Origin of the sequence: Microvirga rosea, from assembly GCF_020595095.1 — a bacterium.
Classification (GTDB): domain Bacteria; phylum Pseudomonadota; class Alphaproteobacteria; order Rhizobiales; family Beijerinckiaceae; genus Microvirga; species Microvirga rosea.
On record NZ_JAJDOP010000021.1, the window covers coordinates 1 to 42,718 of the forward strand.

Consider the following 42,718-nt stretch of genomic DNA (forward strand, 5'->3'; position numbering starts at 1 on the left):
TGGGGACAACATTGCGATGGAAGTGACGCTGATTGCTCCGATCGCCATGGAAGAAAAGCTGCGCTTTGCCATCCGCGAAGGCGGCCGCACCGTCGGTGCCGGCGTCGTCGCTCAGGTCATGGATTAATTCGAAGAGGATCAAAGGAGTGGGCCGGTTTCGGCCGGTCTTCTCCCTTGTTGAGGTCAACCCATGAACGGTCAGAATATTCGCATTCGCCTTAAGGCGTTCGACCATCGGATCCTCGACGCTTCGACACGGGAAATCGTGTCGACCGCGAAGCGGACCGGCGCTCAGGTGCGCGGGCCTATCCCGCTGCCGACGCGCATTGAGCGCTTTACGGTGCTTCGCTCGCCGCACATCGACAAGAAGTCGCGCGAGCAATTCGAGATGCGCACTCACAAGCGTGTTCTCGATATCGTGGACCCCACTCCCCAGACGGTGGACGCGCTGATGAAGCTCGACCTCGCCGCGGGCGTGGACGTGGAGATCAAGCTCTAAGCCTTTTGGCTTGGAGCTTTCGGTAGGACACGCCGAGAGGATACGCACATGCGCTCAGGCGTCATTGCACAAAAGGTCGGGATGACACGCGTCTTCACGGATGCGGGTGAGCATGTCCCGGTGACGGTTTTGAAGGTCGATCAGTGCCAAGTGGTCGCCCATCGGACCAAGGATAAGAACGGCTATGTTGCGCTGCAGGTCGGCGTCGGCAAGGCCAAGGTGAAGAACGTTTCGAAGGCCGAGCGCGGACGTTTCTCCGTCGCAAAGGTCGAGCCGAAGCGCAAGCTTGCGGAGTTCCGCGTTTCCGAGGATGCGATCATCCCCGTGGGCGCCGAGATCACCGCGGACCACTTCGTCGCCGGTCAGTTCGTGGATGTCACGGGCACGACGACGGGTAAGGGCTTCGCCGGCGGTATGAAGCGCTGGAACTTCGGCGGTCTGCGCGCCACTCACGGCGTGTCGATCTCCCACCGCTCCATTGGCTCAACCGGTGGGCGCCAGGATCCAGGCCGGACGTTCAAGAACAAGAAGATGCCGGGTCACCTCGGTGTCGAGCGCGTGACCACGCAGAACCTGCGTGTCGTGTCGACCGACCCTGAGCGCGGTCTGATCCTTGTCGAAGGCGCCGTTCCCGGCGTCGCCGGCGGCTGGATCTTCGTCCGCGACGCGGTGAAGCGCAAGCTGCCGAACGATGTGCCGATGCCCGGCAAGTTCCGTGCAGCCAACGACGCTGCGCCGGCCGCTCAGGCTGACCAGGCCCAAGAGGAGAATGCGTGATGAAACTCGACGTCACCACGCTTGATGGCAACAAGGCCGGCTCGGTCGATCTGGACGAGGCCATTTTCGGTCTTGATCCGCGTGCCGATCTTCTCGCCCGTTGCGTCCGTTGGCAGCTTGCGAAGCGCCAGGCCGGCACGCACGCCGTGAAGAATCGCTCGGCCATCGACCGGACGACCAAGAAGGTCTACAAGCAGAAGGGCACCGGTAACGCCCGCCACGGCGCCGCGAGCGCTCCCCAGTTCCGGGGCGGCGGTCGCGCCTTCGGCCCGCAGGTTCGCAGCCATGCCCATGACCTTCCCAAGAAGGTCCGTGCTCTGGCTCTGAAGCATGCGCTCTCGTCCAAGGCCAAGGACGCTTCGCTCATCGTCGTCGACGAGGTGCAGCTGTCCGAGCCCAAGACGAAGGCTCTTGTGGAGCGGTTCGGCAAGCTCGGGCTCGCGAATGCCCTGATCATTGGCGGTGCCGAGATCGAGGGGAACTTCCAGCGGGCTGCGCGCAACATCCCGAACATCGACGTCCTGCCGGTGCAGGGCATCAACGTCTATGACATTCTCCGTCGCGAGAAGCTCGTTCTCACGAAGGCGGCTGTCGATGCGCTGGAGGCGCGCTTCAAATGAGCCTGGACCCGCGCCATTACGATGTGATCGTAAGCCCGGTCATTACCGAGAAGGCTACGACCCTGTCCGATCAGAACAAGGTCGTCTTCAAGGTGAAGCCGGATGCGACGAAGCCGCAGATCAAGGAAGCGGTTGAGAAGCTGTTCGATGTCAAGGTGAAGAGCGTCAACACGCTCGTCACCAAGGGCAAGGTAAAGATGTTCCGCGGCACCCGCGGCCAGCGGTCGGACGTGAAGAAGGCGGTTGTAACCCTCGAAGAGGGCCAGACCATCGACGTCACGACGGGCCTCTGATCGGTTGAGAGAGTGATCCGATGGCTTTGAAGACTTTCAAACCAATCACCCCCGGGCTGCGCCAGCTGGTGATCGTGGACCGCAGCGAGCTCTACAAGGGCAAGCCGGTCAAGACGCTGACGGAGGGCAAGTCGTCCTCCGGCGGCCGCAACAATCTGGGTCGCGTGACCGTCCGCTTCCGTGGCGGTGGTCACAAGCGCACCCTGCGCAATATCGACTTCAAGCGCCGCGGGCGTATGGGTGATGTCGCGACCGTGGAGCGGATCGAGTACGATCCGAACCGCAGCGCCTTCATCGCTCTGATCCGCTACGCTGACGGCGAGCTGTCCTACATCCTGGCCCCGCAGCGCCTTGCTGCCGGCGATCAGGTGTCGGCGGGCGAGCAGGTCGACATTAAGCCGGGCAATGCGATGCCGATCGGCAACATGCCGGTGGGAACGATCATCCACAATGTCGAGCTGAAGATCGGCCGCGGCGGCGCTATCGCCCGCTCCGCCGGAACTTATGCTCAGATCGTGGGTCGCGATCAGGGCTATGTCACGGTCCGCCTGAACTCGGGCGAGCAGCGCATGGTCCATGGCCAATGCTTCGCAAGCGTCGGCGCCGTATCCAACCCCGACCACATGAATACGTCGGTCGGTAAGGCCGGTCGTAACCGCTGGCTCGGCAAGCGTCCGCACAACCGCGGCGTTGCGATGAACCCCATCGACCACCCGCACGGTGGTGGTGAGGGCCGTACCTCGGGCGGTCGCCATCCGGTGACCCCGTGGGGTATTCCGACCAAGGGCAAGAAAACCCGTTCGAACAAGCGGACCGACAAGTTCATTGTGTCGAGCCGCCACGCACGGAAGAAGTAAGGACAGAGGCACGTCATGGCACGTTCGCTTTGGAAGGGCCCGTTTGTTGACGGCTACCTCCTCAAGAAGGCCGAGGCTGCCCGTGGTGCGGGCCGCAACGAGGTCATCAAGATCTGGAGCCGCCGCTCCACGATCCTCCCGCAGTTCGTGGGCCTCACGTTCGGGGTCTACAACGGTCAGAAGCACATTCCCGTCTACGTGAGCGAGGAAATGGTGGGTCATAAGTTCGGTGAGTTCTCGCCGACCCGCACCTTCCACGGCCACGCGGCGGACAAGAAGGCGAAGAGGAAGTAAGATGGGTAAGGCCGCGACATCCCGCGCGCTGAGCGACAACGAGGCGCAAGCCGTTGCCCGCATGCTGCGCGTCAGCCCCCAGAAGCTCAATCTTGTTGCGGGCCTTATCCGTGGCAAGAAGGTTTCGACCGCTCTCGCCGATCTCGAGTTTTCGCGCAAGCGGATTGCTCGTGATGTGAAGAAGTGCCTTGAAAGCGCCATCGCCAACGCTGAGAACAACCACAACCTCGATGTGGACGATCTCGTCGTCAGCCAGGCATTCGTAGGCAAGGCGCTCGTCATGAAGCGCTTCCATGCCCGGGCTCGTGGCCGGGGCGCCCGTATCATGAAGCCGTTCTCGAACCTCACGATCGTGGTTCGGGAAGTCGCCGAACAGGCGTAAAGGAGAACCAGATGGGTCAGAAAGTTAACCCGATCGGTCTTCGGCTCGGCATCAACCGGACCTGGGACTCGCGCTGGTTCGCCGGCAAGGGCGAGTACGCGAAGCTGATGCATGAGGACATCGCCATCCGCGATGCGCTCATGAAGCAGCTCAAGCAGGCCGCCGTTTCGAAGATCGTGATCGAGCGCCCGCACAAGAAGTGCCGCGTTACCATTCACTCGGGTCGTCCGGGTGTGGTGATCGGCAAGAAGGGCGCCGATATCGAAAAGCTGCGCAAGCTCGTGTCCAAGATGACGGACGCGGACGTCGCGATCAACATCGTCGAAGTCCGTAAGCCCGAAGTCGACGCGACCCTGGTGGCCGACTCGATCGCTCAGCAGCTCGAGCGTCGTGTTGCGTTCCGCCGCGCCATGAAGCGCGCCGTTCAGTCGGCGATGCGTCTGGGCGCCGAGGGCATCCGCATCAACTGCTCGGGTCGCCTCGGCGGCGCCGAAATCGCCCGTCTCGAATGGTACCGCGAAGGCCGCGTTCCGCTCCACACCCTGCGTGCGGATGTCGATTACGGAACGTCGACCGCCTTCACGACCTATGGCACGTGCGGCATCAAGGTCTGGATCTTCAAGGGTGAAATCCTTGAGCACGACCCGATGGCGCAGGACAAGCGCATGAACGACGAAGGGGGCCGCTCGGGTGGCCGCCGCGAGCAAGCGGCGTAACCGAGAGGTCAGGAGAGGTTTGCCATGTTGCAACCGAAGAAGACAAAATTCCGGAAGCAGTTCAAGGGCCGTATCTCCGGCACTGCGAAGGGCGGAACGGATCTTAATTTCGGCCAGTTCGGCCTGAAGGCGATGGAACCCGAGCGTGTCAACGCCCGGCAGATCGAGGCGGCACGCCGCGCGATCACCCGCGCCATGAAGCGCGTGGGTCGGGTTTGGATCCGCGTGTTCCCGGACGTGCCGGTGTCGACCAAGCCGACCGAAGTGCGTATGGGTAAGGGCAAGGGCGCTCCCGAATATTGGGCGGCCCGCGTGAAGCCTGGCCGTATCATGTTCGAGATCGATGGCGTGAACGAGGAGACCGCCCGCGAGGCGCTCCGCCTCGGCGCTGCCAAGCTCCCGATCAAGACGCGCTTCATCCAGCGCATCGCTGAGTAAGGAGGAGATCATGAAGTCGAAGCAGAGAACCTCTGATCTCAAGGCCATGTCGGCGGACCAGCTGTCGGACGAGCTCCTGAATCTGAAGAAGGAGCAGTTCAACCTGCGCTTCCAGCGCGCAACTGGACAGCTCGAAAACACCGGACGCGTCCGTGAGGTCCGCAAGGACATCGCCCGCGTCAAGACGCTGCAGCGCCAGAAGCCGGCGCCGGCGAAGGCTTAAGGGGAATCAGGATGCCGAAGCGCGTTTTGCAGGGCGTCGTTGTCAGCGATAAGCAGGACAAGACGGTCGTCGTGAAGGTGGAGCGCCGTTTTACGCACCCGGTCATGAAGAAGACCGTGCGTAAGACGAAGAACTACCACGCTCATGACGAGAATAATCAAGCCAAGGTTGGCGACACGGTCTTCATCGAGGAGTCCAAGCCGCTTTCCAAACTCAAGACCTGGGTGCTCGTGGACCAGCCGAAGGCCTAAGGCCGTTCGATTGGGACTTGTCTAACGAGGGCGGCTCGTGTATACGGCCGCCTTTCTCGACATGAAGGGCAGGGGACGTCAGATCCCCATCAGGCGTAGTCCGGGAAGGCAATCGTGCCTTGGCCCGGAAACCTGTCTGAAACAAAGGAAAGGATCAAAGCCATGATCCAGATGCAGACGAATCTAGACGTCGCCGATAACTCCGGCGCCCGTCGCGTGATGTGCATCAAGGTTCTCGGTGGTTCGAAGCGTAAGTACGCTTCCGTCGGCGATATTATCGTCGTCTCCGTCAAAGAAGCTATTCCGCGCGGCCGCGTGAAGAAGGGCGACGTCATGAAGGCGGTCGTCGTTCGTACGGCCAAGGACATCCGTCGCGCCGACGGGTCCGTGATCCGGTTCGACCGGAACGCCGCGGTTCTGATCAACAATCAGAAAGAGCCTGTGGGCACTCGTATCTTTGGCCCGGTTCCCCGTGAACTGCGTGCCAAGAACCACATGAAGATCATCTCATTGGCACCGGAGGTGCTCTAATGGCCGCGAAGATCAAGAAGGGCGATAAGGTCGTCGTCCTGACCGGTCGCGACAAGGGCAAGACCGGTGAAGTCGTTCAGGTCATGCCGAAGGAGGAGCGCGTGCTCGTCCGTGGCGTGAACGTCGTAAAGCGTCACCAGCGCCAGACGGCATCTCAAGAGGGCGGTATCGTCTCGAAAGAGGCACCGATCCATTTGTCGAACCTGGCCTATGCAGACCCGAAGGACGGCAAGCCGACCCGGGTCGGTTTCAAAGTTCTCGAAGACGGCCGCAAGGTTCGTTTCGCTAAGCGTTCGGGAGACCTGATCGATGGCTAAGGTTCAGGTGGACGGCTATACGCCGCGTCTGCGGAAGCACTACGAAGAAGTCGTGCGTCCGAAGCTCATTGAAGAATTCGGCTACAAGAACCCCATGGAAGTTCCGAAGATCGACAAGATCGTTCTGAACATGGGTGTTGGCGAGTCGACCGCCGATTCGAAGAAGGCCTCCGTGGCGGCCGGAGATCTGGCGCTCATCGCCGGTCAGAAGCCGGTGATCACGAAGGCCCGCAAGGCGATCTCGCAGTTCAAGGTCCGCGAGGGTATGCCGATCGGCGCGAAGGTCACGCTCCGCAAGGCGCGTATGTACGAGTTCATCGATCGTCTCGTGACCGTGGCTCTTCCCCGCGTTCGCGACTTCCGGGGTCTCAACCCGCGGTCGTTCGACGGCCGCGGCAACTACGCCCTCGGGATCAAGGAGCACCTCGTGTTCCCTGAGATCAACTACGACAAGGTCGAGCAGGTTTGGGGTATGGACATCATCATCGCCACGACGGCGAAGACTGACGATGAAGCCCGCGCCCTCCTGCGTCACTTCAACTTCCCGTTCCGGCAGTGAGGACAGCAGTCCTCAAACGCGGACACTGGAGAAAAATGTATGGCTAAGAAAAGCGCTATTGAGAAGAACAAGCTCCGTCGCAAGCTGGTGAAGAAGTTCGCCGGCAGGCGTGAACGCCTTCTGGCGGTCGCCAACGACGAGTCCAAGTCCATGGAGGAGCGCTTCGAGGCGCGCCTCAAGCTGGCTGAGCTCCCCCGCAACGCGAACCCGACCCGCATCCGCAACCGGTGCGAAGTCACGGGCCGCCCGCGGGCCTATTACCGCAAGCTCGGCATGTCGCGTGTCGCATTGCGTGAGCTCGGTTCGAACGGCCTGATTCCAGGTCTCGTGAAGTCCAGCTGGTAAGGGAGGGCATCATATGATCAACGATCCGTTGGGCGATATGCTCACCCGTATCCGCAACGCGCAGATGCGTCGTCGCGGAAACGTCTCCACACCTGGCTCGAAGCTGCGTGCCCGCGTTCTCGACGTGCTCAAGAGCGAAGGCTACATCCGCGATTATTCGCAGACGGAGTTCGGCAACGGCCGTACCGAGTTTTCGATCGAGCTGAAGTACTACGATGGCCAGCCGGTGATTCGCTCGATCGAGCGCGTCTCCAAGCCGGGCCGCCGCGTGTATGCTTCCGTCGACACCATGCCCCGCGTGGCCGACGGACTTGGCATCACCATTCTCTCGACGCCGCAGGGCGTGATGGCCGATCATGAGGCCCGCGAGAAGAACGTGGGCGGCGAAGTGCTCTGCAAGGTCTTCTAAGATCGAGCGGACGCACAGAACCACGGAGATTACGAATATGTCTCGAGTAGGCAAAAAGCCCGTTTCGGTTCCGTCAGGTGTGACGGCGACCGTCGACGGTCAGATGGTAAAGGTCAAGGGTTCCAAGGGCGAGCTGTCGTTCCTGGTTCCTGAGGAAGTGTCGGTTGTTCTTGAGAACGGCGCCGTTGCGGTGAACCCGCGCGACGAGTCCAAGACCGCCCGTGCGAAGTGGGGCATGTCCCGCGCTCAGGTGGCGAACCTGGTCGAGGGCGTCTCGAAGGGCTTCGAGAAGCGTCTTGAAATCAACGGCGTCGGTTATCGCGCCGCCGTTGCCGGCAAGGTGTTGAAGCTGTCGCTCGGCTATAGCCACGACATCGACTACGAAATCCCGGCAGGCGTCACGATCACGACGCCGAAGCCGACCGAGGTCGTCGTCGCCGGCATCGACAAGCAGAAGGTCGGACAGACCGCCGCCGAGATCCGCGAGTATCGCGGTCCGGAGCCCTATAAGGGCAAGGGCGTCAAGTATTCCGACGAATTCATCTTCCGCAAGGAAGGCAAGAAGAAGTAAGGACGACGTATCATGGCTGAGAAGAAAGGCGCCGAAGATCGCCGCAAGGCTCGGGTACGCCGTGCGATCCGTAAGGCAGCGAATGGGCGTCCGCGTTTGTCGGTCTTCCGTTCGTCGAAGCAGATCTATGCCCAGGTTATCGATGACGAGCGCGGCGTGACCATCGCGTCCGCCTCGACCCTCGAGAAGGACCTGCGGGCGAAGCTGAAGACCGGTGCTACCGTCGAGGCAGCGCAGGAGATCGGCAAGCTCGTGGCTGAGCGCGCGGCCAAGGCCGGCGTGACGGGCGTCGTTTTCGATCGTGGTGGCTACCTTTATCACGGTCGCGTCAAGGCTCTGGCCGACGCTGCCCGCGAAGGTGGTCTCGAGTTCTAAACGGCGGGTAAAGTACAAACACCCTTAGCGAGCGGGCCCGCCGCCCGCGCAAGTGAGAGGTCTCATGGCAAGAGAACCAAGAGAACGTGCTGATCGCGAAGAGCGCGACAGCGAATTCGTCGACCGGCTGGTACATATCAACCGCGTCGCCAAAGTCGTGAAGGGCGGCCGTCGCTTCGGCTTCGCCGCTCTCGTGGTGGTCGGCGACCAGAAGGGTCGCGTCGGCTTCGGTCACGGCAAGGCGCGCGAAGTGCCGGAAGCCATCCGTAAGGCGACGGACGCGGCCAAGCGTTCGATGATCCGCGTTGCGCTACGCGAGGGCCGCACGCTTCATCACGACGTGAAGGGCCGTCACGGCGCCGGCAAGGTCGTGCTTCGCGCCGCTCCCCAGGGTACCGGCATCATCGCCGGCGGTCCGATGCGCGCCGTCTTCGAGACGGTCGGCATGCAGGACGTGGTGGCGAAGTCGCTCGGCTCGTCGAACCCCTACAACCTCGTTCGCGCGACCTTCGATGCGCTCAAGAACGAGGATAGCCCGCGTTCGGTCGCCGCTCGCCGTGGCCTGAAGGTCTCGACGCTGCAGGCTCGCCGCCGCGACACGTCCGACGCCGACGTCGGCGCCGAAGCGTAAGGGAGGCTGATCCATGGCGAAGAAGCCTTCCGCCGAAACGGCGAAAACCATCACCGTTGAGCAGATCGGATCCCCGATCCGTCGCGAGGCCAAGCAGCGCCAGACGCTGGTCGGCCTGAAGCTCAACAAGCTTAATCGGACCTCGACGCTTGTCGACACCCCGGCGGTGCGCGGCATGATCGAGAAGGTCAAGCACCTCGTGCGCGTTGTCGACGGGCAGTGAGGAGAGCGTCATGAAACTCAACGAAATTCGTGACAACGAAGGCGCCACCAAGAACCGCATGCGGGTCGGCCGTGGTATCGGTTCCGGCAAGGGCAAGACCGGCGGACGTGGCGTAAAGGGACAGACGTCCCGTACCGGCGTCGCCATCAAGGGCTTCGAAGGCGGTCAGATGCCGCTTTATCGTCGCCTGCCCAAGCGCGGCTTCAACAACCCGAGCGCCCGTGACCTCAACGAGGTCAATCTCGGCCGCATTCAGCAGGCTGTGGAAGCCGGCAAGCTCGATCAGAACGCGCCGATCACGATCGACGCCCTGATCGCCGCCGGTGTGGTCTCCAAGCCGCGCGACGGCGTGAAGATCCTCGGTGTCGGCGAGCTCAAGGCCAAGCTGTCGTTTCAAGTCAACGGCGCTTCCAAGTCGGCCGTCGAGGCGATCGAGAAGGCCGGCGGTTCGGTGACCCTCGTGGGTGCCGTTGCGCAGGCGTAAGCCAAGGCTTACATCGACAAAGATCCAAGCGGCGGCCCGCGTCTGATCGTGAGGCCGCCGTTTGCGTGATGACGATCACGTATCCAGTTAGTCAAGGACGAGACCCATGGCTTCAGCAGCCGAGCAACTTGCCGCCAACATCAATTTCGGTGCGATCGCCAAAGCCGAGGAATTGAAGAAGCGCATTTGGTTCACTCTTGGTGCGCTGCTGATCTATCGCCTCGGTACGTATATTCCGCTTCCAGGCATCAATCCGGAAGCCCTGCGGCAGAGCTTCCAGAGCGCCAGCGGGGGCGTGCTCGGGCTCTTCAACATGTTCTCGGGCGGCGCCGTCGAGCGCATGGCGATCTTCGCCCTGAACATCATGCCGTACATTTCGGCCTCGATCATTGTTCAGCTTCTCACGTCCGTTCTTCCTTCTCTCGAATCCTTGAAGAAGGAAGGCGAGGCGGGCCGCAAGATCCTCAATCAATATACCCGCTACCTGACCGTGATCCTGGCCCTGTTCCAGTCCTGGGGCATCGCGGTCGGGCTGCAAAGCTCGGGCAGCATCGTGAGTGCGCCGGGTCCGTTCTTCCTCATCTCCACGGTGATCACGCTGACCGGCGGGACCATGTTCCTGATGTGGCTCGGCGAACAGATCACGTCGCGGGGCATCGGTAACGGCACCTCGTTGATCATCTTCGCCGGAATCGTGGCCAACCTCCCGCGTGCCATCGCCGGGACCCTCGAACTGGGTCGCCAGGGCGCGATCTCGACACCCATCATCCTGGGCGTCATCGTGATGGCGGTCCTGATCATCTACTTCGTGGTGTTCATGGAGCGCGCGCAGCGTCGGCTGCTGATCAACTATCCGAAGCGCCAGGTCGGTAACCGGATGTACGAGGGGCAGACCTCGTTCCTGCCGCTCAAGCTCAACACCTCGGGCGTGATCCCGCCGATCTTCGCTTCGTCCCTGCTGCTTCTTCCCGCGACCATCGCGAGCTTCCAGAGCACCACCGACGGCACCGGCTTCATAGCCATGCTGACCGCTTATCTCGGGCATGGCCGGCCAGCCTATATGTTCATGTACGCCGCCCTGATCGTGTTCTTCGCGTTCTTCTATACGGCCATCGTGTTCAATCCACAGGAGACCGCCGACAATCTGAAGAAGCACGGCGGCTTCATTCCGGGCATTCGGCCGGGCGAGCGCACCGCCGAATTCATCGATCAGGTGTTGACACGCATCACCGTTCTCGGTGCAGCTTATCTGGTCATCATCTGTCTGATTCCTGAGCTTCTGGTGTCCTATGCGGCATTGCCGTTCTATTTCGGCGGTACCTCGCTCCTGATCGTGGTTTCAGTCACGATGGACACGGTGGCGCAGGTGCACGGTCATCTTCTCGCCCACCAGTACGAGGGCCTTGTCAAGAAGGCCAAGCTGAAGGGTGCCAGACGGCGCTAAGGTACCGTCCCATCGCGTGATGGGATTGTCGACGAAGTCAGGGGGACGTCGATGAGAATCATTCTGCTGGGGCCGCCGGGAGCCGGGAAGGGCACCCAGGCCGTGCGTATGGTCGAGCGCCTGGGCATCCCCCAGCTTTCGACGGGGGACATGCTCCGAGCGGCGGTGGCTGCCGGAACCCCGATCGGGCTCAAGGCCAAGGAGATCATGGACCGGGGCGATCTGGTGTCCGACGACGTGGTCGTCGGCATCATCGCCGACCGGATCGAGGAGCCGGACGCCAGGAACGGTTTCATTCTCGACGGTTTCCCGCGCACGGTCGCGCAGGCTGAAGCCTTCGATGCGATGCTGCAGAAGAAGGGCCTCAAGCTCGACGCCGTCATCGAATTCAAGGTCAACGAGGCCGAGCTCGTCGAGCGGATCGTCAAGCGCGCGAAGGAAACGGAAGCGCGAGGCGAGCCGGTCCGCAAGGACGATAATCCGGACGTGTTCAAGACCCGCCTGGACGCCTATCGCAATCAGACCGCCCCGCTTTCCGCCTATTATGCCCAGAAGGGGCAACTGAAGGCGGTCGACGGCATGCGGCCGATCGATGAGGTCACCGGAGCCATCAAGACGATCCTCGGACGGTGAGGGCAGGGGCGCATCGGCTCCCGATGCGGCGATCGATTGGGCTTCCTCCCCGAGCGGAGGGGCTTGACGCGCCGTCCCCAATGCGCTAGGCAACCGGTTCTCGCAAAAGAAGACGCGATCTGGAGGGCTTCGTATGGGGCCGCTCCGTATTGTCGTGTTCTTTCAAACCCGCGCATGGGCCGGCCTCCACCGGACGCGCGATAACACCACCGAAGCTCATGCTTCGCCACATGGAGATGGACGATGGCCCGTATTGCAGGCGTCAACATTCCGACCAACAAGCGCGTTGTGATCGCGCTTCAGTATATCCACGGCATTGGGCCCAAGAAGGCTCACGAGATCGTCGAGAAGGTCAACATCCCGGCCGAGCGCCGCGTGAACCAGCTCACGGACGCCGAAGTGCTGCAGATCCGCGAGACCATCGACCGCGACTACATCGTGGAAGGCGACCTGCGCCGCGAAGTGTCCATGAACATCAAGCGCTTGATGGATCTGGGTGCTTACCGTGGCCTGCGTCACCGTCGCTCGCTCCCTGTCCGCGGTCAGCGCACGCACACCAATGCGCGCACCCGCAAGGGCAAGTCGAAGCCGATCGCCGGCAAGAAGAAGTAATTCTCCTAACTGCCGCTTCCTTTGCGGGAAGCGGCGCATATCCCGAGCGCCTGGCATGACGGGCGCGTTTGAAGGAAAGCAGTATGGCTAAAGAAGCTACCCGCGTCCGCCGCCGCGAACGCAAGAACATCGTGTCGGGCGTCGCTCACGTGAACGCATCGTTCAACAACACGATGATCACCATCACGGATGCCCAGGGCAACACGATTTCCTGGTCTTCCGCCGGCGCCATGGGCTTCAAGGGTTCGCGGAAGTCGACCCCTTACGCTGCTCAGGTTGCTGCTGAAGATGCGGCCCGCAAGGCCTCCGAGCACGGCATGCGTACCCTTGAGGTCGAGGTTTCCGGTCCTGGTTCCGGCCGCGAATCGGCCCTCCGCGCGCTCCAGTCGGCAGGGTTCACCGTCACCTCGATCCGTGACGTAACTCCGATTCCGCACAACGGCTGCCGTCCGCGCAAGCGTCGTCGCGTCTAAGATCATCCGGCGCGCGGGTTGTCCCGCGCGCGTTTCGGTTTCAAGGGTGGGCCCGTCCCGCCCTTCAAGCCGTACCTTGAAGAGGTGTGGTTGTGATCCAAAAGAACTGGCAAGAGCTGATTAAGCCGAACAAGCTCGAGGTTGCTCCGGGCGATGATCCGAAGCGTATTGCGACGGTCGTGGCCGAGCCTCTTGAGCGCGGCTTCGGAACGACGCTCGGAAATTCGCTGCGCCGCGTGCTGCTGTCGTCCCTCCAGGGTGCAGCGGTAACGTCGATTCACATCGATGGCGTGCTGCACGAGTTCTCGTCCATTCCGGGCGTCCGCGAGGATGTGACGGATATCGTCCTGAACGTGAAAACCATCGCCATCAAGATGCAGGGTGAAGGTCCGAAGCGCATGACGCTTCGCAAGACTGGCCCGGGCCTCGTCACGGCGGGCGACATCAACACGGTCGGCGACGTGCAGATCCTGAACCCCGAGCTGGTGCTCTGCACCCTCGACGAGGGCGCGGAAATCCGCATGGAGTTCACCGTCGACACCGGCAAGGGCTACGTCCCGGCAGAGCGCAACCGCGCCGAGGACGCCCCGATCGGCCTCATTCCGGTCGACTCGCTCTACAGCCCGGTGAAGAAGGTCTCCTATCGTATCGAGAACACCCGTGAGGGCCAGATCCTAGATTACGATAAGCTGATCATGACCGTGGAGACCAACGGCGCCGTGTCGCCTGAGGATGCCGTGGCCTATGCGGCTCGCATCCTTCAGGACCAGCTCCAGGTCTTCGTGAACTTCGAAGAGCCCCGCAAGGAGGAGGCTGCCGCCGCCGCGCCGCAGCTGCCGTTCAACCCTGCGCTGCTCAAGAAGGTCGACGAGCTCGAGCTCTCGGTTCGCTCCGCGAACTGCCTGAAGAACGACAACATCGTTTATATCGGCGACCTGATCCAGAAGTCCGAGGCGGAAATGCTCCGCACCCCGAACTTCGGCCGCAAGTCGCTCAACGAGATCAAGGAAGTTCTCGCCAGCATGGGCCTTCACCTCGGCATGGACGTGCCGGGCTGGCCGCCGGAGAACATCGAAGATCTCGCGAAGCGCTTCGAAGAGCACTACTAAGCCTTTGAGGGTTGCCGCTTGCGCGGCGGCCCTTTTCTGCCCCGCCGCCACGGCGGATTGAAGAAGAGAGACGGTCGACCCTTGGCACGGCGGCCGGAAGATCAAGGAGAAAGCCATGCGTCACGGATTCCGCGGCCGTCGGTTCAACCGCACGTCCGAACATCGTAAAGCCATGTTCGCCAATATGGCGGCTGCGCTGATCAAGCACGAGCAGATCGTCACGACCCTTCCGAAGGCGAAGGATCTGCGTCCCGTCGTCGAGAAGCTCATCACCCTCGGCAAGCGCGGTGACCTGCATGCTCGCCGTCAGGCGATGTCGCAGCTGCGCGACGAGGACATGGTGAAGAAGCTCTTCGCCGTTCTCGGCCAGCGCTACCAGGATCGCCAGGGCGGCTACACCCGCGTTCTGAAGGCCGGCTTCCGCTTCGGCGACAATGCCCCGATGGCGGTGATCGAGTTCGTTGACCGCGACGTCGACGCGCGCGGTCAGGATTCGGGCCCGACCCAGAAGGAAGAGATTGTCGAGGCCGCCGAGTAAGCGCTTCGCAACCAAATTATCGAAGGGCGGTCGTTAGGCCGCCCTTTTTTGTGTCTAGAGGCTGCCCCGACCGTCGGCCTTCAGCTGAACGATCGTGTTCGGAAGCACGGCCGGGGCCTGATCGGCTGCATTCCTTCCCTCGAAATGAGCCGTCAGGACGATATGGGTGGCAACGTCGGAAACCCCTGGCGTTTCCCGGATGCGGGACCGTACCCTGTCGAGGTCTGCAATGCTTCCAGCCGTGACCTCCACGAGAAGATCGATATCGCCGGCGATGGAGAATGCCGAGCGGACCTCGGGGATCCTCTGGAGGATCGGCACGGTTTTCGCACAACTTCCGTACTTCGTGTGGCTGACGAGAAGCCAGGCACGGATGCGCTGCGCGCCGGTACGCTGCCCAAGGCGCACCGTGTAGCCCTGAATGACCCCCTCCCGCTCCAGACGGAACAGACGCTCCTGGGTCGCGCTTCGTGAGAGGCCGATCTTCCTTGCAAGGGTGACAACGCTCGCGCGGGCGTTGCGCTCCAGCGCCAGCAGCAGCAGTTCGTCCTTCTCGTCGAGATCCATGGGGCCTCCGGCAGATTAACGGTGCGCACGACATAATGGCGGGCGAGGACCGGCGCTCTCAGTCCTTATGGTGCGGCTCCATCCTCAGTCGAGAGCAGCCATATGTACACTCTTTACTACTCGCCCGGTGCCTGTTCCATGGCTCCTCACATTGTCCTCGAGGAGATCGGGAAACCCTTCCACGCAGAGCATACGTCGGCATTCGGTGGAAAAGTCACGAACACCGACGCCTTCGCCCGGATCAATCCCAAGCGACGGGTACCGGTTCTGCACCCTGTCGAGGGCCGCATGGGCGGGGCGCCCGACGCGCTCACCGAGGCCAACGCGATCCTCCTTTATCTGGCTCGCACAAACCCTGAGCTGAACATGCTGCCGCAGGACCCGGCCAGGGAGGCCCGATGCATCGAGTGGCTGAACTGGCTGTCCAGCGCGGTACATGCCATCTCCTATGGCCAATTGTGGCGCCCGCAACGCTATGTCGGCGATGAAAGGGACTTTCCCGCAGTCGTTGCCAAAGGTCACATCAACGTCCGGGAGCAGTACGCCTATATCGAGGATCTGCTGGCGGACGGGAGAAGGTGGGCAGAGCCTGGCGGCTACAGCATCGTGGATCCCTTTCTCCTGGTCCTCTACCACTGGGGCGAACGCATCGAGCTGGCCATGACACGGGATTACCCGGCGTGGACCGACCTCAGCCGACGTCTCCTTGATCGTCCGGCGGTGCAAAGAGTCCTCGCCCGTGAGGGAATTTCAATTCTCGCTTCCAACGCCTGACATCTTGTCGGTCCACCAGACGCGATCCGCTGGAATTTGGCTTTTGCCACACCACGTCTTATCCACGGTCATCTCGATCCAACGGATTCGCCCCATGCGCATTGCTTCCTACTGTTTATCCGCTCTGGCTGCCGTTTTCGCTTTCGCTCTCACCGGGGCCGAGGCACAGCAGAGCAGGGCTGTTCCGGCGAGCAAGGCGCAGATCCAGCTCTCCTTCGCACCCATCGTTCATGACACGACCGGTGCAGTGGTGAACGTCTACGCGACCCGGTCCGAACGCCGGCAGAACGCCGCCATGGAAGAGTTCTTCCGGCGCTTTTTCGGCGAGAATACGCCGGGAATGCCTCCGGGGCGGTCCCAAAGCTCCCTGGGATCGGGGGTCATCGTCGATCGGGCGGGGCTGGTGATCACCAATAATCACGTCATCGAGAACATGAATGAGGTGAAGGTGGCCCTGGCCGACCGGCGGGAATTCGAGGCGGACATCGTCCTGCGCGATCCGCGGATCGACTTGGCCGTTCTGAAGCTCAAGGGCGCTTCCAATCTTCAGGCCATCGACCTCGGCGACTCGGAGGCTCTTCAGGTCGGCGATATCGTCCTGGCGATCGGCAATCCGTTCGGGGTCGGCCAAACCGTCACTCAGGGCATCGTCTCGGCCCTTGCCCGGACGCAAGTTGGAATATCCGACTACCAGTTTTTCATTCAGACCGATGCCGCGATCAATCCCGGCAACTCCGGCGGCGCGCTGATCGACATGAACGGGCGCTTGGTCGGCATCAACACGGCCATCTATTCGCGATCGGGCGGAAGCATCGGGATCGGCTTCGCGATTCCGGCGAGCATGGTGAAAGTCGTTCTCAATTCCGCCAAGAGCGGAGCCCGCACCGTGGTGCGCCCGTGGTTGGGCGCACGCCTTCAGGCCGTTGATGGCGAGATCGCCACCAGCCTGGGGCTGGATCACCCGACCGGCGTCCTGATCACGTCGATCTACGACAAGAGCCCAGCGGCCGACGCTGGTCTGAAGCGGGGCGATGCCATTCTTTCCGTCGACAGCCAGACGGTCGATAATCCGGATGCCTTTGGCTATCGCTTCACTCTTAAGGGGACCCAGGGACAGGCGCCTCTCACGATCCTCCGGGGAGGAAAGCAGATGACCCTCGACGTGAAGCTGACGCCTCCGCCGGAAATTCCGCCCCGGGACCCGGTGCGGATCCGGTCCCGGTCGCCGCTCGCAGGGGCGACGCTCGTGAACATCTCCCCCGCCGTTGCCGAGGAGCTGCAGATCGATCTTTCGGACGATGGCGTGGCCGTCGCAGAGCTTGACGAGCAGGGCGTCGCGGCGAGCGTCGGCTTCAAGAAAGGCGACCAGATCGTTGCGATCAATGGCGAGCGCTTGGCCTCGACCAAGGAGGCCGAGCGGGCTCTCAACCGGAGCGGCGGTTACTGGGAGGTCACCATCAGCAGGGGCGGGCGGGTCTTCACAACCGTTCTTGGCCGATGAGCCGCTGGTCGATTTCGAACGATCTTTCGCCAGACGAGACCGACAGGGTCTTTGAGTGGCTCAGCACGGATAGTTACTGGGCCAAGGATCTTCCGCGTCCGATTTTCGATCGCTCCCTGGCCCATTCGTTGTGCTTCGCGCTCCGGGACGAGAAAGCGGAGCTGCGGGGCTTTGCGCGGGTCGTCACGGACCGGGCCACCTTCGCCTATCTGAGCGATGTCTTCGTAGATCCATCGATCCGCGGGCAAGGGGGCGGAAAGGCCATGATTCAAGCTGTCATGGACCATGCCGAACTGCAGCAGCTTCGCCGCTGGATGCTCATGACTCGCGATGCCCATGGGCTTTATGCTGCCTTCGGGTTCGAGCCGCCGGCCAATCCGGAACGGATGATGGTGCGCGTCGATCCTGATCTCTACGCGCGCCTTGCCCGAAACCCCGTTTCATAGCCGACCATGAGCGATCTCTTTTCCAACGCCGGCCTCGACCAAGCAGCCCCCAGGCCCCTGGCGGACCGGATGCGTCCGCAGACCCTGTCGGAGGTCGTCGGCCAGGATCATCTTGTCGGGCCGGATGGAATCTTGACCCGGCTCATTGCCTCCAAGTCCTTGGGGTCCCTCATTTTCTGGGGGCCTCCCGGCACGGGCAAGACCACGGTCGCCAGGCTCCTCGCCCACCAAACCGAACTTCATTTCGAGCAGATCTCCGCCATCTTCTCCGGCGTCGCCGACCTCAAGAAAGTCTTTGAGGCCGCCCGGGGCCGCCGCTCCATGGGGCAGGGGACGCTTCTCTTCGTGGACGAGATCCATCGTTTCAACCGGGCCCAGCTCGATGCCTTTCTTCCCGTGATGGAGGACGGCACGATCACCCTGGTCGGCGCGACCACGGAAAATCCCTCCTTTGAGCTGAATGCCGCTCTCCTGTCCCGGGCGCGCGTCCTGGTGTTCAGGACGCTCGACGAAGACGCGATCGGGAAAATCCTGGTCCGCGCCGAGGAGATTTCGGAAAAGCCGCTGCCTCTCGATGAAGAGGCGAGGGCTTCCCTGGTGCGCATGGCGGATGGGGATGGCCGCGCGGCTCTCACCTTGGCGGAAGAGGTCTGGCGCTCGGCAAAGCCCGGAGAGGTTTTCGACGCGGAGCAGTTGCAGGAGATCATCCAGCGCCGTGCCCCCATCTACGACAAGGGCCAGGAGGGGCACTACAACCTGATTTCAGCTCTTCATAAGACCATCCGGGGGTCCGATCCCGACGCGGCGCTCTATTATCTCGCCCGGATGCTCGATGCCGGCGAGGACAGGCTGTTCATCGCCCGGCGTTTGGTCAGAGCTGCGGTCGAGGATATCGGCATGGCGGATCCGCAGGCCCTCGTGATCGCCAATGCCGCCAAGGATGCCTTCGATTTCCTGGGCACGCCCGAGGGCGAGCTGGCCCTGGCTCAGGCCGCGGTCTACCTCGCCACGGCACCGAAATCGAACGCCCTCTATACGGCCTACAAGGCAGCCACCCGGACCGCGAAAGAGCACGGTTCGCTGATGCCTCCCAAGACCATTCTGAATGCGCCCACCAAGCTGATGAAGAACATCGGTTACGGCGAAAACTACCGCTACGACCACGATGAGCCGGATGCCTTTTCCGGGCAGGATTATTGGCCGGAGAAGCTGGGTGAGCAGACGTTCTACGAGCCGGTCGATCGCGGCTTCGAGCGCGAGATTCGCAAGCGCCTGGACTGGTGGTCTCGGTTGAGAGCCGAGCGCCGTCAGAAGTAACACCAGTTGCATCACCCCGCGGAAAGTTGAGCCGATGGTCCCCTTCCTCCTCGTTTTCATTGGCGCCGGGATCGGAGGTTCGCTCCGGCACGGGGTCAACCTGGGCTGCGCCCGCTATTGCGGCTTGTCATTCCCCTGGGGAACGATGACGGTGAACGTCGTCGGATCTTTCGTCATGGGGGCTCTGGCCGGATGGCTGGCCTTCCGGGCGGGAGAAGGCTGGAACCAGAACGTGCGTCTGTTCCTCACGACCGGTGTCCTCGGCGGCTTCACGACCTTTTCGTCCTTTTCCCTCGACGCGGTGTTACTGTGGGAAAAAGGGGAGAACAGCCTTGCGCTTCTCTATGTCGCGGCGTCGGTGGCTCTGTCCTTGCTCGGCCTTGTCGCAGGTCTCGCTCTGGTCCGGACCTTGAGCGCCTGAAGATGGTTCACCGAGCTGGTCCGGCGTCCGGTGCGGCTTTGTGCGTCAGCCCGTCCCAACCCGCCATGGCAGAGCGGGCGATGAGACGCAAATCCTCCGCTGTGGCGCCATCCCGTGCCTGGATGGACATTCCCTGCTGAACACTGAGATAGAAGCGCGCTATGGCGGTTTTCTCGATCTCCGGAGGGAGCTCACCTTCTGCGACAGCACGGTCGAGGCGCGCCTCAAGAGCCGAAAGTCCCAGCGCACGTGCTTGGCAAACCATTTCGCCCAGCCTCGCCGAGCCTTCGCCTGCAACGGCCGAAAGGGTGATCATGCATCCGCCTGGTGTGCCTTGGGCCGGCAGCGCATCCGCCGATGCGAGCAGAAATCCTTCAAAGGCTTCGCGGGCCGTCGGCTTTTCCTCAACACAGTCCCAGATCCGGGAGCGGGTGGCCGTCTGGAAGTGCCCGAGGGCCTCCGCATAGAGGTCTTCCTTGCTTCCGAAGGCGGCATAAAGGCTCGGCGCAGTAATTCCGATAGCCTCGCACAGGTCCGATATCGAGGTCGCCGTGAAGCCTTTCCGCCAAAAGAGCCGCATCGCCTTGTCCAAGGCGACGTCCCGTTCGAAGCGTCGCGGTCGTCCTCTTTCCGTCATCGGTTCACTTTCTGTATCGATCACTAAATAAAGAGGTTGACTCATTGGTGCAAGTGCCCGACCAATTGTGTATCGATCATTAAATAAAAGGTTTCGCCATGACGAGTCTTTCGGGCAAGCGCGCTCTCGTGACGGGCGCGAGCAGGGGCATCGGGGCGGCCATCGCCCAGGCCCTTGCAGCAGAAGGCGCCGACGTTGCAATCACCTATGAGCGCTCCGCCGAGCGCGCGGCCGAGGTGGTTCGGGACATAGAAGCCTTGGGCCGACGCGGCCTCGCCATCGCTGCCGATAGTGCCGATCCCGACGCGGTCCGGCGCTCTGTCCGGGCGGCTGTCGATACGCTCGGGGGCCTCGACATCCTGGTCAACAATGCCGGCATTGCGCGTGGCGGCCCCTTTGAGACCATGAGCATCGAGGATATCGATGCGATCCTTGCGGTAAATATCCGATCGGTCATCGTCGCATCCCAGGCGGCGCTAGCCCATCTGGGACCCGGCGGTCGCATCATCAACATCGGCAGTTGCCTCGCGGAGCGCGTGACGAAGCCCGGCGTCACCGTCTATTCCATGAGCAAGTCCGCATTGATTTCCTTCACCAAGGGGCTGTCCCGCGAGGTTGGACCACGCGGAATTACCGTCAACATCGTTCATCCCGGTCCCACAGACACGGATATGAACCCGGCGGACGGACCGCAGGCGGAAAGCCAGCGAGGGCTCATGTCGGTCGGTCATTACGGCAGTGCCGACGATATCGCCGCGATGGTGACGTTCCTGGCCGGGCCGAAAAGCGGGCAGATCAATGGTGCCGGCTTTACGGTTGACGGTGGTCTGAACGCCTGACGGGCTTCACCCGCCTTCACGCCTCGATTGCCGCCCGGCGCGCGCTCTGTTACCCACTCTTTCATGAGACAGAATGGTTCAGGCCGAAATGGCGGTCGCGGCGGGCGCGCCGGAATGCGGGAAGGCGCCCGCCCCCGTAAGGACAAGAACTCTCGCCCCAGCGAGAGTCCGAGATCACGTGCGTCAAAGCCGAGCGGGGTGGGGAAGGCTCAGTCGCCTGCCGCGCCGCGCAACAAGCCATCCGAGGCGCCTCGTACTCCGACGCGGGCCCAGGCAAAGGCCGCAGCGCAGGAGACCTTGGCGACAGGGGTTCAGACCCTGGTGGTCGAGCCCGACGAGGCCGACATGCGGATCGACCGGTTCCTGGTGGCGCGGTTTCCGCAGCTGGCGTTCACGCATATCCAGCGCATCGTCCGCAAGGGCGAGCTGCGCGTCGATGGCAAGCGTGCCCAGCCGAGCGACCGCCTGCAGGCGGGGCAGAAGGTGAGGGTGCCGCCCCTCAAGCTCGATCAGCCCAAGCTCGTGGCGCGGAGCGCCGCGAAGGATCAGAGCGATCGGGAATTCCTGAAGTCCATTACCCTTTACGAGGACAAGGACGTTCTCATCATCAACAAGCCCATGGGGCTGGCCGTCCAGGGTGGCTCTGGCACGACCCGACATGTGGACCAGCTCCTCGAGTCGATGCGGGACGACGAAGGGCAGCGGCCGCGTCTCGTGCACCGTCTCGACAAGGACACCGCCGGGTGTCTGGTGATCGCCAAGACCAGGTTCGCCGCCTCAACGATGGCGAAGTCCTTCCGGTCGCGGACCACCCGCAAGATCTACTGGGCCCTGGTTGCAGGCGTGCCGCGGGTCCGGCAGGGCCGCATTTCGACCTACCTCGCGAAGGAGGGGGATGAGGGCGACTCCCGGATGCGGGTGGCAAAGCACGGGGATGAAGGGGCGAGCCACGCGCTCACCTACTACGCCATCGTCGATACGGCAGCCCAGAAGCTTGCGTGGCTTTCGCTCAAGCCCGTCACGGGGCGCACCCATCAGCTGCGCGCTCATGCGGCCCATATCGGCCATCCGATCGTTGGGGATCCGAAGTACTTCGATATCGAGAACTGGGAACTCCCAGGGGGGATTCAGAACAAGCTGCACCTCCTCGCACGGCGTATCGTCATCGCTCACCCCAGAACAGGTAAGCCGATCGACGTCACGGCACCGTTGCCGCCGCACATGCAGCAAAGCTTCAACCTGCTCGGATTCGACGCTGGCCGATATGATCCGATCGTTGACGCGCCTGAAGAATAGGCGCGTCACATTTCCTGAAAATCTTTCTTCTCGTAGTCGCACTTTTGCCGCGCCCTGAGCGCAGCATCAGGGTTCTCGGCAAGTCTTTTGTGGCAGGCCGGGCCATTGCAAGGAGAAAGATCAATGGAACATAAGCATCTTGATCAGCTCCGTAGCGTAGCCGATGTTCAGCCGAGGTCGATGACTCGGCAGGAGCGCCTTCAGCGGTGGGTCGAGCTTCTTGAGCGCAACCCCACGCGACGCCTGAATTCCCTTGGTGAAATCGAGTACAAACCGCCGGCAGAACGGGCCTTGATCCGAGTCGAGGATTCCCCGCTCTCCGTTGCATACGAGGATCCAGTCCTTCGGGCCGAAGGCCTTGCCAGCGACAGGCTCGGCGATGCCATGAACTTCTTCGAGCTATCCGATGGCCAAGCGCACTATGCTCTGTGTTCTTGCCTCAGCGGGCGCACGATGGAAGCCGCCTCATTCGCCCAGCGCCTTCGCAACACCACGGACGGAACTGGCTGGCGGCCGGTCGCCGGCGCGTGGGCTTTGGCAGGTCTCGCCATGACCTTGCCCGGATTCGTCTACCTGTTCACTTGAAGCAGAAGACGAGCCGACCGACGACAATTCATGATCAGGAGACCTTTGGGTCTCCTGATCGGTGCCTTTGGCTGTTGCTTCGTGGCCGCTGATCGGTAACAAGGCAACGGACCATAAAGGCAGCAATATCATGCTTCATATCGAGCCGGTCACTCTGGAGACCGACCATCTGATCCTGCGGCCCATGAGCCTCGACGACGTGCCCGGCTTTGCGCAAGCCGCGAAAGACGGCGCGTTGTGGGAAAAGAAAACGACTACCGTTCCGCAACCCGACGCCTTTGGGCCCTACGTGCAAAAGGCCCTGGAACTTCAGTCGGTGGGCCTTGCGCTGCCTTTCACGACCGTTGTTCGCGAAGGGCAGCAGATCGTCGGGTCAACCCGCTACATGAACATCGATGCCGCCAACCATCGGGTCGAGATCGGAACGACGTGGATCGCACGCTCCTGGCAGCGTTCTTTCGTGAACACCCATGCGAAGTACCTGATGCTGCGGCACGCTTTCGAAGTTCTGGGATGCAATGCGGTCGAGCTTCGGACGCATACCAAGAACGACCAATCTCGCGCCGCCATCGAACGCCTTGGCGCCAAGCTCGACGGGATCCTGCGCCGGCACATGATCATGCCGGACGGCCACATCCGCGATACCGTCGTCTACAGTATCGTCAGCGATGAATGGCCGGCCGTGAAGGCTCGCCTCGAAGAGCGCATGGCAAGGGACGCCGCGCGCTCCGCCTGATGGCGAAAAGCCAGGTCATGCCGCCCGAGCGGTCTCCAGGAAACGATCGATATCGTCGCGCAGGCGGGTCAATTGCTGGTCCAAGGTCTCCTTGGCCCGCGACACATGGTGCGCGGCCGAGGCCGCGGACGCGGTAGACCCGTTCAGCGTCTCGATGCTGCGCACCATGGCTTGCGTGTGACCGCTCGTCTGCTGCACATTGCTGGCGATGTCGGACGTCACGCTGGCCTGTTCCTCGACGGCGGCCGCGATTGCGGTTGCGATCCCGCTCACTTCTTCTACGACACGGGCGATGTCTTCGATCTCGCCGGCGCTCTTGTCGGTGGCGGTCTGGATGGCGGCGATACGGGAGCCGATCTCCGTCGTGGCTTTGGCCGTTTGGGTGGCGAGGGCTTTGACCTCCTGGGCGACGACCGCGAAGCCCTTGCCGGCTTCGCCCGCATGAGCCGCCTCGATCGTCGCGTTCAGGGCCAGCAGGTTCGTCTGGGCTGCGATCTGATCGATCAGGTCGACCACGTCTCCGATCTCTCGTGCCTGAGCGGAAAGACCGGTCATCGATTCCTTCGTGCGCTGCGCGCTTTCGAGGGCTTGGCGCGCGACATCCGCCGACCGGATGGCCTGCGCGCCGATTTCCTGCACGGATGCGGCGAGCTGCTCCGTTGCTTCGGCTCCCGATTGCATGTTCTGCGCCGTCTGCTCGGCGGAGCTCGTCACTTCGCTGGCGAGGGAGCTTGCGACATCCGCGGCACTGTCGAGTGTCGCGGCGCTCACGGAGAGCGCCTCGCTTGCTTCTCCTGAAATGCGCAAACTCGCCTGAACGGCGCCGGAGAAGGACGCAATAGCTTCGGCCAACTGCGCGCCTCTGCGCTGACGTTCCTGAACCAGCGCTTCCTGATAGACGGATATCGCATAATCCATGTCGAGCATGACGGCCTTGTTGATCGCGGCCATCTTGCGCGCGAGAGCCGCGCCGCTGAAGCGGTGTTTCGCGGCCAGGACCTGAAGCAGTTCGTTCAGAATGAAGGAATAGCCGCCGATGTACCATTGCGGTTCGAGGCCGATCCGGCTGTGAACGAGCCCGATGCGCCGGATGCTCTCTACATACTCCTTGTCGAAGCGCCCGCTGAAAAGCCGTTTCCAGTGTTGTGACTGGGCGCCGATCAAACGCTGCTGCTGAGATCCGACCAGCTCCGCCAGATAGGGGACCGTTCCGACATGGGCATAGAACCGGGCGAGGACTTGGGGAAGAACAGGTGCGACGGTGTCCCAAAGGGATCTAAGATCCTGGCAGATTTCTTCGGTAATGCCGAGAAAGCGAAGTCTGTCGGAAAGTATCTTATCGTCCTGTATCATAGCGCCCCATGCCCTGATTTTTTTCGATAACTAGGGCCATGAAGTTAACTCTGCCTTACGAGCAACTTCATCTTGTCGAGATATCAGGAAATTTTTCTTCCTCTACGGAAGCTGCCGATCATGGCATCGTCGGCATCCCGGTTTCCCCTGGTTCCCAGGTCCGTTAAGGTCGATGCGACGAGGGGCCTTCTTCGGCCTAAGCAGGAGCGATCATGACGACGGGTCGGGCGGCGCGGACAAACGAGGGCTCTCATGGGCTGATCGGGCCAAGGACCGAGAAGATCGTCTCGCTCGCGTTGCAGGGCGGCGGGGCGCACGGGGCATTCACCTGGGGCGTGCTCGATTATATTCTGGAAGACGGACGCCTTGGGATCGAAGCGATTACCGGCGCAAGCGCCGGTGCGATGAACGCCGTGGTGCTGTTCGAAGGCTGGCTCGAGAACGGAGCCGACGGGGCCCGCGCGCAATTGCGGAGCTTCTGGAAGCGCGTCAGTTTGGACGGCGTGTTGTCGCCGCTGCAGCGGTCCGTGTTCGACCGTTTCCTGACATTCTGGAGTTCGGACAGCCTGCCGACGCAATCCCTGGTCAACGCGTGGGCCCGTATGGCCAGCCCGTACGATCTCAATCCGCTCGATATCAATCCGTTGAGGGACGCGTTGAGCGGGTTGATCAATTTCGAGCGTGTAAGGGCCTGCGCCGACGGGAAACTCTTCATCACCGCGACGAACGTCTGGACCGGCAAGATCCGGATCTTCAAGCGCGACGAACTCACGGTCGATCATGTTCTGGCCTCTGCTTGCCTGCCGATGGTCTTCAAGGCCGTCGAGATCGATGGCGAGCCGTATTGGGATGGCGGCTATACAGGAAATCCGGCGCTCTTTCCGCTTTTCTACGAAACCCGAACGGACGATGTCCTGCTGGTCCAGATCAATCCGATCGAACGCCGCTCAACGCCGCGGACGGCCCAGGAAATCCAGAACCGCCTGACGGAGATCACATTCAATGCCAATCTCCTTCATGAACTGCGGATCGTGGAATTCGTGATGCGGCTGATCGATGAAGGAAAACTCTCGACCAGCAACTACAAGCGGGTTCTGATGCACCGGATCGACGGCAATCATAAGCTGGACGATTTCGCGGCCTCGTCGCGCCTGAATGCCCGCTGGAGTTTTTTCAAGGAACTCAAGGATCTCGGCCGCGCCGCGGCGCGCGAGTGGCTGGACGCGAATTACGACGCCATCGGGCAAAGAAGTTCGCTCGATCTGAAAGCCGCCTATTCTTGACGGGACCCGGAAGGCTCGTGCATGACGAGGCACCTCCCATGCCTTCTCATGCTTAACGGAACAGGCCATTGAAACTCGTCATCTTCGATGTGGATGGGACCCTGGTGGACAGCCAGAACATCATCGTCGCTGCGCAGCATCGGGCTTTCGCCGCCGTCGGGCTGGAGCCGCCGAGCCGGGAGCGGGCGCTGTCGATCGTCGGCCTGTCGTTGCCCGAAGCCTTCACGGTTCTCGTGGGGGCCGACGGGCCGGTAGACGAACTGGTGAAGGCGTACAAGGCCGATTTCAACACGCTCCGGGCCGATCCCGCCAACGCGGAGCCCCTGTTTCCCGGGGTTCTCGATTGCCTTCAGACATTGCGCGACCGGGAGGATGTGCTTCTCGGCATCGCCACGGGCAAGTCCCGCCGTGGGATCGCCCACCTTCTGGAGCGTCACGGATGGCACGGCGATTTCGCCACCATCCAGACGGCCGATGACGCGCCGTCCAAGCCACATCCTGCGATGATCCTTCAGGCTATGGCAGAGGTCGGCGTGGATGCGCGTGACACGGTCATGGTGGGGGATTCGAGCTTCGACATGGCGATGGCCCACGCGGCCGGCGTTCTACCGGTCGGCGTGACATGGGGCTTTCACCCCGTGGATGCCCTTTTGGAGGCCGGCGCTCAGCGCATCGTGCATTCCTATGCGGAACTCGATAGCCTGCTCGCCCATTTTCCGGCTCAGGTTTCGCCGAATCCCGCTTGAGGTCCAAGGTCACCGTCATGAGCGATAACGACTGGTTCCCCCCGGCCGATGAGCCCGATCCCATGCGTGCGGCTCAGGCTGGCATGAAGCCGACCTTGCCGAAACGGTTCTACAAGGAGGCGGGGGTCGAGGAGAAAGACGGCCGCTATGCCCTGACGCTCGATGGACGCAACGCTCGGACGCCGGGCCGCCAACCTCTGGCGGTCGACACGAAACCCCTTGCGGAAGCGATGGCCGAGGAGTGGTCGGCGCAAGGTGCCGAAATCGATCCTTCCACCATGCCGATGACGCGAATCATCAACTCCGCCATCGACGGCGTGGCGCCACGGAAGGGCGAAGTGGTGGACGACCTCGTGCGCTATGCCGGTTCCGACCTGATTTACTACCGCATGAGCGAGCCGGAGCGTCTGTCGCAGGCACAGAATGCTGCCTGGGACCCGATTCTGGCCTGGATCCGGGACAGGCATGGGGCGAGGTTCGCCCTGGCGGAGGGCGTGATGCACGTCTCTCAGCCCAAGGAGGCGGTCGCAGCGGTCCGCCGGGTCGTGGAGGGCGTGTCCTCTCCCGTGGCCCTGGCGGCGCTTCACGTCATGACGACCCTCTCAGGATCCGTTCTCATTGCCCTGGCCCATGCCGATGGCATCATCTCGGTGGAAGACGCCTGGAAGGCGGCCCACGTCGACGAGCTGTTTCAGGAGAGCATCTGGGGCGAGGACTACGAGGCCTCGGAGCGCCGGCGGCGACGCTATGAGGATTTCATAGCCGCTTCAAAGGTTTACAAGCTCGCTCAGCGCTAGAGTTCCGCTGCTGCGCGAGCTCGAATCATGACGGACTCAGGCGCGCTGGAACCGGATGCCGCATTTCTTTTGAATGGAGGCTTCTTCAATGGCTTGCATGTGCCCTTTGAGACGAGCGAGCTCCGCCGTCTGGGCATTGTTGCCGCCCACAAAGAAGGCGGCCGGCCAGAAGATCACGATGGCCGCCGTGGTCGCGACGGTGTCCTTCGTCCGTTGAGAATCCTGCACGCCAGAGGCCGCCGCAGCGGCGCTGCTGACCCGCTGAGCCTCCTGGCCCAGTTCCCTGCAGCTGTAGCCGCTGTAACTGGCCGCGGAAACGTAGGAGGCTGCGACGTCCTCAGACCGGCTGGCGCAGCCGGCAGCCATCAGCGCTAGGGTACAGGCGACCGAACAGGATTTGGGCAAAGCGTTCATGGGATCTCCAGTTGGGAAACGTTGTTATATAACATCTCTTAGCGACTGTTGCTTTCCCTGTGAAGTAAGGCACAGCACACTATGGTGGGATGTCTGATCGCGAACGGCTGTGCTAAGGCGGGACAGACTCCTTCGTGACGTGCAGGGCAGCTCCATGAAAGACATCCTCGAACGGCTTGAAGACCGACGGGCACAGGCCCGTCTTGGCGGTGGCGCAAAACGCATCGAAGCGCAGCATGGGCGCGGGAAGCTGACCGCGCGGGAGCGGATCGAACTGCTGCTCGATACCGGGTCGTTCGAGGAATTCGACATGTTCGTCGAGCACCGCTCGACGGATTTCGGGATGGAAAAGGCAAAGATTCCTGGGGACGGCGTTGTCACCGGTTGGGGTACGGTCAACGGCCGTACCGTCTTCGTCTTCGCGAAGGACTTTACCGTCTTCGGAGGATCCCTGTCGGAAGCTCACGCCCAGAAGATCATCAAGATCCAGGACATGGCGCTGAAGATGAGGGCGCCGATCATCGGCCTTTTCGATGCGGGCGGCGCCCGCATCCAGGAGGGTGTCGCGGCGCTCGGCGGCTATGGCGAGGTGTTCAAGCGCAACGTGATCGCCTCGGGCGTGATTCCGCAGATCTCCCTGATCATGGGCCCCTGCGCCGGCGGCGACGTGTATTCGCCCGCCATGACCGACTTCATCTTCATGGTCCGCGACCGTTCCTACATGTTCGTCACCGGACCGGATGTGGTGAAGACCGTCACGAACGAGACCGTGACCTCGGAGGAGCTCGGCGGCGCCAAGATCCACACCACCAAATCCTCGGTGGCGGACGGCGCTTACGACAACGATGTGGAAGCGCTTCTCCAGATGCGCCGTCTTCTCGATTTCCTGCCGTCGAACAACCTGGACGGGACCCCCGAGTGGCCGAGCTACGACGATGCGGGCCGGGTCGACGAGAGCCTCGATACCCTGATCCCGGACAATCCCAACAAGCCTTACGACATGAAGGAGCTGATCCTCAAAGTCGTGGACGAGGGCGATTTCTTCGAGATCCAGGAAGCCTTTGCCCGCAATATCATCACCGGCTTCGGCCGCATCGAGGGGCGCACGGTCGGCTTCGTGGCCAACCAGCCCATGGTGCTGGCGGGCGTTCTCGACGCGGATGCTTCACGAAAGGCCGCGCGGTTCGTGCGGTTCTGCGATGCGTTCAATATTCCGATCGTCACGTTCGAGGATGTGCCGGGGTTCCTGCCCGGAACCGCACAGGAATACGGCGGCCTGATCAAGCATGGGGCCAAGCTCCTCTTCGCCTATTCCGAGGCGACCGTGCCGCTGGTGACGGTCATCACCCGCAAGGCGTTCGGCGGGGCGTATGACGTGATGGCCTCCAAGCACGTCGGCGGCGACGTGAATTATGCCTGGCCCACTGCGCAGATCGCCGTCATGGGGGCGAAAGGCGCGGTGGAAATCATCTTCCGGCAGGACATGAACGATCCGGAGAAGATCGCAGCGCGCACGAAGGAATACGAAGATCGCTTCATGTCGCCATTTGTGGCGGCGGAGCGCGGGTATATCGACGAAGTGATCATGCCCCATTCGACGCGCCGGCGGATCGCCCGAGCCCTGGCGATGCTCCGGCACAAGGAAGTCGAGCGCCCGTGGAAAAAGCACGACAACATCCCGTTGTAGATTGACCCTATCCTTTTTAGTCGGGGGATGAATTTCCGCCCCTGCTTGTCGACGAAAATCCCCTCTGTTTCGATCTGAAGCAACGGAGGGGGCGATGCCGGACGTCAGAGTTTCCTTTCTGCTCGCATGGGCGCTGCTCGGTATGGGCGGATGCGCGGCGGTTCCCGATGAGGGGCCGGTCGCGGGGCGAACCGTCGAGGCCATTCTCAACGGCGTGCAATGCGAGTTCGCCATCTACCTGCAAAAACACCCGGACAGCCCGGTGGCGAAGAACCTCCTGAGCGGGAAGTGGGTCGCCGGCGGTGAACTTGAGACGAAGATCGACACGGCCGCCGGCGGGAAAGCCAGTGTCGGTGCCTCGGCCATTCCCATGGGGTCCGGAGCGTTCGGATTAGGAGCGGGCTTCGATCGCAGCGAACGGCGGGGACGAGCTTCCAAGATCCGGTTTCGGATCCCCGCCACAAAGGCCGCGAAGGCTCTTTGCGATTCATCGACGCCTGTTGAAGGAATCGGCGTCGAAGAGTGGCTTGCCCAATACGCGTCCCTGACGCCCGCGGGCCTTCCTCTGGAGCCGAAGGATTTCACCTATGGGCTGACCTTCGCGGTCAGCACCGGTGCGAACGGATCGGTGACGGTTCTCCAGGCTGTCCGGGTCAGCGCCGAAGCCTTCGCGAAGAGAGACGATGTTCAGCTCCTGGCTTTGGCGATCAACCCGCGCCCGGATCCCTTCACATATGTGAAGATCGTATCGGGCGCCGGTGCCGGAGCGCACACTTTGTCGGAGGCGGACAAGGCGCGATCCCCGCTGATGGCCCCCATCGTCGTACCCATCCCGGGGCCGTCGGGCATCGACGTGTTGCTCGATCAGAAAAGGCGCGAGCTCCTGCCGCAGTGAAACGCTCCAGGCGCTGCGTCCCCGTGCCACCTCACCGGTCGGTTCGATGAGGCGGCGTTCGGGCGAAAGTTCAGGACAGGGCTTTCAGCCATGTCTGGCAGAGTTGAATGTCGGCTTGCGACAGGCCGTGCCCGATGGGCAGGACCTTGTGGTTGACCAAAGCCCCCGCCGCCGTGAGCTGTGCCGCGAGACGAGCGGCATTGTCCGCCGGAATGATCGGGTCGAGCTGCCCCGATACGAGCAACACGAGCTTCCCGGCCAGATCGGTCTTTGGAGGATCGCCCAAGGGCACCATGCCCCGCAGGAGCGCGGCTCCCGCCAGGATCTCCGGACGAAGCATCATCAGAGCGGCCGCGATATTCGCACCGTTGGAGAAACCGACCGCGACCGGCGGCTCGAGACCGTATGCGTCTCTCGCCTCGATGATGAAATCGGCCAGCTCGTTCGCCCGGGCTCTGACGTCCTCCTCGTCGAAGACGCCTTCCGCGAGGCGCCGGAAGAAACGGGGCATGCCGTTTTCCAGCACTTTGCCGCGCGGCGAAAGCAGGGCCGAGCCGGGCGAGATGATTTGACCGAGCGGCAGGAGATCGTCCTCGTTGCCGCCCGTGCCGTGCAGAAGCAGCAGAGGAGGGCGCCCAGGCTCGGTCGCAGGCACATAACGATGGATGAAGGACAATTCGCTCATGATGTTGTCTTTCACCCTGCGCCCGAAGGCGCAGGGTTGCAGGGGATCGGACGTAAGTCGTTCAGGCCAGGGCCGGCAGGACGGTTTCGATCTCGCTCCGACGCTGCTCGAGGAACGGCGGGAGTTTCAAATCCTGTCCAAGCCGTTCCCGAGGCTCGTCGGCCGTGAAACCCGGTTCGTCGGTCGCGATCTCGAACAGAATGCCGCCCGGCTCCCGGAAATAGACCGACCGGAAGTAGTTGCGGTCACGCTGCTCCGTGGTCCTGATGCCATGGTGTTCCGCAAGGCGCCGGACCATGGCGTCCTGAGCCGCGTCGTCGGCGGCACGGAACGCCACATGGTGGACGGATCCGCCTCCCTGGCGCCCGGGGAGGAAGCCCTTGGCGCTCCGGATATCGACCGTTCCGCCAATCGCCGCGTCACCGCTGTAGCGGATCAGCGACCCGTCCCGGCTGGTCTCGCGAAACCCAAAGACATCGGTGAGAATCGCGCCGGTCCGTTCGGCATCCTCGACAAGCAGCGTGACGCCATTCAACCCGCGGATGGCCGCGTCAGTCGGAACATCGCTTGCCCAGGGCGCGGCTCCCTCCGCATCGGCGATTCCGACAAGAGCGAGGTTCATGCCGTCCGGATCCTTGAAAGCAAGGACGCTCTGGCCGAACCGCTTCTCCGGGGCTTGATGAGCGACGCCTTTCTCCAGCAGACGGTGTGCCCAGAACCCGATGGACGCTTCCGGCACGCAAAAGCTCGTTTCCTGGGTCGACCCGACACCGGCGCGACCGGGAGCGACATGCTCCCAGGGGAAGAACGTCAGGATCGATCCCGGCTCACCGGATTCATCGCCGTAATAGAAATGATAGGTCCCGGGATCGTCGAAGTTGACGGTCTTCTTCACGAGCCTCAGTCCGAGAACCCGCGTATAGAAATCCATGTTCCGACGGGCCGGGCCCGCAATGGCGGTGACGTGGTGAATGCCGTGATGTGCCATGATCGCCTCCAAGCGACGAGCGGGGCGAAATCCCGCGTTGATCGTCACTTAGGAAAGCACGGATCGTTTCCCTATGGCGGAAAGGGTCTCCTTGCGCCGATGCAAGGTAGTTTGGATTCATGTTGGCAATTGTCGGCACATTTGCCGTGAGGCGCCGGCAATATTCTGGCAACCAAAAAGCCTCAGCATCGCTTAACCTCAACGGAAGGTCGGAATCTTCTGTTAACGTTTTAGCCCCTCCCGCCGTGTGACTGTCCGGCCAGACAGGAAAATGACCGGCTTCGCAAATGTCGGGAGGAGTGACCCAGATGATGAGCCTTGATCTTCGGCAGTTCATCGAGAGCGCAATCGACAGGCAGTTCATCTCTGCGGATGACGTGCAGGCTCTCAAAGGTCACATCGCCAAGGACGGCCTCGGGTCGAAGACTGAGGTCGAAGCGCTCCTGGCGCTGGATCGCACGGTTCCGGCGGACGCAAGCTGGCTTCCGGCCGTAACCTCTCTGGTCGCCGATTTCGTGGTTCATGGGCGCCAGCCCGCAGGAAGCGTCGAGCACGAGGATGCCTTGTGGCTCGCAACCGTCCTGGAAGTCGGCGGTCCCACCCGCACGGCCATGGCCATCGCCTATGCGGTTCTCGATCAGGCGGCGCATGTGGGAGCGGCCCTGCTCGATTTCATCATGCGCGGCCGCCAGCAGGAGCGGGAACAAAGTATCGCGGCCTAGATCCCCGCATTGGCATCGGCAGACGAAATGCTGAACCCGGCCCGCTTCCCGAAACCGCCGATGTGCAGTAACGGGAGTGGGACAAGAATTTGGGTGGAAGCGTTCGAGGGCTCATGTTCGACAAGATCCTGATCGCCAATCGCGGCGAAATCGCCTGCCGTGTCATCAAGACGGCCCGCCGCCTGGGCATCAAGACGGTTGCCGTCTATTCCGACGCGGACCGGGATGCGCTGCATGTGGAGATGGCCGACGAGGCGGTGCATCTCGGCCCTGCGCCGGCCGCCCAGTCCTACCTGGACATCGACAAGATCGTCGCCGCCTGCCGTCAGACCGGCGCACAGGCGGTCCATCCGGGCTATGGCTTCCTCTCGGAACGGGAAGCCTTTCCGAAGGCCCTCGCCGAGGCTGGAATCGTCTTCATCGGCCCCAATCCCGCGGCCATCGCCGCCATGGGCGACAAGATCGAATCGAAGAAGGCTGCGGCGGCCGCGAAGGTTTCGACCGTGCCCGGCTTCCTGGGAATTATCGAAAATCCCGAGCAGGCGGTCACGATCGCGGACGAGATCGGCTACCCGGTCATGATCAAGGCGTCGGCAGGTGGCGGTGGCAAGGGCATGCGCATCGCTTATTCGGCCGGCGAAGTGGCTGAAGGCTTTGCGCGGGCGAAGTCGGAAGCGGCAAGTTCTTTCGGTGACGATCGGGTCTTCATCGAGAAATTCATCACCGATCCGCGGCACATCGAAATCCAGGTGCTCGGCGACAAGCACGGCAACGTGATTTACCTCGGCGAGCGTGAGTGTTCGATCCAGCGGCGCAACCAGAAAGTCATCGAGGAAGCACCGTCGCCTCTGCTCGACGAGGCGACGCGGCGGCTCATGGGCGAGCAGGCCGTGGCTCTGGCGAAGGCGGTCGGCTACGACAGCGCCGGCACCGTGGAGTTCGTCGCCGGTCAGGACAAGTCGTTCTATTTCCTTGAGATGAACACCCGCCTGCAGGTGGAACACCCGGTGACGGAAATGATCACCGGGATCGATCTGGTCGAGGAAATGATCCGAGTCGCGGCGGGCGAGAAGCTGCGTCTTTCCCAAGGGGACGTGAAGCTCCGGGGATGGGCGGTGGAGAGCCGCATCTATGCGGAGGATCCCGTTCGCAACTTCCTGCCGTCGACGGGCCGTCTGGTCACTTATCGACCGCCGCAAGAAGGCCAGGAGGGCGAAGTCAGCGTCCGCAACGATACGGGCGTTTACGAGGGGGGCGAGATTTCGATCTATTACGATCCGATGATCGCCAAGCTGGTCACCCATGCGCCGAGCCGCGAGCAGGCGATCGCGGCTCAGGCCAAGGCCCTTGACGCCTTCGCGATCGACGGTATCCGCCACAACATTCCGTTCCTGTCGGCCCTGATGCACCATCCGCGCTGGCAGGAAGGACAGCTGTCGACGGGTTTCATCGCCGAGGAATTTCCGCAAGGGTTCAAGCCCGCGCAGCCGGTGGGCGAAATCGCCCGTCGCATCGTGGCGGTCGGCGCGGCCATCGACCATCTGTCCAACGAACGCAAGCGCCAGATCTCGGGCCAGATGCGCCCGCATGGTACTGTGCGGTTCGACCGGGAGCGGGCCGTTATGGTCGGACCCGATCGGTATGATGTGGTGATCGAGGATATCGAAGACGGAATCGCCGTCGTCATGGACGGCGAAGCCTGGCCCATCGCCTCGGGCTGGAGGCCTGGTGAGCCGGTGTGGACGGGCTCGGTGGGCGGCGAGACCGTTGCGGTGCAAGTGCGGCCGATCCTCAACGGCGTCTTTCTCTCCCATGCGGGCGCATCGGCGGAAGTGCGCGTCTACACCCGCCGGGAAGCCGAGCTGGTGGCCCTGATGCCCGAGAAGGTCGAGGCCGATACGGGCAAGAAGCTGCTGTGCCCGATGCCGGGGCTCGTGAAGGTCGTCTCCGTGAAGGAGGGGCAGGAGGTCAAGGCGGGCGAACCGCTCTGCATCGTCGAGGCGATGAAGATGGAAAACGTGCTCCGCGCCGAGCGCGACGCCACCGTGACCAAGATCCACGCGAAAGAGGGAGACAGCCTCTCCGTCGACGCCGTGATCATGGAATTCGCTTAAGTCCGAGACACTCCGCTCATGCCGCTCTATTTCGCCTACGGATCCAATATGGATCGCGCCGCGATGGCCCGGCGCTGCCCGGCCTCGACGGTGATCGGGCCGGGACGGCTGATGCGCCATCGGTTTTTCATCTCCGGCGACGGCTATGCCTCGATCGCGCGCGATCCTCGCGGAGCCGTCTGGGGGCTCTTGTGGGATTTGGCCCTCGCGGATGTACCGGCGCTCGACAGGTACGAGAGCGTGTCGAGCGGTCTCTACAACAAGGTCGTTCAGCCGATTCTCACGCCCGAGGGACCGCGCCGCGCAATCGTGTATGTCGGACGCAGCCATAAGCCAGGAATCCCGAAGCCCGGTTACATGGAGGGTGTCGTCGAAGCGGCCGAGGAGGCAGGGCTCGCCCGCGAATACATCCACAGCCTCTTTCACTGGCTTCCTCATGCGCCTCAAGCGCCGCAACCTGTGGACATACCGCGTGTTCGCCCGCGCTGGAGCGCTCCGTCCGGATTGCCGGGCAGGATCCGCGGAGCCTGATCCGCACCCACGCGAACCTTTGCCTTATGGGCGCGTTGAGTTGCCGGTACGCGTAGAACGCGAGGGATGAACAGGATTATGCTGGCCGCCATATCGATGTGCGGCCCGTCCATCATTGAGGAACCATGGCTTCGAACCGCATTCTGCACGTCGTCATTCATGGCCGGGTTCAGGGCGTCGGGTTTCGCGCCTGGACCCATCACCAAGCGGAACTTCACGGGCTGAAGGGCTGGGTCCGCAACCGCAGGGACGGCACGGTCGAGGCGGTCTTCTCCGGCTCCGATCAGGAGATCGAAGCCATGCTGAAAGCCTGTCGCCAAGGACCTCGCGGCGCGGTCGTCGAGCGGATCGAGCCGGTGGAGGCCGACCCCGATGCGGCGGACATCAACGGCGATTCCCCCTTCGAGGTTCGTGCGACCCATTAGCTGCCGTCAATTCGGCCCTGCTTTCACGCTGAATCCCGGTGAGTTCCATGCTGAAACTCTTCTATTCCCCCGGCGCAGTCTCGCTTGCGGCCCATATTGCTCTCGAAGAGGCGCGGGCGGCCTATGAACTGATCCGCATCGATTTCAAGTCTCAACAGCAGAAGAGCGCCGACTATCTCGCCATCAATCCCCAAGGCCGCGTGCCGACTCTCGTGACGGAGGATGGAGCGCTGACGGAGACGCCGGCCATCCTGCTCTATATCGCCCGGAGATTTGCCGATGCGCATCTCGCGCCCGCCGATCCCTGGCGATTTGCCCGGATGGTGTCGGTCATCAGCTACGTGGCATCGACCGTTCACGTGGACAACGCGCATCTCAACCGCGGCTATCGATGGGCGGACAGCTCCGCCGCCATCGCGGAGATGCGCCGCAAGGCGCCGGACGTCATGGCATCCGATTTGCGCCTCCTGGAAGACCAGATGGGGCAGGGGCCCTGGATCCTCGGCGACCAATACACGGTTGCCGATGCACATCTGTTCGTCATGACGTGGTGGGCCGAACCGGACGGGGTGCCGCTGTCCCGGTTTCCGAACCTGCGCGCTCATCTGGACCGGATGCAGGAACGGGAGGCCGTGCAAAGGACTTTCATGCAGGAAGGATTGTCCTTCCGGTAGTTTTCTTCAATCGTTCGGCAACGTCGTCTCGACGGGGCCGCCCGCCTGCTTCCAGGCGGTAAAGCCGCCCTCGATATGGGCGACGGGGCGCAGGCCCATATCCTGCGCGGTTGCGGTCGACAAAGCGGAACGCCATCCTGCGGCGCAGAAGAAAATGAACGTCTTGTCCTGCGCGAAGGCGGGCTTGTGATAAGGGCTTTCCGGGTCGATCCAGAATTCGAGCATCCCGCGCGGGCAGTGGAGAGCGCCGGGAACCCGGCCCTCCCGGTTAAGTTCCCTTGGGTCACGCAGGTCGACGAAAACCGTGTCGTCACGGCCGAACCGGGCGATGGCTTCCTCGGCGGTCAGGGTCTCGATCTTGGCATTTGCTTCCTCGAGCAACGCCTTGTAGCCGCGGGTGATCGTCTGGGTCATAGGCCGCCCTCCGTTTGAAGCTTTGTCAAAACTGGGCATGATGGCCGAAGAGTCAACCGGAGATGGATGTGCTGGGCTTTACCGTTCTGGATTTCGTGGCGCTGGCGTTCTTTCTGCTTGCGTGGTTTGGCTACTATGCGGCGGTCGAGCTGACGAAAGCCGGTGGGAAAAGCCTGAACACGATCATGCACCCCTACCGGTACCGGTGGATGGAACAGACCGTCGTGCGGGAAAACCGCATCGTCGATACCACCATCCTCGGGGCTCTCATGAACGGGACGGCGTTCTTCGCCTCGACATCGCTGATCGCCGTGGGCGGCGTGCTGGCGCTGCTGCGTTCCGCCGATGCGGTTCTGCCGATCTTCGCCACGCTTCCCTTCAGCAGCGCCACCACGCCGCTGACCTGGGAAATCAAGGTGATCGGTCTGGCCGTGGTCTTCGTCTACGCGTTCTTCAAGTTTGCATGGGCCTATCGGCTGTTCAACTACATGGCGATCATCGTCGGCTCGATTCCGGTTCTGCGGGACGACAATCGGAAACAGGCGGAGTTCGTGGCACGGCAGGCGGCATCCATGAATGTGGTTGCGGGCAAGCACTTCAACCGCGGTCAGCGCGCATTCTTTTTTTCTCTCGCCTATCTGGGCTGGTTCGTGCACGCCTATCTTTTCATGGCGGCAACTGCCTGCGTGCTCTATGTCATGTGGCGGCGCCAGTTCGCCTCAGAGGCGAGGCTCGCGGCCCTGGGCATGGATTATGACGAAGACAGCGACGGCTGAAGAACTCGAAACAACGATGCTGGAGCTGGTTGCCGCGCGCGGTGCGGGAAAGACCATCAGTCCGACGGACGTGGCGCGGGCAATCGGCGGGGACCGGCCGGAAGGGTGGGGGCCCCTGATGCAGCCCATCCGCCAAACGGCGGTGCGGCTGATGAAGCAGGGCCGGGTCGTGATTCTGCGCAAAGGCCGTCCGGTGGATCCGGACGATTTCAAGGGTGTCTACCGGCTCACGGTTCCCGAGAGCGCCTGACGCTCAGGGGGCTGGAAGGAGCGTGGTCGTTCTGCCGGCGGCATAATAGCCGATCAGCCCCGCCCATTCCTTTGCCGCCACATCGAGGCGCCGCAATCCGTCCGATACGAACGCGAAGGGGCGAAGAGAATCCTCTGAAGCGCCCGTGCGATAATCGACCGGGTAAGGAATGACCTCCAATCCCACCTTTCGAAAGGCCCCCATGGAGCGGGGCATATGCCAGGCGGATGTGACGAGAAGCCAGCGGCCGGCTTTTTCAGGGTCGATCAGCTCGCGCGAAAAGATCGCGTTCTCCGCCGTGGTGCGCGAACGATCCTCGACAATGATGCGGCCGGGATCGATGCCGACGCCCTTGAAGTACGCGGCGATGATCGGCGCTTCGGCTACTCCATCCCCGAAGACCGTTCCGCCGCCGCCGGAGATCAGGATTTTCGCCTGGGGGTAACGATAGGCCAGCGTGAGAGTGTCGAGCACCCGCTCGGACGACTCGTTGGCCACGATGCTGCCTCTCGACACGGAATCGGCGGCATCGACGGCGCCGCCGAGGAGGATGATCCCGTCGATCGGTTTCCCATCGTCGCGGAACATGGGAAAGCGCTCTTCGAGGGGCCGCAGAAGCGCGCTGGAGATCGGCAGCAATCCGAGGGCCACCGTGGATATTGCGGCGACGAGGGCCAGCCCCGTTCCAAGCCGCCGCCAACGTCTGCTCAGGCTCACGACGAGCCCAAGCAGAACGAGGCTGATCAGGAGGTTCGACGGCGTCGCGAAGAACCAGGCGATCTTTGAAGCGTAATAGAACAAGTCTTGTCCGCCCGCTGCGTCTACGAGCCGCCCATTTCCGCCTCGTAGCGGGCTCGGTTCTCAGCATTCGGCGGATAAAGGCCGGGGAGCGGCACGCCTTTCTCGACCTCGCGCATGATCCAGAGCTCGAGGCGCTCCTGCTCGACCGCGGCCTTCGCGACGTCCTCGACGAGGGCCGCCGGAATCACCACGACCCCATCGCCGTCGGCAACAATGACATCATCGGGAAACACCGCGACGCCGCCGCAGCCGATCGGCTCCTGCCAACCTACGAAGGTAAGACCGGCCACGGACGGTGGAGCGGCCGCGCCGGAGCACCACACCGGCAATTCCGTTCCCTCGACGCCGGCCGCATCGCGCACCACGCCGTCCGTCACGAGAGCGGTCACGCCGCGCTTCTTCATGCGGGCGGTCAGGATGTCGCCGAAGATGCCCGCATCCGTCACGCCCATGGAATCGACCACCGCGATGCAACCCTCGGGCATGTCCTCGATGGCCGCCCGCGTGGAACGCGGTGATGACCAGGATTCAGGCGTCGCCAGATCCTCGCGGGCCGGCACGAAGCGGAGCGTGAAAGCCCGGCCGACCAGGCGCTCTGCCGCGTTGAACATGGGCACGGGCCCCTGCATCCAGCAGCGCCGGATGCCCTTTTTCAGAAGAACCGTCGTGAGCGTGGCGGTGGACGTCGCGCGAAGGGCGTCGACGATGGCTTTATCCAGGGTCATGGCGGTGCCTCTCATGATCGTTATTCCGAACTCATAGCGCCCGCTGGGGGGATCGGCTACCCAGGAAAAGCTGGCCTGTCACATTGCCGATACGTCAATCCGCTCCAAAACAGATGACGCCCGTGTTTCGGGCGGTCCTGACGCTGGAGAATGATCGATGCCCCGTTTATCCGCCTGCCTGGCTGTCCTGGTTCTCACGATGGCAGGTCCTGCCGCATTTGCCGCCGAAGCCGACCGCGATCTCCTGGCCGAGCGGGTGACGAAATTGTCGCGCTCGACCCAGTGGAAGCCCGTGACCGCGGTCTCGATCAACTTCCCGACTTTTCACCCGCAGGGCATGGTGAAGATCGGCGATACGCTCTACGTGTCCTCGGTCGAGATCAAGACACCCACCAAGCGCTTCGCGCAGCCGGTCGACGGGTTCGACCGCGACACGGGGGAGGGCGTGGCCCATCTCTTCAAGATCGACATGAAGGGGAACCTCGTCTCCGAAATCACGCTCGGGGAAGGATCGATCTACCATCCGGGCGGAATCGATTACGATGGCCGTTACATCTGGGTTCCGGTGGCCGAGTATCGGCCGAACAGCCGCTCCATCGTCTATCGGGTCGATCCCGAGACGATGCAGGCCACGGAGATGTTCCGGTTCGCAGATCACGTCGGCGGTCTCGTCCATGACACGGACGACAATTCGCTCCACGGGGTGAGCTGGGGCTCACGCCGCTTTTACCGTTGGGCACTGGGGCAGGATGGAAAGCCGACCAATGCCGATGAGGCTCCCGAGAAGCTGCGCAAGCTCAACACGTCCCATTATCTCGATTATCAGGACTGCAAGTATGCGGGCGGCCACCGCATGCTCTGTTCGGGCGTGACGGAGATGCGCGTCACCACCGAGGGGCCCTTGTTTCGCCTCGGCGGGCTCGACCTCGTGAGCCTGACCGACGGACGGCCGCTGTTTCAGACGCCGATCCTCCTCTGGACGGCGTCCGGTTTCGACATGACCCACAACCCGGTCTGGATGGAAACGAGCGACACGGGGCTTCGCGGCTATTTCATGCCGGAAGACGATAAGTCGACCCTGTATGTCTATGAGACCGAGGTCAAATAGCGCTCTAGTCGCCAAGGAGAGGCGCACGTGCGTTTGCCGTGCGCCTCTTTGAACGTCACGCGGTCTTTTCGAACAATTCGCGCCCGATGAGCATGCGCCGGATCTCGCTGGTTCCCGCGCCGATCTCGTAGAGCTTCGCATCGCGCAGCAGGCGGCCGGTCGGATAGTCGTTGATATAGCCGTTGCCGCCGAGGAGCTGGATGGCGTCGAGGGCGCATTGCGTCGCTTTTTCGGCCGCATAGAGAATGGCGCCGGCCGCATCCTCGCGGGTGGTCTCCGCCCGGTCGCAGGATTTGGCCACCGCGTACACGTAGGCCTTGCAGGCGTTCATCGTCACATACATGTCCGCGACCTTCGCCTGCACGAGCTGGAAGCTGCCGATGGGCTGCCCGAACTGCTTTCGCTCGTGGATGTAGGGCAGGACGATGTCCATGCAGGCCTGCATGATGCCGAGGGGGCCTGCCGCCAGCACGGCCCGCTCATAGTCCAGTCCCGACATGAGCACGTTGACGCCCTTGCCGACGCGGCCGAGGACGTTCTCCTCGGGGACCTCGCAATCCTCGAACACGAGCTCGCAGGTATCGGACCCACGCATGCCGATCTTGTCGAGCTTCTGCTGGGTCGAAAAGCCCTTGAAGCCGCGCTCGACGATGAAGGCCGTCATGCCGCGCGGACCTGCGTCCGGATCGGTCTTGGCATAGATCACCAGCACGTCCGCCGTGGGGCCGTTGGTGATCCACATCTTGTTGCCGTTGATGATGTAGCGGTCGCCGCGCTTTTCCGCATGAGTCCGCATGGACACCACGTCCGAACCCGAGCCAGGCTCCGACATGGCGAGGGCGCCGAGGTGCTCGCCGGAAATCAGCTTCGGCAGATAACGGCGCTTCTGTTCCTCGCTGCCGTTGCGGCGGATCTGATTGATGCAGAGGTTGGAGTGAGCCCCATAGGAAAGGCCGACGGAAGCCGAACCACGGGAAACTTCCTCCATGGCGATCACGTGCTCGAGATAGCCGAGGCCGATCCCGCCATATTCCTCCTCGACCGTAATCCCGTGCAGGCCGATCTCTCCCATCTTGGGCCAGAGGTCCCTGGGAAACTCGTTCGTCTGATCGATTTCCTGAGCGCGCGGCGTGATGTGATCGCGCGTAAAGTCGCGGACGGTTTCGCGGATCGCTTCCGCTGTTTCGCCGAGGTCGAAGTTAAAGGTCTTCTCGATGTTCCGTAGCATTCATCCCTCCCAGACCCATCCGACGGTCCGCAGGGGCGAGACGGGATGGTTTGTTATGATGCCATTTTGGTCAGCAATGCTGCCCTTTTCAAGCACTCATAACAAAGAAATGGGGGAGAAGAGGGAAATCGCCCATGGGTGATTTCCGATTCAGTCCTAGTGGGTATCGAACATCCAGGTGAGGTTGCCCTTGAGGGAATGCTCCTGCGCCCTCGCGCCGATCTGGCCGGCATAGCTCGCCCCCAGGCTCACGCTCCGGCTCGCCTGCCAGGAAAGCCCCGCTTCCGCCACCAGCGCATCCCGGTCCACCGGCACCCCCGACACCGCAAACGGGCTCGCCCCGCCGGCAAACGCCAGAAGGGTCGAGGGCACGACATCG

The 42,718-nt window shown here is 62.6% G+C and carries 60 protein-coding genes and 1 pseudogene; 50 read left to right on the forward strand and 11 right to left on the reverse strand.

What is annotated here, in order from left to right; all coding sequences use genetic code 11:
• The 28 genes from LJD17_RS22850 to rplQ all read left to right on the forward strand — a co-directional run.
• On the forward strand, positions 1-127 hold a 127-nt coding region (locus LJD17_RS22850), incomplete at its 5' end, for an EF-Tu C-terminal domain-related protein (protein WP_455030925.1).
• Positions 128-190: 63 nt separating this feature from the next.
• Entirely contained in the window at positions 191-499 is a 309-nt protein-coding gene (rpsJ, locus tag LJD17_RS22855) for a 30S ribosomal protein S10 (protein WP_009764298.1), read from the forward strand.
• Between the two features lie 48 nt (positions 500-547).
• A complete protein-coding gene (rplC, locus tag LJD17_RS22860; protein ID WP_227386512.1) occupies positions 548-1,276 on the forward strand; it encodes a 50S ribosomal protein L3 in 729 nt (242 codons plus the stop codon).
• On the forward strand, positions 1,276-1,896 hold the full coding sequence (gene rplD, locus LJD17_RS22865) for a 50S ribosomal protein L4 (RefSeq protein ID WP_227386513.1): 621 nt from the start codon (positions 1,276-1,278) through the stop codon (positions 1,894-1,896). The genes rplC and rplD overlap by 1 nt, the downstream gene beginning before the upstream one ends.
• Positions 1,893-2,189: a 50S ribosomal protein L23 gene (locus tag LJD17_RS22870; RefSeq protein ID WP_109596505.1), complete on the forward strand. Its 297-nt coding sequence runs from the start codon at positions 1,893-1,895 to the stop codon at positions 2,187-2,189. The genes rplD and LJD17_RS22870 overlap by 4 nt, the downstream gene beginning before the upstream one ends.
• Positions 2,190-2,209: 20 nt before the next feature.
• Positions 2,210-3,046 carry a 50S ribosomal protein L2 gene (rplB, locus tag LJD17_RS22875; protein ID WP_227386514.1) on the forward strand — a complete coding sequence of 279 codons (837 nt, stop codon included), beginning with the start codon at positions 2,210-2,212 and terminating at the stop codon, positions 3,044-3,046.
• Between the two features lie 15 nt (positions 3,047-3,061).
• Positions 3,062-3,340 carry a 30S ribosomal protein S19 gene (rpsS, locus tag LJD17_RS22880; protein ID WP_196272220.1) on the forward strand — a complete coding sequence of 93 codons (279 nt, stop codon included), beginning with the start codon at positions 3,062-3,064 and terminating at the stop codon, positions 3,338-3,340.
• A 1-nt stretch (position 3,341) separates the two neighbouring features.
• A complete protein-coding gene (gene rplV / locus LJD17_RS22885; RefSeq protein ID WP_227386515.1) occupies positions 3,342-3,722 on the forward strand; it encodes a 50S ribosomal protein L22 in 381 nt (126 codons plus the stop codon).
• Between the two features lie 11 nt (positions 3,723-3,733).
• Entirely contained in the window at positions 3,734-4,438 is a 705-nt protein-coding gene (gene rpsC, locus LJD17_RS22890; protein ID WP_109596513.1) for a 30S ribosomal protein S3, read from the forward strand.
• 24 nt (positions 4,439-4,462) lie between these two features.
• On the forward strand, positions 4,463-4,876 hold the full coding sequence (gene rplP, locus LJD17_RS22895; protein ID WP_224316090.1) for a 50S ribosomal protein L16: 414 nt from the start codon (positions 4,463-4,465) through the stop codon (positions 4,874-4,876).
• 10 nt (positions 4,877-4,886) lie between these two features.
• Positions 4,887-5,099, forward strand: a complete 213-nt coding sequence (rpmC, locus tag LJD17_RS22900; RefSeq protein ID WP_227386516.1) for a 50S ribosomal protein L29 — start codon at positions 4,887-4,889, stop codon at positions 5,097-5,099.
• 11 nt (positions 5,100-5,110) lie between these two features.
• Positions 5,111-5,350 carry a 30S ribosomal protein S17 gene (gene rpsQ / locus LJD17_RS22905; protein ID WP_227386517.1) on the forward strand — a complete coding sequence of 80 codons (240 nt, stop codon included), beginning with the start codon at positions 5,111-5,113 and terminating at the stop codon, positions 5,348-5,350.
• Positions 5,351-5,512: 162 nt separating this feature from the next.
• A complete protein-coding gene (rplN, locus tag LJD17_RS22910; RefSeq protein ID WP_009764309.1) occupies positions 5,513-5,881 on the forward strand; it encodes a 50S ribosomal protein L14 in 369 nt (122 codons plus the stop codon).
• Positions 5,881-6,198: a 50S ribosomal protein L24 gene (rplX, locus tag LJD17_RS22915; protein ID WP_227386518.1), complete on the forward strand. Its 318-nt coding sequence runs from the start codon at positions 5,881-5,883 to the stop codon at positions 6,196-6,198. Before rplN ends, rplX begins: the two co-directional genes overlap by 1 nt.
• A complete protein-coding gene (gene rplE, locus LJD17_RS22920) occupies positions 6,191-6,757 on the forward strand; it encodes a 50S ribosomal protein L5 (protein ID WP_227386519.1) in 567 nt (188 codons plus the stop codon). Before rplX ends, rplE begins: the two co-directional genes overlap by 8 nt.
• A 39-nt stretch (positions 6,758-6,796) precedes the next feature.
• Positions 6,797-7,102: a 30S ribosomal protein S14 gene (gene rpsN / locus LJD17_RS22925; RefSeq protein WP_227386520.1), complete on the forward strand. Its 306-nt coding sequence runs from the start codon at positions 6,797-6,799 to the stop codon at positions 7,100-7,102.
• A 13-nt stretch (positions 7,103-7,115) separates the two neighbouring features.
• Entirely contained in the window at positions 7,116-7,511 is a 396-nt protein-coding gene (gene rpsH / locus LJD17_RS22930; protein WP_109596527.1) for a 30S ribosomal protein S8, read from the forward strand.
• A 37-nt stretch (positions 7,512-7,548) separates the two neighbouring features.
• On the forward strand, positions 7,549-8,082 hold the full coding sequence (gene rplF, locus LJD17_RS22935) for a 50S ribosomal protein L6 (RefSeq protein WP_227386521.1): 534 nt from the start codon (positions 7,549-7,551) through the stop codon (positions 8,080-8,082).
• 12 nt (positions 8,083-8,094) lie between these two features.
• Entirely contained in the window at positions 8,095-8,457 is a 363-nt protein-coding gene (gene rplR / locus LJD17_RS22940) for a 50S ribosomal protein L18 (RefSeq protein ID WP_227386522.1), read from the forward strand.
• 64 nt (positions 8,458-8,521) lie between these two features.
• Positions 8,522-9,088 carry a 30S ribosomal protein S5 gene (rpsE, locus tag LJD17_RS22945; RefSeq protein WP_109596533.1) on the forward strand — a complete coding sequence of 189 codons (567 nt, stop codon included), beginning with the start codon at positions 8,522-8,524 and terminating at the stop codon, positions 9,086-9,088.
• A 13-nt stretch (positions 9,089-9,101) separates the two neighbouring features.
• Positions 9,102-9,311, forward strand: a complete 210-nt coding sequence (gene rpmD / locus LJD17_RS22950) for a 50S ribosomal protein L30 (protein WP_227386523.1) — start codon at positions 9,102-9,104, stop codon at positions 9,309-9,311.
• 10 nt (positions 9,312-9,321) lie between these two features.
• Positions 9,322-9,795, forward strand: a complete 474-nt coding sequence (rplO, locus tag LJD17_RS22955; protein WP_227386524.1) for a 50S ribosomal protein L15 — start codon at positions 9,322-9,324, stop codon at positions 9,793-9,795.
• A 106-nt stretch (positions 9,796-9,901) separates the two neighbouring features.
• Positions 9,902-11,239, forward strand: a complete 1,338-nt coding sequence (gene secY / locus LJD17_RS22960) for a preprotein translocase subunit SecY (protein WP_227386525.1) — start codon at positions 9,902-9,904, stop codon at positions 11,237-11,239.
• 51 nt (positions 11,240-11,290) lie between these two features.
• Positions 11,291-11,872 (forward strand): adenylate kinase, encoded by a 582-nt coding sequence (locus LJD17_RS22965; RefSeq protein WP_227386526.1) that lies wholly within the window; start codon positions 11,291-11,293, stop codon positions 11,870-11,872.
• A gap of 243 nt (positions 11,873-12,115) precedes the next feature.
• A complete protein-coding gene (rpsM, locus tag LJD17_RS22970) occupies positions 12,116-12,484 on the forward strand; it encodes a 30S ribosomal protein S13 (RefSeq protein ID WP_227386527.1) in 369 nt (122 codons plus the stop codon).
• Between the two features lie 83 nt (positions 12,485-12,567).
• Positions 12,568-12,957: a 30S ribosomal protein S11 gene (gene rpsK, locus LJD17_RS22975; RefSeq protein ID WP_047186967.1), complete on the forward strand. Its 390-nt coding sequence runs from the start codon at positions 12,568-12,570 to the stop codon at positions 12,955-12,957.
• A gap of 86 nt (positions 12,958-13,043) precedes the next feature.
• Positions 13,044-14,066 (forward strand): DNA-directed RNA polymerase subunit alpha, encoded by a 1,023-nt coding sequence (locus LJD17_RS22980; protein WP_227386528.1) that lies wholly within the window; start codon positions 13,044-13,046, stop codon positions 14,064-14,066.
• A 115-nt stretch (positions 14,067-14,181) separates the two neighbouring features.
• The gene (gene rplQ, locus LJD17_RS22985; RefSeq protein WP_227386529.1) at positions 14,182-14,604 is read left to right on the forward strand and encodes a 50S ribosomal protein L17; all 423 of its coding nucleotides are present in this window, start codon (positions 14,182-14,184) and stop codon (positions 14,602-14,604) included.
• A gap of 54 nt (positions 14,605-14,658) precedes the next feature.
• Here the strand turns inward: rplQ and LJD17_RS22990 are convergent, their stop codons facing one another.
• The gene (locus LJD17_RS22990; protein WP_227386530.1) at positions 14,659-15,171 is read right to left on the reverse strand and encodes an Lrp/AsnC family transcriptional regulator; all 513 of its coding nucleotides are present in this window, start codon (positions 15,169-15,171) and stop codon (positions 14,659-14,661) included.
• A 102-nt stretch (positions 15,172-15,273) separates the two neighbouring features.
• Here LJD17_RS22990 and LJD17_RS22995 point away from each other — a divergent pair, with 102 nt between their 5' ends.
• From LJD17_RS22995 to crcB, 5 genes are all read left to right on the forward strand, one after another.
• Positions 15,274-15,945: a glutathione S-transferase family protein gene (locus tag LJD17_RS22995; protein ID WP_227386531.1), complete on the forward strand. Its 672-nt coding sequence runs from the start codon at positions 15,274-15,276 to the stop codon at positions 15,943-15,945.
• 94 nt (positions 15,946-16,039) lie between these two features.
• Positions 16,040-17,446 (forward strand): Do family serine endopeptidase, encoded by a 1,407-nt coding sequence (locus LJD17_RS23000; RefSeq protein ID WP_227386532.1) that lies wholly within the window; start codon positions 16,040-16,042, stop codon positions 17,444-17,446.
• Positions 17,443-17,892 (forward strand): GNAT family N-acetyltransferase, encoded by a 450-nt coding sequence (locus LJD17_RS23005; RefSeq protein WP_227386533.1) that lies wholly within the window; start codon positions 17,443-17,445, stop codon positions 17,890-17,892. The genes LJD17_RS23000 and LJD17_RS23005 overlap by 4 nt, the downstream gene beginning before the upstream one ends.
• Before the next feature lie 6 nt (positions 17,893-17,898).
• On the forward strand, positions 17,899-19,209 hold the full coding sequence (locus LJD17_RS23010) for a replication-associated recombination protein A (RefSeq protein ID WP_227386534.1): 1,311 nt from the start codon (positions 17,899-17,901) through the stop codon (positions 19,207-19,209).
• Positions 19,210-19,243: 34 nt separating this feature from the next.
• Positions 19,244-19,630, forward strand: a complete 387-nt coding sequence (gene crcB, locus LJD17_RS23015; RefSeq protein WP_227386535.1) for a fluoride efflux transporter CrcB — start codon at positions 19,244-19,246, stop codon at positions 19,628-19,630.
• 7 nt (positions 19,631-19,637) lie between these two features.
• On the opposite strand, the gene LJD17_RS23020 is transcribed toward crcB, so the two are convergent.
• The gene (locus LJD17_RS23020) at positions 19,638-20,267 is read right to left on the reverse strand and encodes a TetR/AcrR family transcriptional regulator (protein WP_227386536.1); all 630 of its coding nucleotides are present in this window, start codon (positions 20,265-20,267) and stop codon (positions 19,638-19,640) included.
• 98 nt (positions 20,268-20,365) lie between these two features.
• On the opposite strand from LJD17_RS23020, the gene LJD17_RS23025 reads away from it, so the two are divergent.
• The 4 genes from LJD17_RS23025 to LJD17_RS23040 all read left to right on the forward strand — a co-directional run bounded on the left by LJD17_RS23025 (position 20,366) and on the right by LJD17_RS23040 (position 23,723).
• Complete coding sequence (locus tag LJD17_RS23025; RefSeq protein WP_227386537.1) at positions 20,366-21,106, forward strand: 3-oxoacyl-ACP reductase family protein; 741 nt, start codon at positions 20,366-20,368, stop codon at positions 21,104-21,106.
• A gap of 63 nt (positions 21,107-21,169) precedes the next feature.
• Positions 21,170-22,402 (forward strand): RluA family pseudouridine synthase, encoded by a 1,233-nt coding sequence (locus LJD17_RS23030; RefSeq protein ID WP_406600869.1) that lies wholly within the window; start codon positions 21,170-21,172, stop codon positions 22,400-22,402.
• Positions 22,403-22,525: 123 nt separating this feature from the next.
• A complete protein-coding gene (locus LJD17_RS23035; RefSeq protein WP_227386539.1) occupies positions 22,526-22,987 on the forward strand; it encodes a hypothetical protein in 462 nt (153 codons plus the stop codon).
• A gap of 130 nt (positions 22,988-23,117) precedes the next feature.
• Entirely contained in the window at positions 23,118-23,723 is a 606-nt protein-coding gene (locus tag LJD17_RS23040; RefSeq protein ID WP_227386540.1) for a GNAT family N-acetyltransferase, read from the forward strand.
• A 15-nt stretch (positions 23,724-23,738) separates the two neighbouring features.
• Here the strand turns inward: LJD17_RS23040 and LJD17_RS23045 are convergent, their stop codons facing one another.
• Positions 23,739-25,076, reverse strand: a complete 1,338-nt coding sequence (locus LJD17_RS23045; RefSeq protein WP_227386541.1) for a globin-coupled sensor protein — start codon at positions 25,074-25,076, stop codon at positions 23,739-23,741.
• Between the two features lie 212 nt (positions 25,077-25,288).
• On the opposite strand from LJD17_RS23045, the gene LJD17_RS23050 reads away from it, so the two are divergent.
• The 3 genes from LJD17_RS23050 (at position 25,289) to LJD17_RS23060 (ending at position 27,902) form a co-directional block, all read left to right on the forward strand.
• Complete coding sequence (locus LJD17_RS23050; RefSeq protein ID WP_227386542.1) at positions 25,289-26,359, forward strand: patatin-like phospholipase family protein; 1,071 nt, start codon at positions 25,289-25,291, stop codon at positions 26,357-26,359.
• A 68-nt stretch (positions 26,360-26,427) separates the two neighbouring features.
• Entirely contained in the window at positions 26,428-27,105 is a 678-nt protein-coding gene (locus LJD17_RS23055; protein ID WP_227386543.1) for an HAD-IA family hydrolase, read from the forward strand.
• 17 nt (positions 27,106-27,122) lie between these two features.
• Positions 27,123-27,902, forward strand: a complete 780-nt coding sequence (locus LJD17_RS23060) for an ATP12 family chaperone protein (protein ID WP_227386544.1) — start codon at positions 27,123-27,125, stop codon at positions 27,900-27,902.
• Positions 27,903-27,938: 36 nt separating this feature from the next.
• On the opposite strand, the gene LJD17_RS23065 is transcribed toward LJD17_RS23060, so the two are convergent.
• Positions 27,939-28,316: a hypothetical protein gene (locus LJD17_RS23065; protein ID WP_227386545.1), complete on the reverse strand. Its 378-nt coding sequence runs from the start codon at positions 28,314-28,316 to the stop codon at positions 27,939-27,941.
• 154 nt (positions 28,317-28,470) lie between these two features.
• Here LJD17_RS23065 and LJD17_RS23070 point away from each other — a divergent pair, with 154 nt between their 5' ends.
• Positions 28,471-30,003, forward strand: coding sequence for an acyl-CoA carboxylase subunit beta (locus LJD17_RS23070; RefSeq protein ID WP_227386546.1), 1,533 nt, complete (start codon positions 28,471-28,473; stop codon positions 30,001-30,003).
• Positions 30,004-30,097: 94 nt separating this feature from the next.
• Positions 30,098-30,898: a hypothetical protein gene (locus LJD17_RS23075; protein WP_227386547.1), complete on the forward strand. Its 801-nt coding sequence runs from the start codon at positions 30,098-30,100 to the stop codon at positions 30,896-30,898.
• 70 nt (positions 30,899-30,968) lie between these two features.
• Here LJD17_RS23075 and LJD17_RS23080 read toward each other — a convergent pair whose 3' ends face one another.
• Positions 30,969-31,583, reverse strand: a complete 615-nt coding sequence (locus LJD17_RS23080) for an alpha/beta hydrolase (RefSeq protein ID WP_227386548.1) — start codon at positions 31,581-31,583, stop codon at positions 30,969-30,971.
• A 61-nt stretch (positions 31,584-31,644) separates the two neighbouring features.
• Complete coding sequence (locus tag LJD17_RS23085; protein ID WP_227386549.1) at positions 31,645-32,571, reverse strand: ring-cleaving dioxygenase; 927 nt, start codon at positions 32,569-32,571, stop codon at positions 31,645-31,647.
• A gap of 308 nt (positions 32,572-32,879) precedes the next feature.
• Here LJD17_RS23085 and LJD17_RS23090 point away from each other — a divergent pair, with 308 nt between their 5' ends.
• The 5 genes and pseudogenes from LJD17_RS23090 to LJD17_RS23110 all read left to right on the forward strand — a co-directional run bounded on the left by LJD17_RS23090 (position 32,880) and on the right by LJD17_RS23110 (position 37,037).
• The gene (locus LJD17_RS23090) at positions 32,880-33,293 is read left to right on the forward strand and encodes a hypothetical protein (protein ID WP_227386550.1); all 414 of its coding nucleotides are present in this window, start codon (positions 32,880-32,882) and stop codon (positions 33,291-33,293) included.
• Positions 33,294-33,406: 113 nt separating this feature from the next.
• Positions 33,407-35,407, forward strand: coding sequence for an acetyl-CoA carboxylase biotin carboxylase subunit (locus tag LJD17_RS23095; protein WP_227386551.1), 2,001 nt, complete (start codon positions 33,407-33,409; stop codon positions 35,405-35,407).
• Between the two features lie 18 nt (positions 35,408-35,425).
• Positions 35,426-35,851 (forward strand): annotated as a pseudogene (locus tag LJD17_RS23100) (gamma-glutamylcyclotransferase family protein); the annotation flags it as partial.
• Between the two features lie 212 nt (positions 35,852-36,063).
• A complete protein-coding gene (locus tag LJD17_RS23105) occupies positions 36,064-36,363 on the forward strand; it encodes an acylphosphatase (protein ID WP_227386553.1) in 300 nt (99 codons plus the stop codon).
• A gap of 47 nt (positions 36,364-36,410) precedes the next feature.
• A complete protein-coding gene (locus LJD17_RS23110) occupies positions 36,411-37,037 on the forward strand; it encodes a glutathione S-transferase family protein (RefSeq protein ID WP_227386554.1) in 627 nt (208 codons plus the stop codon).
• 6 nt (positions 37,038-37,043) lie between these two features.
• Here the strand turns inward: LJD17_RS23110 and LJD17_RS23115 are convergent, their stop codons facing one another.
• On the reverse strand, positions 37,044-37,451 hold the full coding sequence (locus LJD17_RS23115) for a rhodanese-like domain-containing protein (protein WP_227386555.1): 408 nt from the start codon (positions 37,449-37,451) through the stop codon (positions 37,044-37,046).
• A 62-nt stretch (positions 37,452-37,513) separates the two neighbouring features.
• Here LJD17_RS23115 and LJD17_RS23120 point away from each other — a divergent pair, with 62 nt between their 5' ends.
• Positions 37,514-38,227 (forward strand): DUF599 domain-containing protein, encoded by a 714-nt coding sequence (locus LJD17_RS23120; RefSeq protein ID WP_227386556.1) that lies wholly within the window; start codon positions 37,514-37,516, stop codon positions 38,225-38,227.
• Positions 38,205-38,477: a DUF3253 domain-containing protein gene (locus LJD17_RS23125; protein ID WP_227386557.1), complete on the forward strand. Its 273-nt coding sequence runs from the start codon at positions 38,205-38,207 to the stop codon at positions 38,475-38,477. Before LJD17_RS23120 ends, LJD17_RS23125 begins: the two co-directional genes overlap by 23 nt.
• 3 nt (positions 38,478-38,480) lie before the next feature.
• Here LJD17_RS23125 and LJD17_RS23130 read toward each other — a convergent pair whose 3' ends face one another.
• Together LJD17_RS23130 and LJD17_RS23135 are read right to left on the reverse strand one after the other, a co-directional pair.
• Positions 38,481-39,278, reverse strand: a complete 798-nt coding sequence (locus LJD17_RS23130; protein WP_227386558.1) for a YdcF family protein — start codon at positions 39,276-39,278, stop codon at positions 38,481-38,483.
• A gap of 20 nt (positions 39,279-39,298) precedes the next feature.
• On the reverse strand, positions 39,299-40,003 hold the full coding sequence (locus tag LJD17_RS23135; protein WP_227386559.1) for a ribonuclease activity regulator RraA: 705 nt from the start codon (positions 40,001-40,003) through the stop codon (positions 39,299-39,301).
• A 157-nt stretch (positions 40,004-40,160) separates the two neighbouring features.
• Here LJD17_RS23135 and LJD17_RS23140 point away from each other — a divergent pair, with 157 nt between their 5' ends.
• A complete protein-coding gene (locus LJD17_RS23140; protein ID WP_227386560.1) occupies positions 40,161-41,111 on the forward strand; it encodes a DUF6454 family protein in 951 nt (316 codons plus the stop codon).
• A 55-nt stretch (positions 41,112-41,166) separates the two neighbouring features.
• Here LJD17_RS23140 and LJD17_RS23145 read toward each other — a convergent pair whose 3' ends face one another.
• Together LJD17_RS23145 and LJD17_RS23150 are read right to left on the reverse strand one after the other, a co-directional pair.
• Positions 41,167-42,339 (reverse strand): isovaleryl-CoA dehydrogenase, encoded by a 1,173-nt coding sequence (locus LJD17_RS23145; RefSeq protein ID WP_227386561.1) that lies wholly within the window; start codon positions 42,337-42,339, stop codon positions 41,167-41,169.
• Positions 42,340-42,495: 156 nt separating this feature from the next.
• The coding region (locus LJD17_RS23150) for an autotransporter domain-containing protein (protein ID WP_227386562.1) at positions 42,496-42,718 on the reverse strand (223 nt) is incomplete at its 5' end.

Excerpts from the sequence above, each read along its gene's own strand:
- rpsJ (WP_009764298.1), top strand. The coding sequence starts at position 191 with ATGAACGGTCAGAATATTCGCATTCGCCTTAAGGCGTTCGACCATCGG.
- rplC (WP_227386512.1), top strand. The coding sequence starts at position 548 with ATGCGCTCAGGCGTCATTGCACAAAAGGTCGGGATGACACGCGTCTTC.
- rplD (WP_227386513.1), top strand. The coding sequence starts at position 1,276 with ATGAAACTCGACGTCACCACGCTTGATGGCAACAAGGCCGGCTCGGTC.
- LJD17_RS22870 (WP_109596505.1), top strand. The coding sequence starts at position 1,893 with ATGAGCCTGGACCCGCGCCATTACGATGTGATCGTAAGCCCGGTCATT.
- rplB (WP_227386514.1), top strand. The coding sequence starts at position 2,210 with ATGGCTTTGAAGACTTTCAAACCAATCACCCCCGGGCTGCGCCAGCTG.
- rpsS (WP_196272220.1), top strand. The coding sequence starts at position 3,062 with ATGGCACGTTCGCTTTGGAAGGGCCCGTTTGTTGACGGCTACCTCCTC.
- rplV (WP_227386515.1), top strand. The coding sequence starts at position 3,342 with ATGGGTAAGGCCGCGACATCCCGCGCGCTGAGCGACAACGAGGCGCAA.
- rpsC (WP_109596513.1), top strand. The coding sequence starts at position 3,734 with ATGGGTCAGAAAGTTAACCCGATCGGTCTTCGGCTCGGCATCAACCGG.
- rplP (WP_224316090.1), top strand. The coding sequence starts at position 4,463 with ATGTTGCAACCGAAGAAGACAAAATTCCGGAAGCAGTTCAAGGGCCGT.
- rpmC (WP_227386516.1), top strand. The coding sequence starts at position 4,887 with ATGAAGTCGAAGCAGAGAACCTCTGATCTCAAGGCCATGTCGGCGGAC.
- rpsQ (WP_227386517.1), top strand. The coding sequence starts at position 5,111 with ATGCCGAAGCGCGTTTTGCAGGGCGTCGTTGTCAGCGATAAGCAGGAC.
- rplN (WP_009764309.1), top strand. The coding sequence starts at position 5,513 with ATGATCCAGATGCAGACGAATCTAGACGTCGCCGATAACTCCGGCGCC.
- rplX (WP_227386518.1), top strand. The coding sequence starts at position 5,881 with ATGGCCGCGAAGATCAAGAAGGGCGATAAGGTCGTCGTCCTGACCGGT.
- rplE (WP_227386519.1), top strand. The coding sequence starts at position 6,191 with ATGGCTAAGGTTCAGGTGGACGGCTATACGCCGCGTCTGCGGAAGCAC.
- rpsN (WP_227386520.1), top strand. The coding sequence starts at position 6,797 with ATGGCTAAGAAAAGCGCTATTGAGAAGAACAAGCTCCGTCGCAAGCTG.
- rpsH (WP_109596527.1), top strand. The coding sequence starts at position 7,116 with ATGATCAACGATCCGTTGGGCGATATGCTCACCCGTATCCGCAACGCG.
- rplF (WP_227386521.1), top strand. The coding sequence starts at position 7,549 with ATGTCTCGAGTAGGCAAAAAGCCCGTTTCGGTTCCGTCAGGTGTGACG.
- rplR (WP_227386522.1), top strand. The coding sequence starts at position 8,095 with ATGGCTGAGAAGAAAGGCGCCGAAGATCGCCGCAAGGCTCGGGTACGC.
- rpsE (WP_109596533.1), top strand. The coding sequence starts at position 8,522 with ATGGCAAGAGAACCAAGAGAACGTGCTGATCGCGAAGAGCGCGACAGC.
- rpmD (WP_227386523.1), top strand. The coding sequence starts at position 9,102 with ATGGCGAAGAAGCCTTCCGCCGAAACGGCGAAAACCATCACCGTTGAG.
- rplO (WP_227386524.1), top strand. The coding sequence starts at position 9,322 with ATGAAACTCAACGAAATTCGTGACAACGAAGGCGCCACCAAGAACCGC.
- secY (WP_227386525.1), top strand. The coding sequence starts at position 9,902 with ATGGCTTCAGCAGCCGAGCAACTTGCCGCCAACATCAATTTCGGTGCG.
- LJD17_RS22965 (WP_227386526.1), top strand. The coding sequence starts at position 11,291 with ATGAGAATCATTCTGCTGGGGCCGCCGGGAGCCGGGAAGGGCACCCAG.
- rpsM (WP_227386527.1), top strand. The coding sequence starts at position 12,116 with ATGGCCCGTATTGCAGGCGTCAACATTCCGACCAACAAGCGCGTTGTG.
- rpsK (WP_047186967.1), top strand. The coding sequence starts at position 12,568 with ATGGCTAAAGAAGCTACCCGCGTCCGCCGCCGCGAACGCAAGAACATC.
- rplQ (WP_227386529.1), top strand. The coding sequence starts at position 14,182 with ATGCGTCACGGATTCCGCGGCCGTCGGTTCAACCGCACGTCCGAACAT.
- LJD17_RS22990 (WP_227386530.1), bottom strand. The coding sequence starts at position 15,171 with ATGGATCTCGACGAGAAGGACGAACTGCTGCTGCTGGCGCTGGAGCGC.
- LJD17_RS22995 (WP_227386531.1), top strand. The coding sequence starts at position 15,274 with ATGTACACTCTTTACTACTCGCCCGGTGCCTGTTCCATGGCTCCTCAC.
- LJD17_RS23000 (WP_227386532.1), top strand. The coding sequence starts at position 16,040 with ATGCGCATTGCTTCCTACTGTTTATCCGCTCTGGCTGCCGTTTTCGCT.
- LJD17_RS23005 (WP_227386533.1), top strand. The coding sequence starts at position 17,443 with ATGAGCCGCTGGTCGATTTCGAACGATCTTTCGCCAGACGAGACCGAC.
- LJD17_RS23010 (WP_227386534.1), top strand. The coding sequence starts at position 17,899 with ATGAGCGATCTCTTTTCCAACGCCGGCCTCGACCAAGCAGCCCCCAGG.
- crcB (WP_227386535.1), top strand. The coding sequence starts at position 19,244 with ATGGTCCCCTTCCTCCTCGTTTTCATTGGCGCCGGGATCGGAGGTTCG.
- LJD17_RS23020 (WP_227386536.1), bottom strand. The coding sequence starts at position 20,267 with ATGACGGAAAGAGGACGACCGCGACGCTTCGAACGGGACGTCGCCTTG.
- LJD17_RS23025 (WP_227386537.1), top strand. The coding sequence starts at position 20,366 with ATGACGAGTCTTTCGGGCAAGCGCGCTCTCGTGACGGGCGCGAGCAGG.
- LJD17_RS23030 (WP_406600869.1), top strand. The coding sequence starts at position 21,170 with ATGAGACAGAATGGTTCAGGCCGAAATGGCGGTCGCGGCGGGCGCGCC.
- LJD17_RS23035 (WP_227386539.1), top strand. The coding sequence starts at position 22,526 with ATGGAACATAAGCATCTTGATCAGCTCCGTAGCGTAGCCGATGTTCAG.
- LJD17_RS23040 (WP_227386540.1), top strand. The coding sequence starts at position 23,118 with ATGCTTCATATCGAGCCGGTCACTCTGGAGACCGACCATCTGATCCTG.
- LJD17_RS23045 (WP_227386541.1), bottom strand. The coding sequence starts at position 25,076 with ATGATACAGGACGATAAGATACTTTCCGACAGACTTCGCTTTCTCGGC.
- LJD17_RS23050 (WP_227386542.1), top strand. The coding sequence starts at position 25,289 with ATGACGACGGGTCGGGCGGCGCGGACAAACGAGGGCTCTCATGGGCTG.
- LJD17_RS23060 (WP_227386544.1), top strand. The coding sequence starts at position 27,123 with ATGAGCGATAACGACTGGTTCCCCCCGGCCGATGAGCCCGATCCCATG.
- LJD17_RS23065 (WP_227386545.1), bottom strand. The coding sequence starts at position 28,316 with ATGAACGCTTTGCCCAAATCCTGTTCGGTCGCCTGTACCCTAGCGCTG.
- LJD17_RS23070 (WP_227386546.1), top strand. The coding sequence starts at position 28,471 with ATGAAAGACATCCTCGAACGGCTTGAAGACCGACGGGCACAGGCCCGT.
- LJD17_RS23075 (WP_227386547.1), top strand. The coding sequence starts at position 30,098 with ATGCCGGACGTCAGAGTTTCCTTTCTGCTCGCATGGGCGCTGCTCGGT.
- LJD17_RS23080 (WP_227386548.1), bottom strand. The coding sequence starts at position 31,583 with ATGAGCGAATTGTCCTTCATCCATCGTTATGTGCCTGCGACCGAGCCT.
- LJD17_RS23085 (WP_227386549.1), bottom strand. The coding sequence starts at position 32,571 with ATGGCACATCACGGCATTCACCACGTCACCGCCATTGCGGGCCCGGCC.
- LJD17_RS23090 (WP_227386550.1), top strand. The coding sequence starts at position 32,880 with ATGATGAGCCTTGATCTTCGGCAGTTCATCGAGAGCGCAATCGACAGG.
- LJD17_RS23095 (WP_227386551.1), top strand. The coding sequence starts at position 33,407 with ATGTTCGACAAGATCCTGATCGCCAATCGCGGCGAAATCGCCTGCCGT.
- LJD17_RS23105 (WP_227386553.1), top strand. The coding sequence starts at position 36,064 with ATGGCTTCGAACCGCATTCTGCACGTCGTCATTCATGGCCGGGTTCAG.
- LJD17_RS23110 (WP_227386554.1), top strand. The coding sequence starts at position 36,411 with ATGCTGAAACTCTTCTATTCCCCCGGCGCAGTCTCGCTTGCGGCCCAT.
- LJD17_RS23115 (WP_227386555.1), bottom strand. The coding sequence starts at position 37,451 with ATGACCCAGACGATCACCCGCGGCTACAAGGCGTTGCTCGAGGAAGCA.
- LJD17_RS23120 (WP_227386556.1), top strand. The coding sequence starts at position 37,514 with ATGGATGTGCTGGGCTTTACCGTTCTGGATTTCGTGGCGCTGGCGTTC.
- LJD17_RS23125 (WP_227386557.1), top strand. The coding sequence starts at position 38,205 with ATGACGAAGACAGCGACGGCTGAAGAACTCGAAACAACGATGCTGGAG.
- LJD17_RS23135 (WP_227386559.1), bottom strand. The coding sequence starts at position 40,003 with ATGACCCTGGATAAAGCCATCGTCGACGCCCTTCGCGCGACGTCCACC.
- LJD17_RS23140 (WP_227386560.1), top strand. The coding sequence starts at position 40,161 with ATGCCCCGTTTATCCGCCTGCCTGGCTGTCCTGGTTCTCACGATGGCA.
- LJD17_RS23145 (WP_227386561.1), bottom strand. The coding sequence starts at position 42,339 with ATGCTACGGAACATCGAGAAGACCTTTAACTTCGACCTCGGCGAAACA.